This window comes from Pseudoalteromonas luteoviolacea, assembly GCF_001696455.1.
Taxonomy (GTDB): Bacteria; Pseudomonadota; Gammaproteobacteria; order Enterobacterales; family Alteromonadaceae; genus Pseudoalteromonas; species Pseudoalteromonas luteoviolacea_C.
Window position 1 is genome coordinate 1 of record NZ_MAUJ01000005.1, and the last position, 57,671, is coordinate 57,671.

The following is a 57,671-nucleotide window of genomic DNA, read 5'->3' on the forward strand; positions in this document are numbered from 1 at the left end:
GCATGTGTTAGGCCTGCCGCCAGCGTTCAATCTGAGCCATGATCAAACTCTTCAATTAAAAGTTTTTGAAACCGAAGTTTCGTGCTCAATGAATTCTGTATAAATTGACTATATAGTCACTCATAAGAAATTGAGACTCTAATTCTTTTGCTCCTGAATCAAGAGCTGTTAGAACTCAATCTGTACGAGTGCCCACACAGATGATTGCTTCATATTTTTAAAGAACAATGTAACTAACCCTTGGTTAGTTACCGCAGCGTTGCTGCGAAGTGGAGCGCCATATTAACCGCTTCACTTTTAAAGTCAACTAGAAAATTTAATTTTTCTTAATTAAGCTTTCCGTTTAACTTTAACCTTCACTTTGGTTTGCGCTTTTCGTTGCATCCCGCCGTGTCAGTGGGTGCGCATTATAGGGAGATCCAAAATAGGATCAAGTGTTTTTTATAGAAAACTTAGAAAAAGAGCCTTTTCGAACAAAATAACGACAAAACATCTCAAAATAACATGCTCTGTAATCATATTTTAATCAAAATGACATATTTTTTCGAAGAGGACCTTAAGTATTGTACAAATCTGAGATCTTGCAAACATTTTCTCAGCACAATATCTATTGTGCTGAGATCTAATTTGATCAATAGAGAAGGCTATATAACTTACGGCGATAGGTAGCTGCAGTACTATCACCTTCAGGCAAAGAAGCGATAATATCTAAGAACCCTTTCTTTGCCTCGCCAAAAGACAAGTCCTTACTCAGAACTTTAAATAGAGAAGCCAACGCGTCTTCTTTTTTCCCAGCATCTACTTGTGCCTGGGCCAGCTGACAAACTAACTCTAAATTGTCAGGCGCTTCTTCAATTGCTTGGGTCAGCCGTTTTATTTCAGGTGATTCTTGAGCATCTTTCGCTTGCGTAAGCTTTGACTGCAAGTTGTTAAAGTAAGCATCCTTCTGATCTTCAGGGATCGTTCCTAACAACGCTTCTGCATCTTCTAGTTTTTGGATCTGAATACAAATATCAGCAAAAACTAAATTAACTCGGGAGTTACCCTTTGCGACGTCATAAGCTTGCTTAGCATTAGAATATGCGCTGTTCAGATCACCATTGGCCAAAGCTTGCTTAGCCTGTTCTAACAAAATGAGCTCGGGAGATGGAAGGTGTTCGGTCAGTACTTTAGTGAACTCTTCTTTACTTTTTGGACCTGCCAATACATCTACAGGTGAACCACCCTTTAAGACAACTACAGTGGGTAAAGCTTGAAGACCAACCTGTTGCGCTAACTGCCCAGCCAATGCTTGCTGTATATCACAATCCAAAGTGGCGATTGTAATACTACTTGCGTATTGAGTTGCCAATTCATCCAAGATTGCCGCTTGTGCAACGCAATCGGGATGCTGCGCACTAAAAAAGCTCAATAGCACAAGGTGATCAGGGCTAGTTGGCGCCAGCACTTGTTGAATGTTTTCTGGTGTTAATGTGATTTTATTTTCCATAACCGTGCATTCTTTAATTCAATTCTATTAGCTATATAGTGTCAGGTTTACACTTTACAAGCCAATTGTTATCAACTCTTTGTTTTAGTTTTTTGTCTTGGGCTCTTGCGACGTCCTTTACCTCCACCTCTTTTTTTAAAAGGACTTGGTGCCTCAACACCTTTAAGTGCATTTGTATTTATCGATCGAGATAAATTGACTAACTCTGAAAGTTCAGATTCAAGCGGTGTCATAAACTGCATGTAGGATGCGCTTTTGTGCGCAATATTTGTAAGTTGAGATTCCCATAACGCTGTCCTATCAGGCATAGATAAATGAACAGGGATCGTATTTATCAGCCCACTGCCTAATTGGGTTGATTTAATCGACTTTCCCTCACGTTTTAAAAAACCTCTTTTGAAAAGCAGTTCAATAATACCGGCTCTTGTTGCTTCAGTGCCCAATCCGTCTGTCTCTTTCAGAACTTTCTTTACATCTTTGTCTTTTACATACCGTGCGATGCCTGTCATCGCACTCAGAAGTGTCGCTTCAGTGAAAAAATTAGGGGGCTGTGTATTTTTCTCGATAACTACGCCATCAGTGCAATGTAGTGGCTCACCCACTTCCAGTGTGGGTAACTGAGTTTTCAACTCTGTGTCTGCTTTTTTACTCTTAAATAGAACTTTAAAACCTAAATTAAGCACGGTATCAGCTTTGGCGACAAAGTTTCCTCCAGCAATGACTAAATAGGCTTTGGTTTGCGAGTACTCATAAGCAGGGTAAAACTGTGCAAGATATTGTGTACAAATAAGGCCATAGACCTGTAGCTCCTGATGCCCTAATTGCGCTGACTTTAAGCATTTTTTGGTCGGAATAATCGCATGGTGTGCTTCAACTTTTTTGTCGTTCCAACACTTGCTCTTTAATGACGTATTCGCGTCTGTAACTAATTTCTCTTCACAGCCATTGTTATTGACCACTGCAGCCAGCACGTCATTGCGCTCAGAGTAGTGATCATTGGGCAAATAACGGTTATCCGATCTTGGATAAGTAATCAACTTGTGCTTTTCGTACAAAGCCTGACAAATATCTAGCACTTGCTTAGCAGACATCGAATAACGCTTGTTAGCATCTATCTGCAACGCTGATAGGTTGTATGGCAAAGGCGGGTTTTGTTTCTTAGGTACCTTGTCCAATTTTGTTAGTTCAGCAGGTTGATTCGTGATCCTTCTTGCTACGTTTTCCGCTAGCCCTTTAACAAGCACTCGATTTTCTTCATCCATGTAGGGTAAACATGCTTCACTTGGCTGCCACTTTGCTTCAAATTGCTCGCCACTTTCCTTTAATATTTTTGCCGTGACTTCATAGAAAGGCTTTGAAACAAAATTGGCTATTTCCTCATCGCGACGCACTACTAGCCCCAATACAGGTGTCTGCACGCGACCAATTGACAACACACCTTGTACACCCGCTTTTTGTCCTGCGAGTGTGAACGCTCTTGTCAAATTCATACCGTAAAGCCAATCGGCGCGAGATCTGGCTAATGCAGAGATACTTAATGCCATAAACTCTGTATTTGATTTGGACTTTTGCAGCGCTTTTTTAACAGCGTTCGGATTAAGGTCACTGATGAGTACACGTTCTACAGTAGACTTTTTAGCTTTAGAGAGTTTTGCCTCTTGAATCACTTCGTCAACAAGTAATTGCCCTTCTCTATCTGGGTCTCCTGCGTGAACCACCACTCCCGCGCTTTTTATCAACCTCTTTACCGTTGCAAGCTGCTTTTTAGTTTTTGGTTTTGCTTTAAATTTCCACTCTGAAGGCACAATGGGTAAATCTTGAATAGCCCATTTTTTATATCGAGGATCATAATCTTCTGGCTCTGCTTGTTCTAAGAGGTGGCCAATGCACCAAGTAACGCAATCACCATTCCCCACTTCAATGAACCCGTCTTGCTTTTTGTGTGGTTTAGGTAGTACCTCCGCAATGGCCCTACCTAAAGAAGGTTTTTCTGCAATATAAAGCTTCATATAACTAGTTAACTGTATATATTTACAGTTATTCTAGCTAAACCAGCACTATAAAGCCAGAACCAGTTTAGCTACATATAAAGTAAAGGCTAACTCCTAGGTTTTTAAGAAATTAAGCTGTTGATGCTTTTGTTCCATTAACTGGGTCATTGTGCTTGCTGCCTGTTCTACTTCATCTGCATAACCAGCCAGTTCCTTTGCGGCGTCAGCAATGCCCGTCATATTTATGTTTACTTCTTCAGTCACCATACTTTGTTCTTCAGCCGAAGTTGCTATCTGAGTTACTTCATGTGATATATTAGATAACTCAGACACCAATGAACTCATAGACGTAGCAGCTTTTTGACACAAGGTCGTTGCACTGTGGCCTTTGCTGACTGTTTTTTCAATAATCGCCTCAGAACCACTGATCTCATTCTGTAAGTTTTCTATCAATGTACTTATATCATCTGTTGAAGCTTGTGTTTTAGACGCCAACGATCTAACTTCGTCAGCCACCACCGCAAAACCACGACCTTGCTCGCCAGCCCGTGCCGCTTCTATAGCCGCATTTAACGCAAGCAAGTTAGTTTGCTCAGCTATTGACCGAATCACATCCAATATTTTAGATATATCTCCACTTCTTTCTGCCACACGTTGGAAAGCATCCTGAGCAACCGATACTTGCTCAGCGATTTCATCAACAGTTTGGGTTGTATGCACTATATCTTGCTCACAGCTTTGGACCGTCTTTACCGCACTGTCTGTTGTCATCGCGGCCTGCTCCGACGCCCTAGCAACCTCGCCGGCAGTAGCACTTAACTCATTAATAGCTGTAACCACATTGTCGACCTCAATATGCTGGTTAGATACTTTATTCTTTATATTTATTGCAGCCTCAGTCGTAACATGTGATTGCTGGTAAGATTGATGTGCCAACGCTTTAAGGTCTTCAATCATACCTCGTAGTTTATTTGTGAAACGGTTAAAGCCTGCAGCTAAAGAGATCAGCTCTGCATGGTGACTCACTTCTAATTGATGAGTAAGGTCCCCTTCGCTTGATGCTAAATTGTCAACGCGAGATTCAATATAAGATAAAGGCCCAGTAATTGTATTGATTAAAAACAGACTAAAACCGATTGCGACAGCAACCACGATAAGGCCAAGAAAAGTCATCCAAACACCCAAATCATTAGCAGACTCATAGAGTTGCTCGCTAATAATATACGCAGATGCCATAACTTTCTCTTTTGGCACTTGAATAACTAATGACCAAGTGGCGCCAGCCAACTCTATATGCACAGGCACAGAGATAACAATATCGTCTTCCACTTCGGTATAACCACTGCCTTTGTGAAGCGTCAAGAGATTTTGCGCTAGGTTTTTATCAATCACTTCTGCTAAAGGCCTGCCAAGGGATCCTGCATGATGACTCGCTCCCGCAATTAAGCCTATTTCACTGAGCAAAGACACTTGTGCTTTTCCGTCATACAATGAGGAAGACAATTCTTCTACTAACTTCTGTAATTCAGGCAGATTTACATCTACGCCGATTAGCCCTATAAATCGATTTCTATTTTGAATGGGTACTGTCAACGAAGTCATCAGCATGCTGTTGCCTGGAGAGATTTCGTACACATAAGGCTCCATCATACAGGGCGTGTTGTTATCTCGAGCACATAGGTACCACTCAGACTCACGGATCCCAAACTCATTGCGCGTGTCACTATACTTTGCATCCGCTGATTCTATTTGGTGTTGAACAACACCGCTACTTTCAAGGGTAAAGTAAAGCTCTAAGGACCCAGCTCCAGGCGCCGAGTGAGATGCACCGCCAATGAATTGAGCGTCTTTTTGGTCATAAGCATTTTTCTCAAAATGGCTGTAAATTGAAGAAACGTTGCCGTTTTTGTTTATCGCGCCGCGTAATAACGCTTCTACACCAGACCTTTCTAACGGACTGTTTAAAGTTGCTTCGATTGCCCCTGCAAGTGAACTGGGAATACGATAAGCTTCATTTAGGTAACTTGATATCTGTTGGCTGTAAAACTGCCCTTTGGACACTAATCCTGCTCTGATTTCTTTTAAGACTAATGCTTGTACCTGCTCACTTTGTATTTCATTTTCTTCTTGCAAGTGAAGCCAAGTCGTCATAACAAGGATCACAATAATAGCGACAACTAACGCGGTAACAAATAACATCAGCTTTTTTTTAATAGACATCTGCTGCATATACGACCTTATACTTATCTGAATTCCCTAATGTGCAATGAGTCATATAATTAATGCTTATTGCAAGTTTCAAAGCTTATAAAAATCAAGAAATATTATATTTAACATATTTTAAATTTATGAATTTTTTAAACTTAATTCATGAAAAGACAATTCGCAAGAACAAAATAAACATGGAAGAATATTCTTGGCTGGGGAATGTTGATACAAAAAGCTCGACTGAAAGTCGAGCTTTTTCATGAAGTTTCTAGTCTTCTTCTATATTCTCTTTACCGGTTGTTTTCTCTGTGGAGTCAATCCGGTGATGAATTGCTGACTTAATAAGCATATAGCCACTAATCGGTGCAGTAATAAGTAAAAATAGAGAAATTAAAATTTCTTTTAAAGTAAACCCATCACCATACTGGCTAAAATACGCCATTGCAGCAAACAGCAAACAAGCCATCCCAAGTGTGGTTGCCTTTGTCGGGCCATGTAGGCGCATAAAAAAGTCTGGCATTTTAACTAAACCAATAGAACCCACCAAAACCAGTGCACCGCCCATCAAAAGCAAAATTGAAATTACAATATCCATCAATTGCCCTTACTCGATAATGTCGCCACGAAGCAAATATTTACACACTGCAACTGTACTTACAAAGCCCAGTAAAGCTATCAATAGTGCTGCTTCAAAATACAACGATGTGCCCATACTCATACCATATAAAATGATCAGCGCAATTGTGTTGATATACATTGTATCCAACGCCAATATTCTGTCAGGTACAGAAGGACCCACGACTAAACGCCATAAGTTTAGCAACAAAGCTAAACCAATCATGGCAAAAACAATTAAGATGATCGTATCTAACATTCAAAGATCTCCTTTAAAGGCGCTTCATAACGAGATTTGATAGTCTTGATAAGCGCTTCTTCATCATCTAGATCCAAGACATGGATCAATAAGAACTTCTGACATGCTTCGTTTTCGTTTTCAAGCGTTTCAGGCCATGGATAAACTTCTGCACTGACGGTACCTGGTGTCAACGAAACGGTACTTGCCAAAATTGTAATTGGCATAGATTCTTGTAAATCCAAAGGCACTTTTACGAAACCCGGTTTAAGCTTTTTTGTTGGGCCAAGTATTTTTATCGCGACCTCAATGTTGGCTGTCAAGATATCGTATAACACCAACATTAAATGCCTTAAAGCACGAAATGGTCTGACTACAAGTGGCTGCTTGGTTCTAAATGGATGAGTGATCAAAGGGATCACTATCGCCAAAACTAAACCAAGCACGATATGTCCTAGCGCAACGGTGTTATTAAGTAACAACCACACCAAAAATAACAATAGGCTCCTAAAAGGCGTTGGGAGCCATCTGTATTTAGCTTCTAATCTCATTTTACTTGCCTCCTAATACATGTTGAATAAGGCCGTAAAAATTATGTAGTTCTACCGCAGCAAATTGGGCATAGTCAGACATTGGACCTGCGAAAATCACCATCAGAGGCGATGCAGCAACAAGTAACAGTACAGCTATAACTTGTACAGGGTGTGCTTTTTCTTCCGTATTAGCTTCACCTTTACCTGTGTGGTGCCAAAATACCGTACTACCAGCCTTAGAAACAGACACTAATACCGCAAAGCTTGCTATCAAGTAAATGGGCCAAAACCAGTGGCCATGTGTTGACTCAAATGTAGACTTTAGAATCCAAACTTTTCCGACAAAACCTGACAAAGGAGGCATGCCAATAACCGTAACCGCGGCAAATATAAACGCACCACCTAAAAATAAAGGCTGAGCAACTGGACGTCCAGCGGTGATCCTATCTGCAACTTTACCTCTTTGCCTACTGACTAAATCAGCAATCAAGAACAGCGCTGCAGAGACCAATGTAGAGTGAACTAAATAGTATATTGCGGCTGCACTGCTATCTATGGTTTGTGCAGCAACCAGAGCAACCAACGTACCCACAGATACAACCACTAAATTAGCCACCATCTTTCTGAGGTCTTGGCTTGCAAGTACACCAATCGCACCCATTACAATTGTCGCGATTGCCAACCACCAAAGCCAATGTTGTGCCATATGGCTTAATTCACCTGCTTGCTCGCCAAAGATCAAGGTATAAACACGCATCATTGAATACACACCTACCTTGGTCATGATTGCAAATAATGCCGCAACCACAGGCATGGCCGTTGAGTAAGTATTTGGTAGCCACAAGTGGAGTGGCAGTAATGCACCTTTTAGAGCAAAGACAACAAGCAGCAATAAGCCACCTATTTTTGCAAGATAAACGTCATCACCTTGCAACTCCATAACTCTGGTAGCCATATCAGCCATATTTAGTGTGCCGAGTGTGCCGTATAGAATGCCCAATGCAATTAGGAATACAGAAGAACCCACTAGGTTTAAAATGACATACTGTAAAGCGGCGCGCGTATTTCGTTTGTCTCCACCATGCATCAGTAGAGAATATGAAGCAATGAGTAAGACTTCGAAGAAAACGAATAAGTTAAATGCATCGCCTGTTAAAAACGCACCATTGACACCCAAAATTAAAAAATGCAGTAACGGATGGAAAAAACTGCCCTGCTCATCATCTCCTGCGCAACTATACAAGGCACACACCAAACCTAAAAATGAGGTCAGGGATACCAACAGTGTCGAAAGAGGATCGGCTACAAGGACGATACCAAATGGGGCAGACCAATCACCGATTGCGTATACTTGTGTACCGTGTGTTTTAACATACGCCAGTAAGCTTACTGACGCCACTGTGCTCACAAGCCCCATCAAAACAGAAACATAACGTCTTATTTGAAGGTTTTTTCCACATGGCGGCATCAACATTAAGATTGCCGCCAACATTGGCAATAAGACAGGTAAAGATGTTAAATGTTGACTCATGCTTTACCCTGCTCCTTAGCTTGTCGAGAAACAGCCTTTGGCTTATCTGGTACAGTGCCATTTACGTGGTCGTTGCCTAAATCAGCACGACCACGTATCGCTAATATCACCACAAACGCAGTCATTGCAAAGCCGATTACTATGGCAGTTAACACTAGCGCCTGAGGTAGAGGATCGGCATAGCTTTCACTATAACCCAATACTGCAGCTTGGTTCATCGACAGTCTTCCCGATGCAAATAAAAACAAGTTCACGGCATAAGAAAGCATTGTCAACCCGAGCACGACAGGAAAAGTCCTAGCGCGCAAAATCATAAATACACCGCAAGCTACAAGTAAGCCTACGCATGAAGAATACAAAAGCTCCATTAAATGTTTACCTCTTCTTTCGATGTATTTGCTGTGACCTTACCTAAACTCGCTAAGATCATCAGGGTTGCACCAACAACGGTGATGTATACACCTAAATCAAATACTAAGGCACTGGCGAGTTCAATTTCGCCAATCAAAGGAATATCAAAATAATCAAACCATGTTGTTAGGAACGGTCGGCCAAATACCCAACTTCCAAGTCCAGACAACAGAGCAATAGCAATGCCCGAGGCAATTATCTTTCTGTAATTCAAAGTGAAGCGTTCTGCAATCCAATTAGAACCGTGCGCGATGTATTGCAAAATAAATGCAATCGCTGTGACTAGACCCGCAATGAATCCACCGCCAGGTAAGTTGTGCCCACGTAGGAAAATATAGAAAGACACTAACAATGCAAGTGGTAATAAGCTTTGCGAGATAGACGCAAGTAATAACGGATAACGCTCTTTAGCCCAAGGCCTGCCTTCAGAGTCACTTCCAGGCATAAATAACGGCAGATGGATAATTAACTTATAAATGCCCAATGCTGCGATCCCAAGCACGACGATTTCACCTAAGGTATCAAAACCACGGAAGTCCACTAGGATCACGTTTACGACATTCGTGCCACCACCACCGGTTTTCGCATTCGCCACAAAGAAATCGGAAATCGACGTTAATGGGCGCGTAATAAGTGCATAGCAAATACTGCCGACAATGACACCGATTGCAGAAGCAATTCCTAAGTCTCTCAAAGTGCGAATTGAGCTTGATTCCTTAGGCGTTTTTTGCGGCAAAAAGAACAATGCCAACATTAATAGAATAATGGTAACAACTTCTACTGTGAGCTGAGTGAGCGCAAGGTCAGGGGCAGAAAAACGCGTAAATGCAACAGATACCATTAACCCAACAACAGAAATCATCAGCAGCGCAACCATACGAGTTCGGTGCCATATTACCGTACCAATCGCACCTATCATGAGTAAGCCTGCACCAATACCATTATGTATATCAACCGGAGTTAGCTGGTTTTCACCAACTAGCTGACTCATTTCAAACAGTGGCCAGCCTGCGCTTAATAGAACGACTAATAGCATGAGCATTAAATAACGCTGAAGAGAGCCATTCTCAATGGCACTGATTTTATTTTGGCACCATGTCACCACTGAGTGCATGGTTTTTTCAAAGCCTTTTTTCGCATTAATAGGCGGCAAAGAAGCTTGGAATTGGAATAAGTATCTACGCTGAGTGTAAATTAACAAACCACCACAAACGGCTATAGCACTCATCAATAATGGTAAGTTGAGGCCGTGCCAAATTGCGATATAAAACTCAGGCGGTTCAGTTCCCAGTACAGAACCAGAGGCAAGCTGCAAAATACCGTCTACCACAAAGTTAGGGAACATACCGACGATTAAACACAACGCGACCAGTATTTCAATTGGCACACGCATATAACGCGGGGCTTCATGAGGCTCTTTTGGTAAATCAACTGGATCGCCATTAAAGAACACGTCATGAATAAAGCGCGCTGAATATGCTACGGAGAATGCCCCTGCAATCGTCGCCAAAATTGGAATTAGCCATGACATTGACCCAAGTAATTGCTGATGTAAAGTCTCAGCGAAGAACATCTCTTTCGAAAGGAAACCATTGAGTAAAGGCACACCTGCCATTGAAGCAGCTGCAACCATTGCTAACGTTGCGGTATAAGGCATAAATCGCCACATACCATTAAGTTTACGCATGTCTCGAGTACCCGTTTCATGATCAATGATACCCGTTGCCATAAACAGAGACGCTTTAAACGTTGCATGGTTGATAATATGGAAAATGGCAGCCACAGTAGCCAACTCGGTATCAAGACCAAGCAATAAAGTAATTAAACCAAGGTGACTGATAGTCGAGAAGGCTAAGAGGCCTTTTAGATCATGCTTAAATAACGCAATGTAAGCACCGACTAATAAAGTCACTAAGCCCGTCAAGCCGACTAAGATAAACCAAATTTCAGTACCCGCTAACGCTGGATAGAAACGCGCTAGCAAGAAGATACCAGCTTTAACCATCGTCGCCGAGTGCAAGTATGCACTAACTGGCGTAGGTGCAGCCATAGCGTGAGGCAACCAGAAATGAAATGGAAATTGCGCTGACTTAGTAAATGCACCAAGTAAAACCAATACCAATGCGACTTCATACAGACTGTGAGATTGAATAAGTTCACGGCTAGCAAGAATAATATCTAAGTCATAACTGCCAACAATATGACCAAGTAATAACAGACCGGCTAGCAATGCCAAGCCACCACCACCGGTGATAGCCAACGCCATTTTTGCACCCTTGCGAGCTTCCGATTTATGCCACCAATAGCTGATCAACAAAAACGAGCTTATACTGGTTAATTCCCAAAATACCCATAGTTGGATCACATTGTTAGACATAACAATACCCAACATTGCCGTCATAAACAGCATTAGGTATGCGTACAGCTTGGGCATTGAATCATTTTCACTCAGGTAATAGCGGGCATAAATAATAACTAATATACCAATACCTAAGATCATAAAAACAAACAAAAGTGCCAATCCATCCAAACGGAAAGACACGTCCAGATCGAGTATCGGTACCCAATCTAAAGTAGCGCGGATCGCTTCCCCAGCAAATACTGCGGGAGCTAAATTGATGGCCAGTAAAAGGGCCACAGTGGGTGCAATCAAGGTGATTGCAGTCGACTGATTGCGAGATAGCTTACCTGTAAATGAAGAGAGTAAACTGCCTAACAAGGATATCAAGGGTATCCAAAGCAAAGTCATAAAGAAGCCTTATATCTTCGATGCCGTTCATCACTATTAAACGCACGTTATGATTAAGTTATGGCGATCGTGTTCTGTTTATTTTTTACGTGCATTTTTATCACACATAACGTCTACCAGTTATACTTTATTAGTGTTTGACTTGTCTAGGGTTTCACATACTGGCTGTTGAAATTCTAGACAAAATTAACAAACAATTCAGACTCCATTCATAAATTGAGCGCTCATTTAACTAAAGCTGGATCTCTATTGGCAAGTTTATGGTAATAAACTTGATAATCGCTTGGCTCCAATAAACTATGCTCCAATGCCTTTAACCATAAACCTAAATATTGGTTTGACAAGTCAATTGCATGATATTCCATTTTTGATTGTGCTTTACTCGGTTTGTATGATGGCAACTTCCCATGTAAGCAGGTTTTGCTCGCATACCAATTTTTTGGCGGACGCTTTCCCACATATAGATTTGGTGCCTTAAAGCCAGTTGAGGCACACAGCCATTTCGCTTTGTTGGCTGGCACAGGATATTCATCTTCAAAATGCGTAAAGTGCATCAGCTCATGTATAAATAACGCCAGTCCATGGTTATGATTCAAAGTCATAATTCCATGTCGTACATTCGCAAGCCCAGATTGTTCAGACATAATTACCAAATGACGCGCCTTAGATACAACAGTGTTAGCAAACTTTGTGGTATCTAATATCTTTGCCAAGTTACATTGAATAAACTGCCCAGATTCCCCCTGACACTGTACTAACTCTCCAACATAAACCGGTTTACTGAGACAATACGGTAACCGCTTGTGTAACTCACTCTGCTCATAAGCTCGCTTCAGTTCTTCAAGTTTGAAGGTACTTTCTAATGTGCTACTCAATAATGCGATGTGATGAACACACTGCTGAGGGCCCTCGATAAGCGTATTTAATGTGGTGATGCCGAGTTGAGACAACACATCCTGATTTAAACCCTTGACGCCTTTGCCCTGTGCAAGCTGACTCAGAGTATAATAAGGCTCAATGGCTGGTTGAACGGTAAATATATCAGCAATAGCCTGATAGCGCTTTTGCAGCTGAAGTAACCCGAGCATTCTACTCTGCATTGACTTATCTACATCACGCCAATATCTATCAATGAGCAACTGGGCTTGTCGATGCTTTTGCTGTTCGGTTAAACGTATCGCCCATTCAAATGCAAAATGCGCAAAACCCTTATCGCGAAGTCGTCGTACTTGTTTGTTCGACATACGGTGGGAAAGTTTTGACAGTTCAGAGTAAATCGGTGAAGAAGAATTTAGATTTTGACTGATACGGGTAACTAGACTCTCCAGCTGATCGTCACTTAAACTTTTAAAGCTATGGTTATAATGGCTGCTGCTAGGAACAGCCACAATCACGAATGCGAAGAATAAAACCCATCTATGAAACATGGCTTTAGCTGGATGCGTTAGCCAATTGTTCTTCCCTGATTAACCTGAGTTCCAATCGCGCATATTTATGCTCTACAAATTCAAAAACATTTGTGGCCAACGTCAACCTGAAAAATTCAGCCGCTTTCAAGTTATTACCATTTGCCCTGTAACGCTTAGCAATATAAAAATAAGCTTCGCATAAACGCTCTGCATACTCTTTTTGTGATTTGACACCCTGCGAAACTTGCGCCAAAAATTGTGTTTCGCTGACCTCATTTAAATACAACTTAACCAGTTGTGTAGACCAAATCTCATCGCTCAATGCAGCACTATTTTTCTGCAAAGATATTTTCGCGGCCTCAGGGTCAACGGCACGCTCTCCAATAAACAGCCACATAACACGATATGCATCGTCAGGGGCATTTGCAAGAAAGCGCTTAAAGTCATCTACAGCAAGCTCTGGTCGACTGCCGTAATATAGCGCTATACCACGATTCAGATATGCATAATCATAACTGCTGTCCAGTTCTAGAACCGAGTCAAAACGTTCGTACGCCTCTCCATATTCTTGCCTCAAAGTATGATGTATGCCTAAAAAATTATAAACTTCTGCCATGTCTGGCTGCAATTTCAATGCACGATTAAAATCTATTTGTGCTAATTGAGATTGGCCAAGGCTGTCGTACAGTTTGCCGCGAATATGGTATAGCTCTGCTCGTTGTGAACGCGTCAGTTCTGGACTATTTAAGAGCTCACTGTATCGTGCAATCTCTATTTGCGTGCGAGGGTTAGCCTGAAGAGGCTCAGTGAAAGGAATTGGCAGTACTGATTGGGTTACCTGTTGCTGTGTACTCTGACAGCCCATTAAGCTTAGTCCTAGCAAAGGTATTAATAAAAATCTCAAGATATGTCCCTCATTGGGCTAGAAAGTGCGTGTCTAGGGCCATTAAAGCACAAAAAAAGGGGCCATTCAGCCCCTTTTAACGAAACATATTGTTTCTTTACAAATTATTACTCACCTTTAGGTGCTGGCTCAGCAGCAGGCTCAGAAGGCTCTAGCGCTTCTTTGATGCTCAGGCGAACACGACCTTGGCGGTCAACTTCTAGTACTTTAACTTTAACTTCTTGACCAACTTTAAGGTGGTCAGAGACATTGTTAACGCGCTCTTTGCTGATTTGAGAAATGTGAACAAGGCCATCTTTACCTGGAAGTACGTTCACGAATGCACCAAAATCTACGATGCGAGCAACTTTACCGTTGTAGATTGTGCCCACTTCTAGTTCAGCTGTCAGTGCTTCGATGCGTGAAATTGCTTCTTTTGCACTGTTACCATTGGTTGCAGCAATCTTAACTGTACCGTCATCTTCGATTTCGATAGTTGTGTCAGTTTCTTCAGTTAGCTGACGGATTGTTGCACCACCTTTACCGATTACGTCTGCAATCTTCTTCGGTGGAATGTTCATAGTGTAAATACGTGGCGCGAATTCAGATAGCTCTTGTGAAGGCGCTGCAATTGCTTGGTCCATTACACTAAGAATGTGCATACGTGCTGCTTTAGCTTGACGTAGTGCGATCTGCATTATTTCTTTTGTGATACCTTCAATCTTGATATCCATTTGAAGTGCAGTTACACCCGCGCTACTACCCGCAACTTTAAAGTCCATGTCACCTAAGTGATCTTCGTCACCAAGAATGTCTGAAAGAACTACGAAGTCTTCGCCTTCTTTAACTAGACCCATCGCGATACCAGCAACAGATGCTTTAACAGGTACACCTGCATCCATTAGTGCCAATGAAGTACCACACACAGATGCCATTGAAGATGAACCGTTTGACTCTGTAATTTCAGATACAACACGTACTGAGTATGGGAATTCTTCTAGGCTTGGCATTACAGCTTGAACACCGCGCTTAGCTAGGTTACCGTGGCCGATTTCACGACGCTTTGGAGAACCAATGAAGCCAGTTTCACCCACACAGAACGGAGGGAAGTTGTAGTGAAGCATAAAGTGATGCTTGTGAGTACCCACTAAGTCATCCATCATCTGTGCGTCACGCTCAGTACCTAAAGTCGCAGTAACTAACGCCTGAGTTTCACCACGAGTGAAGATTGCTGAACCGTGAGTACGCGGAAGCACGCCAGTCATCACGTCTAGAGCACGAACCATGTCTGGTTCACGACCATCGATACGCTTTTCACCCGAGATGATGCGACCACGAACAATTTTCTTCTCTAGAGAGCTGAATAGTTTACCCACTTCTTGCTCATCTAAATCTTCGCCTTCAGCAAGCTCTGCTGTTAGCTTCTCTAAAACTTCAGCTTTAGCTTCAGAAAGCGAGTCTTTACGTGCAACTTTGTCAGTAATGCGGTATGCATCGCCTACTTTTTGCTCTGCAATTGCTGCAACTTTGTCAGCTAATGCAACATTTTTCTCAGGAGCAGTCCACTCCCAATCAGGCTTGCCAGCTTCTGCTTTGAATTCTTCAATCGCTTTGATGATTGCTTGAGACTGGTCGTGACCATATACAACCGCGCCTAACATTTCTTCTTCAGTTAGGATTTCAGCTTCTGACTCAACCATTAGTACTGCATTTTCAGTACCTGCTACCACAAGGTCTAGCTTACTTTCAGCTAATTCCGTTACAGTCGGGTTAAGTACATATTGACCATTGATGTAACCAACACGCGCTGCACCGATTGGGCCATTGAATGGCACACCAGAAATTGCTAGCGCTGCAGAAGTACCGATCAACGCAACCATATCAGGCTGAATTTCAGGATCTGAAGAAACAACTGTCGCGATAACTTGAACTTCGTTCACGAAACCGTCTGGGAATAGTGGACGAATTGGACGGTCAATTAGACGCGCTGTCAGAGTTTCTGAATCAGAAGGACGACCCTCACGCTTCAAGAAACCACCTGGGATACGACCCGCTGCGTACATTTTTTCTTGGTAGTTAACAGTAAGAGGGAAGAAGTCCTGACCAGGCGCTGCTTCACGCTTACCAACAACAGTCACTAGTACTGATGTGTCACCGATGCTTGCTAAAACCGCACCGTCAGCCTGACGCGCGATTGCACCTGTTTCCAGAGTCACTGTATGTTGACCAAGTTGGAACTCTTTAATTATTGCTTGCACAAAATATTCCTTAATAAATATATTAAAACGCCAACAACAACCAATTACAGTCTTAAATAGAACAACCAAAAACCTTGGTACTCATATAGATCTACTTAAGCACTACAATTGGCAGAAGTATCGGCGCTTGCCTAGCACAATGCTAGAACGAGGGTAAGTATACTGCTAGTACACGCACAAAAAAAGGGGCGAAGTCGCCCCTTTTTTATTGTCGGATAAAAATCCAACAATTCATCAAATTCTTAGCGACGTAGGCCAAGCTCTTTGATCAACGCAGCGTAACGCTCAACGTTCTTACCTTTAAGGTAGTCAAGTAGTTTACGGCGTTGGCTAACTTTACGTAGTAGACCGCGACGAGAGTGGAAATCGTGCTTGTGGTCAGCAAAGTGGCCTTGTAGTTTGTTGATATCTGCAGTAAGTAGTGCAACTTGTACTTCAGGTGAACCAGTGTCGCCTTCTACACGTGCAAATTTAGCTACGATTTCTGCTTTTTCTTTGTTGCTTAGTGACATAATAAACTCCAAATTACATAAATATAATGCTTCAGCCGATCACTAATTCAGCCAAAGCGACAAAGCGGCGGCATTGTATCAGTATTTAACGCCGCTGACAAAATTATTGTGCACTTGATAATGCGCGTTTGGCTTTTAGGTGGCCATGTTTATTGCGTTCACCTATGCCAATAAAGGTATCTTCAGCCATTACCTTGATAACACCTTCAGGTACTTCGCCTACAACAACCGTCTGACCATGACTAAAGGCAATGCCTTGTTCTTGAGTCAATGTAATTGTGGGTAAATCAACCAGCGCAGTGTCCATTGGCAGCAAAAGCTCATCTATATAAGTAGAAGGCTCTATCTCTTCTTCTTTGGCTTTTTGTAACTTCGCTTCCAACTCTTCAATCGTGACCATCTTATCAGATGGATAGTGGCCCACTTCACTACGGTGAAGCATAATTACGTGCGCACCACAGCCAAGCTTTTCACCCAAGTCATCAACAATCGTCCTAATATAGGTGCCTTTTGACACATGGACTGTCATCTGAATTTGTTGTGACTCAACATCATATTCATCGAGTGAAATACTATACACATTGATTTTTCTGCACTTACGAGGCACTTCAATGCCTTCGCGAGCATACTTATACAAAGGTTGCCCTTGGTATTTTAGGGCTGAGTACATAGATGGATACTGATCCGATTCACCATGGAAAGCATCAACGGCTTGCTCTAGCTGAGATTGAGTAATCTCTACCGGGCGCGTTTCAACAATTTCACCATCAGAATCAGAGGTTGTTGTTCTCTCGCCTAACTGAGCTCGAACAACATAGGTTTTATCCGTATCTAACAAAAATTGAGTAAATTTGGTTGCCTCACCAAAGCATATCGGTAGCATACCTGTAGCCAAAGGGTCTAATGCACCTGTATGGCCAGCTTTTTGAGCAAAGTAAATGCCTTTAGCTTGCTGCAACGCTTTATTAGAGGAAATACCTTGAGGCTTGTGTAATAGCACAATGCCATCCACTGGACGGCCTTTACTACGACGCGCCATTACTCGTCACCATCCTCTACCGAGTTTGCGTCATCACCACGCTTTTCTTTATCAGTACGAATAACCTCATCAACGAGATTCGAAATGCGCATACCTTCCATCAAGGAGTTGTCTAGCACAAATCTTAACTCAGGCATAATGCGAGCACGAATTCGCTTGCCCAATAAAGAGCGTATATACCCTGTCGCATCATTTAATATAGCGAGATTTTGTTTCGTATCATCTTCACTTTTACTGTTTAGGACAGTAACAAAAACTTTCGCATAAGATAAGTCACGAGATACTTCGACCGCCGATACAGTCAGCATACCTAACCTTGGATCTTTGATTTCGCGTTGCAAAATAACAGCGATTTCTTTTTGAATTTGCTGTCCAACACGATCCGTACGAGAAAATTCTCTCATTGTCACCACTTTTAATAAGCTATTGATTTTTATGTTATAAAAATCAAAAAAACACAAACACAAATGGGGGCTATTGCCCCCATTTCAAGGTTTAAACCCTGTTAGAATTACAGTGAACGCTGTACTTCAACAGTTTCAAATACCTCAATCTGATCGCCAACTTTAACGTCGTTGTAGTTCTTAACACCGATACCACATTCCATGCCGTTACGAACTTCTTGAACGTCATCTTTAAAGCGACGAAGTGACTCAAGCTCACCTTCGTAGATAACAACGTTTTCACGAAGTACGCGGATTGGAGCGCTACGTTTAACGATACCTTCAGTAACCATACAACCGGCAACTGCACCAATCTTAGGCGACTTGAACACGTCACGCACTTCAGCAAGACCAATGATCTCTTGCTTGAATTCAGGTGCAAGCATACCAGCCATCGCTTGTTTAACTTCTTCAATCAAGTCATAGATTACGCTGTAGTAGCGCAGATCTAAGTTTTCAGCTTCAATTACTTTACGCGCTGATGCATCTGCACGAACGTTGAAACCTACGATGATTGCATTTGAAGCTGCAGCTAGTGTTGCATCTGTTTCTGTGATACCACCTACACCGCTACCGACGATCTTAACTTTAACTTCGTCAGTCGATAGTTTAGTTAGTGAGTCTGAAATCGCTTCGATTGAACCTTGTACGTCCGCTTTAAGAACTACATTAACCTCAGAGATATCACCTTCAGTCATGTTAGTAAACATGTTCTCAAGTTTCGCTTTCTGCTGACGCGCAAGCTTCACTTCACGGAATTTACCTTGACGGTATAGAGCAACTTCACGTGCTTTACGCTCGTCTTTAACAACGGTTGCTTCATCACCAGCAGCAGGCACACCAGACAGACCTAAGATCTCTACAGGAATAGATGGACCAGCTTCAGTAATTTCTTTACCGTTTTCGTCTCTCATCGCACGTACACGACCGTACTCTAGACCACAAAGTACAATGTTACCTTGCTCTAGCGTACCAGCTTGTACAAGTACTGTTGCAACTGGACCACGACCTTTATCTAGACGTGACTCGATAACAACACCTTGCGCCATACCTTTTTCTGGTGCAGTCAGCTCTAGTAGCTCAGCTTGCATCAGGATTGCTTCAAGAAGGTCGTCGATACCTAGGCCAGTTTTCGCAGAAATATGAACAAACTGCGTGTCACCGCCCCACTCTTCTGGAATAACATCCAATTGAGCAAGTTCGTTCTTAACGCGATCTGGGTCGATGCCCTCTTTATCCATTTTGTTAACTGCGATAATAAGCGGTACTTCTGCTGCTTTTGCGTGTTGTACAGCTTCTTTAGTCTGAGGCATTACACCATCATCTGCTGCAACAACAAGTACTACGATATCTGTCGCTTTCGCACCACGAGCACGCATCGACGTGAACGCCGCGTGTCCCGGAGTATCAAGGAAAGTGATCATGTTACCGTCAGTTTCTACGTGGTATGCACCAATGTGCTGTGTAATACCACCCGCTTCACCGTCAGCAACTTTTGCTTTACGAATATAGTCTAGTGTTGACGTCTTACCGTGGTCAACGTGACCCATTACAGTAACAACTGGCGCACGAGGACCTACAGTCTCATCAGTATCACCGCGATCACTTAGTACTTTTTCTTCAAGCTCGTTTTCTTTGACGATGATAACCTTGTGACCCATTTCCTCTGCTACATACTGTGCAGTCTCTTGGTCGATCACTTGGTTGATAGTTACCATCTCGCCAAGCTTCATCAGGGTTTTAACAACTTCAGCACCTTTCACAGCCATGCGTGATGCAAGCTCTGATACTGTAATTGTTTCACTGATGCGCACTTCTTGTTTAACTTCTGCCGCTGGCTTTTGGAAGCCATGTTGAAGTGACGTTGGTGCTTTTAGCTTGCCTTTTTTACCACGTGACTGCTGAGTATTCGTCTCTTTAGCTTGTGGCTTTTTCTTCTTCTTGCGACGTGCACTCTTTTCTTCACGTGCATCAGACTCATCTTCCGCTTCACGCGCGAATGTAGACGTTGTCATATGGTGATCAGCCGAAGCTTCGCGACGCTTGCGCTCTTCTTCTTCAGCTTTCCAACGTGCTTCATTTTCTTCCGCTAGACGGCGAGCTTCTTCAGCTTGACGATTTGCTTCTTCTTCAGCTTTCTTTAAAGCTGCTGCTTCTGCTTCTGTACGAAGGCGTTCTGCTTCGATTTTCTCTTGCTCTTGTTGGGCGCTATCCACTTCTTTACTCTGCTGTTCTTTCGCTTGACGTTCTGCTTCTGCTTTACGTTTGGCTTCTTCTTTAGCTTTGCGCTCAGCTTCCTCTTTGGCTTTTCGTTCTGCCTCCTGTTGGGCATTACGTTCAGCTTCTTCTTTCGCTTTTTGCTCAGCTTCTTGTTGAGCTTTCAATTCTGCTTCTTTGCGCGCAGCTTCCTCTGCAGCTAAGCGTTCTTGCTCTTTTTGCTGCTCGATTGCGCTCTTTTTAACGTAAGTGCGCTTTTTACGTACTTCTACCTGAACCGATTTAGCTTTACCAGTAGAACCAGTAACACTTAAGGTACTCTTGCTTTTACGCTGAAGAGTCATACGCTCAGGGCCTTCAGAACCTGTACCACCATGCTGCTTGCTCAAAAAGTCAAGCAGCTGGGCTTTTTCAGATTCACTGACCTGATCGCCTTTGGCTTTGGTGATCCCTGCATCTGTTAACTGCTGTAGTAATTTATCAACAGTTGTACCAATGTTCTCGGCTAGTTTCTCTATGCTCACGTCTGCCATATTATGCGTTACCTCCCGTTAATAAACTACTCTTCACTAAACCAGCAAATATTACGAGCTGCCATAATAAAGTCGCCCGCTTGCTGTTCAGATAATTCAGTGATCTCAACTAATTCGTCGATACCTTGCTCTGCTAAATCTTCTAGGGTGATTACGCCTTTGCTCGCCATCACAAATGCTAAATGACGGTCAAGACCTTCAAGGTCTAGCAAGTCTTGTGCAGGCTCTGCACCTTCTAAAGACTCTTCATCACGCAACGCTTTGGTTGTCAATGCATCTTTAGCACGCTTACGTAGTTCTTCAACAGTCTCTTCGTCAAGACCTTGAATTTCTAAGAACTCAGCAACCGGTACATAAGCGACTTCTTCAAGCGTAGAGAAACCTTCGTTGATCAGGAACTGAGCAAAGTCGTCATCAATATCTAAGTTATCAGTAAACAAACTGATAAGCTTATCAGACTCTTCTGCGTTCTTACGCTCCATGTCTTCAACCGTCATCACGTTAAGTTCCCAGCCAGTCAACTGACTTGCAAGACGCACGTTTTGACCGTTACGACCAATCGCTTGTGCTAGGTTATCTGCTTCTACCGCAATTTCCATTGTGCGAGAATCTTCATCCATCACAATTGATGCAACCTCTGCAGGCGCCATAGCATTAATAACGAACTGTGCAGGGTTGTCGTCATATAATACTATATCAACGCGCTCTCCGCCTAGTTCCGTAGAAACGGCCTGTACACGTGCACCACGCATACCAACACACGCACCTACTGGGTCGATACGCTTGTCATTAGACTTAACTGCAATTTTCGCTCGAGAACCTGGATCACGTGCAGCGCCTTTAAGCTCGATCATCTCTTCGCCAATCTCTGGCACTTCGATTCTGAACAGCTCCATCAGCATCTCAGGCTTTGAACGAGTCACAAATAATTGTGCACCACGTGCTTCAGGCTTAACTTCGTATAGTAAACCACGAACACGGTCGCCAGGTCTGAAGCTCTCGCGTGGTAACATATCTTCACGGTAGATAACCGCTTCTGCATTGTTACCAAGATCAATGACGACAGTGTCACGTGATGCTTTCTTTACGACACCAGTAACTAACTCACCTTTTTGATCTTTGTACGCATCAACAACTAGCGCACGCTCAGCTTCACGTACTTTTTGTACGATAACTTGCTTCGCCATTTGTGTGGTAATACGGTCAAACTGAATTGATTCAATTTGCTCTTCAACATAATCACCAAGCTGCAAATCAGGTTCTTCTACCTGCGCTGCTTCAATTGTGATTTCAGAATATGGGTTTTCAAGTGAACCATCTTCCAAAGGTTCAGCCACTTGCCAACGACGGAAAGTATCGTATTCACCCGTTTTTCTGTCGATAGAAACACGGACTTCAATCTCACCATCGTGCTTTTTCTTTGTAGCAGTCGCCAGTGCGAACTCTAACGCTTCAAAAATTTTCTCTCTTGGGACTGCTTTTTCATTGGATACAGCTTCTGCAACCAACAAGATCTCTTTTGCCATAGGTTTTGCCTCGCTTGCCCTGGTCCTTCGCACTCAATCTTAAAATTTGGCGATGATATTAGCTCGTTCGATATTGCCAAGCATAATAAGATGCTCTTGCCCATCGACCGTTAGCGTAATCATATCGCCATTAACTGCTACTAGATCACCTTTGAAATTACGGCGACCATCTTGTGGAAGCTTCGTACGTAAACGTACTTCTTCACCTTGCGCTTCCTCATAATGAGCTTGTTTGAATAATGGTCTATCAACACCTGGTGAAGACACTTCTAAGTTATATTCATTTGTAATGGGATCTTCTACATCCAAAATAGCACTCACCTGACGGCTGACTTCCGCGCAATCATCAACATTAATGCCATTTTCGTGTTCAATATAAACTCTAAGTGTAGAATGACGTCCAGCTTGTACAAACTCTAGACCACGTAGCTCATAGCCACAGGCTTCAACAGCCGGCTCTAGCATCGCAGTTAAATCTTGCTCGAGTTTTGACACAAATTACCTCCATACAAACAAAAAAAGGGCTCATAGCCCCATAAATTCAGCTGTTCGCTCTTGGGCCCAAATTGCTATTATCTAGCACCAGACACAACAACGCCCCGAACCAAGCGGGGCGTCACACCAAAAACAAACTGTGTGGCCAAAGGCCGAGCTTGGTTGCGGGCTGTATCAGCCTAAATTAAGCTTGCGCTTAAACGCAAAACGCGCATTACGAAGAATGCGCGACCTTAAGAAATTCAGCGATTTCTTACATTGGTTGCGGGAGCCGGATTTGAACCGACGACCTTCGGGTTATGAGCCCGACGAGCTACCAGGCTGCTCCATCCCGCGTCCATATGCAGTGCTACACTGCTCAATTGGCGAGTATTATAGAGATTGTTCCATTAATACGCAACCACAAACTAGATAAATTCAAAACCAGCAACAACTGCATCGATTAGACAAAAAGGCTTTAACAATCATTAACATTGGACCTTTGTACCCAATCAATATCCATATATAATTCACTTTTATTACAATCAGGAGAAGTTTATATGAAAAACAAAACAGTCCAGTTGACCTTAGCAGTCTTGTCATCAGCTTTATTTAGTGGCGCTGTTGTAGCCAATTCTTGCGCGAGCGCAGGACCTCAAACCCCACGTGATATTGATAACCTTCACGGCGAAAACAAGCGTATTTTTAGTCTGGCGCCACCTTCTGAACAAATGAACCTATGTAATATTCACTTCCATAAAAATGCGGAACACAAAGCCAAAGATTTCTCGGTGTTTGCTGGCGATGGAAAATACGGTGGCTATCAATGTAATGCAACCGCAGACCTAACCCCAGCAGAGCTACGCGCACCAAAGGGCAAAGTATGTAAAAACGTAAAACCAGGTGACACCATTGAAGTCCATTGGGTACACAGTTCTTGTGATGTGAAACCAGGGAAGGGGTTGGGCTCTTGCTTAAATGACCAATGCGCTAACCCAGATTTACGTGTAGAGACGCAAGTATTTCTTGTGGTCAACGATGAAGATGCTCTGGACTTCAATGATTTATCGTACGATGGTAACGTTGCCAATGGCTACCACCAGCCGAAACATATCCCTGACAATACAGGTAAGCCAGTTGAATTCTTAGGCTCTACAACAGGCCCTAGTTATAACGACAAGCAATGCTCACCATTACAAGTGACGTGGAGTGTTCGTCCTGCTTGTGCAAAGATAGACATTAATAGTTTGGCCCAGTGGTGCGAAGACAATGTATTTGAAGAAGATCATGCGCACGGTGTTAGAGAGCTAGTCACAGATCCTAAGCTACTGTCTCCTATCAATTAATTGACGGCTTATCGTAGAAGTGTACACAGTGCACTTCTACATTTCTTTGTTGTTTTGTTTGCAATAGCAAAAATTTCCTGCCTATACTCAAAGTTAGGGCCTAGTTTAAAGTAAAATAACACGGCACCGACGAGAAGAATTTCCCAAGTTTTTTACGTTTTGTTAGTTGTACCGGATTGGATTATGACGAAACAAATTTGATTTAAACTTGAGCACGGATCCGCTCTAATCGTATTGGAGCGATTATGAGTATTTCACCTTACCAATATCAATTACTTAGCCAGACTTTCACCACAATAAAGCCAAATTTTCATTGCTTTTGTGTGAGCTTTAACCATCGGTTGAGTATGCATCCAATGTCAATGCATATTCCTTCTGCTGAGCATCAAATTCTAGCCATCGAGTATCAATTAAGAGCCTTTATTCAGCAAAGCTTACTTCGTATCGCAAACCAAAAAGAACTATGCAGTTATATTGTTGAGAACATAGCATCTATTAAAGCACTCAGACCGTCTGCATGTGACATTAAAATACTATGCAACTGTTTTTTAGACACACTAAAAGTTCACTTAGGTAAACAATTCACGTTGGCCGTTCGCAATGCTTGGAAACGCGCCTTACACATTATTGCAAATGTACTGAAGTCAGAACTATTTGGCATGACAAACGTCGTTTACCTCGAGCAGTTTAGATTGAAGAGGCAATTACACCACTCCTAATCAAGGTGACATTCTAAAAAGGAAGCATTAGACTGGCCCTAAATTAGGTTATTTTAGGTGAGTTTATGAAACGTATCGCTATTTTAATGGGTCTGAGCGCTGTATTTGCGACTGGATGTGATGTATTTGAAGACTCCAAAGCCCAAATTGAAGCACAATACCTGTCTGAAAACCAAGAGTTACAGGCTGTAATCGAGCAAATTCGTGAACAAGGCTTAGAAGCGATGAGTCAAAGCGCTCAAGCAGGTTCATTGGCTGGCTGTGTTGTAGGAAAACTAGATGGTGACCCTATGGGTGCTTTGGTTGAGGTCGAAGGTGCACTACAAGACAGTGCCAGTGTTGCCGATTTAGCTAACTCCATAGCGAGTTTAGGTGACCAAGAGATCAGTTTAGAAACGATACCTGAGTTACTAAAAGCAGGAGCAGAGACCGTTACTTATTTGAAGACGCTGCTAGATACTTATGACCTTGCTGAATTACAAAGCCAATTTGGCACTTTACTGGAACAAGGACAAACTAAAACAGAAGATATCGGTACACATTTACGCGGCTTAATCGAACAGTGTAACTAACTTACCAAGTCAAAATGCTCAGCCGTCCAACTCGCGCTGAGCATTCGCTTCTATAATCATGGGTTAAAACAGTCTCCAACGACGCTTTTTAGCGCGCACTTTATGCACCCAGTTTACTTCGATAGTCGTAACTGCAAGCGTGTCACTCTGAGCTTTTGATATGAGCTCATAGCTAACACTCTCGGCAGAACCAAAGTTCAATGTATATTCAAAATTTGCAGTATTGGCCCAACACTGAATAATTCGCTTTGATTCACTCTCTCTAAGGCAATAATCACCCGCTTGTGGTGCTGAAATTTCGAAAATCACATCAGCGTAGCAGGTACGTCCTTGGTTAAGAGCAACACATTTACTGGGTGTCGCGTTGAGTATTCCTTTACGTTGTTCCTTTGCTGATAAACTCAATGATATCAACACGAAGAACATTAAAATTACCTGAGTGAGTCTAAAATACATATTTCACTCCAGTAAAGATGACACGAGCATAGTTAGAATCAATCAATGGACTGCTTTTAACCCCACCCGAGCCGACTAATACCGACACGCCAGCACTGTAAACCCAATCTTGAGCAATTGGATAGTTTAACTGGGTCTGTACAAACGCTGTTGCGCCATCCCCTGCGGTAAAACCATATAAGTAATCATTTACCTCAGATTGGTCAACACCATAAAAGTAATCATTAAAATTTTGTGAGTAGTAGTTGGCGCCAAAGTTTAGCCATAGGTCCCAGTTTCTCAATTCAAAGTTGCGCGTTGCCTCAACATGAAAAACCCACCCATTTGACTCCCCCAAAACATCATAAACAAGTTCGACAACGGTTAAGTACTCGCCAATGTTTTGGTAATACGCAAAACCAATAGACTGATCAACTTTGCGCTTTTTAATGCCTTCTAGCTCTTTTACTTTATCATCGTTGGAGTAGTAACCGTTTTCCGAAAAAGGGATCTGGTAATTACCAAAAATGACATCGAGCCCCCAACCTTCTCGTTGAACCAATTGATAGCCTAAATCAGACCCACCAAAAAAGTCCCCAGAATGAGTATTAAGGTAAAAATTCTTATACTGAAGTTTTGCATCAATCAGTGGAGCAAGAGAAGAAAACTCATGTTTAGCACCTATCAACTTGGGTAATTTCGTATTCACATAGAACGCACCCAAGCTCAATTGCCATTCAAAATCTTCCTCATCATACCAAGGCTCAGCGTGAACCCTCCCCGTGATGGCTAAACACGCAGCAAAGATCACATATAGTATTATTTTCATTGTTAATTATCTTTTTTACGCAGATTTTGTGCCTATATTAAGTCCCAGATCATACCTGAGCACTTCTCATCCAACAAGAAAACATTTCTCAATTCAACAATTAACATTTTTTAAATCATTCTGTCACAAATAAATTTTTAAATGCGTCTTCTCACAATCGAGTAATCATTCAAATCGAGGATATAGTGAAAAAACTCCTTTTTCTATCTGCGCTTATGGTAAGCACTGGGAATGCGCAAGCGTTTAGTCAAGAAACGCATAAACGCATCGTTATTGACGCTGTTAATTATATGGCACAAAACCCAAATACAACAGAGTTTAATAAGTTACAAAGTTTTGCACAGTCAAAAGGCATGACCGTGACTCAACTAGGCGAGCTAATGGGGCAAGCAGCATTTGATGTTGATGACTTTGAAGATACGTTCTTTTGCGGTGCAATCACAGGGGATTGTGTACAAGCTCCTGTCTGGGGCGTAGCGAAAAGTATCGTTAAATATACCAGCTACTGGCACTTTCAAAACCATACCCAAGGTGCAGACCAGCATGGTAATGATTTTGGCGGCTACAACTACGACAAACTCACAGTTTGGGGCACAATTGACAACATGGCTGCAACCTGGCTAAAGGGAGACTACCTAGATGATGGCCCTGGTGGCGAAACCGGTTGGTTTAGTGCCGATGACAGTGAATATAATACCTACGGCATTACAGAGAAAAATTATCGTATTGATAGCCACTCGCACTATAACATGTACGACGATTTTGAAGAAATGCCATTCCAACCGATCGATAATTTAGGCCAATACTGGTACCAAAGCTATTTGCAAACGGGTAACCCACAAGTACTGGGCTTTGTCTTTCATACTACCGATTTACTGCAACCTCACCATACATGGACAACCTCAGACCTTAACCATGCTGATTGGGAGTCTTGGGTAAAAGATTACTATGATAGAGAAAACCTCAATGACATGCGTTTAGTCGCTCAAGCCATGCAAAACTTCTCTCCTGTCAACGCTCGCGAATCAGATATTCGTCCTTTGTTGACCCAAGGCGGGGCTTTTTCGTATGCACAAGGTGGTATTGTACTCAATTCAAAAGACCATCATGACAGGCTAAATACCGCTAAGTTGGTTATTCCAAATGCGATAGCCATGGTCGTACATTTACTTAATCACGCGATGGTAGCGCGCTAATGCGTGGTATTATTTATTTTTTGGCAGGCTTTTTTAGCCTGCCAAGTTTCGCCGCACTGACCCATATTACGAACGCAGAATTAGGCTTGATGCATTCTCTTTATCACGCTCAAGATAGGGATATTTCTAAGCAGACGCTCCATAAGCGGCTTTTAGAAAACCAATTCCTAATTGCACAAGCTGATAAGCGCGCTTTACCTTTAGTCACAAGACACTCTGATGTCGGATTTAGCAACAACTATCACGTGAGACGATATCTACGCGCCATGCTGACACATTTATATCCAAAGCTGGCTCAGCAGCAAAGTATCAGTACATCGTTAGATTGGACCTCAGAAAAACTCATCGCTGTGCTCGGCAAGTACCCAGATTCGGGCAGGTACAGTGACGAGCAATTACACACCTGGTACGGCATTGAATTAATGAAATCACCCAAGCTAACACTTGGAGACATAATTAACGACCAGTCAATGCAGGGGCGCTTTGCACTGCACCATGGTGATACCATTCAACTGCAAACAGCGATTAATGAGTATATTCGATTTCACAATCTCACAACGCATGCAAGTACTGCCCTTGCCAAAAATGGGTTAACTCTAGAAAGACTCAAGCTCTTAGCACTTGGAGAGCTGCTGCGTCCGCCAATGCAAACCTATTTAGGCATAAAAGATGAGATGCATGGAGAGCGCAGCGACTACGTTGAGGCAATCAGATCATCACTATCGACCAAAGAGGTTAACCAGTTTTATAAAAAGAACAAAAAGGATTTTAAGTATCTAGATAACTTGTTTGCTCTTGCGGTCATTTTTGAAGACCAACAACATGCCTACGCGATATTTAAAGAGGTAAAACGCACCTCCATATCATCAACAATGCAGCGACACGATCTTATAAACCACTTTGCTGAGTCAGATAAAATACAAGCGCCTGTCAAAATCACACGACAACATGCTCAAGCTTGGCTCGCTCAATTTGCCTTTAGCAGCCAATTGGGGCAAGTTTCTCGTCCTATTCGCATGCCAAGTGGGTTGTGGGCAATTGTTTATACTGAACAGCCAACGTTTAAGTTTCATGATCCAAGTAGCGAAACAGTACGCTATAGAGCTTCGCTGTCGTTGACTAGAGAAAAAGCAATGAACAAGTATGAAAAACTGTTTTCTGATTGGAAAAAGCATCACGGCATCAAACTATGACTAAAGTGAAACTCATCTTTTGCGTTTTATTGATCGGCTGTATTGCCACATTTGTATGGTGGATGGCTCATGCCACCATCATCAATCCATTTGAACATAACCCTTCCCTAAAAACAGATCCAGTAAAACACCAAAACACGCAAAAGCGCATACCAACTATTGCAAGCCAATCCCCTCGACAACTGCAGCGTCCTCCCAAACTCACCACTGAGCCAGCTATTGCAACATTGCCCCCAATCCCGCCCCCATCAAAGGAGAAGATTTACATTCCACCTATTGCACAGAAAGCCAAGACAGACTCTGCGCCGAAATATCGAGGCGACCTGAGTGATCATGAGAGTTATAACGACTTTTTACTTGAGCAAGAACAAGCCTTAAAAAAAGACTATATTGCGGCTGTCGATAAAAAGGTTGAGCGGCTATCTCAACTACTGCAAAAAGGTGTCAATGCAGGTCTGCCTCACTCACAATTGAATGAAGCCAGAGAAAAGATTTCGGCGCTAAAGGGAATGAAAGCATATTTAGAAAAAGAGCTAAAAGCACAACAGTAAAATTTGATGTGGTATGTTTGAGACGACAACACACCACATCAACGCGACTATTTGGTGCTAAAAAAATCGTGCAAAATACGCAGGTAAATTGACTCTATCGCATTTAAGTCTGCAATTGAAACATGTTCATTTACCTGGTGAATAGACTCATTTTTCACACCGCATTCAACAACCTGTGTATTGTTATTTGCAAAGAAGCGTCCATCTGAAGTGCCACCGGCGGTACTCAGAGCAGGAAAGTGACCCAACTCCTTTGATATTGCGTGTTCAACTAGTGACAAAAAGCAATTGTTGTCTTTTATACCCGTATAGAAAGACTCACAAGGGCGTTCCCATTGCAGCTGAGCTGAAAATTTAGGTTGCTGAGTCAATGACTCTACAATCTCACATACTTCCTGACTTTTATACGCATGGCTATAACGGATGTTAAATGTCAATTCACAGTTCGCTGGCACAAGATTGTCAACAATATTGGGAATCGTGATACCTGTTACTTGCAGCGTGGTTTGAGAACCGGGCACATCCTTTGACCAACAGAGCTCCGTTAGTTTAGTTACCAATTCTCCAGCAATATGTGCAGCATTGACTGCTTTATCTGGGTACGCAACATGGCCAGCTTTGCCATGAATGGTTATGCGCCCAGAAATAGCGCCTCTACGCCCATTTTTAATGGTATCACCAACCGTTTTGTTTGACGTTGGCTCTCCAACTAAGCAAGCATCTAATACCACGCCTTTGCTTTGTAAATGTCGCGCAATTTCTAAAGATCCATACTCCGCTTCCCCCTCTTCATCGGATGTGATGAGCCAGTAAAAGGTCCCCACACTTGGCGAAGTATCCAAACATAGCTGCCGCGTCGCATTCAACATTGCCGCTATCGACCCCTTCATGTCCGCAACACCTCGACCGTACATTACGCCATCAATCACCTGCCCTGAAAAGGGGTCGACCAGCCACCCTTCTGGCTGCGCCGGTACCACGTCAACATGGCCCGAATACGCAAGAGTGGGCCCATCGCCAAAATGCCGTGTCGCAATAAGATTTTTTACACCATTGCACACCAATTGCTCTACTGAAAAACCCAACTTTTTAAGTTGAAATTCGAGAAAGTTTAAAGTGCCCGCATCATTCGGCGTAATCGAGCGGGCTTGTATCAAGTGTCGTAACACATCGACGGTCGATGAGTAAGATCCTGTAGAAGTTTGCAGTAGGTGAGACATCACAATTTGCCAATCAACCAGTTTCATTACATTAAACGACTTAAAAATGTCTGGTGTATGTCGTGTTGATTGCAATTTTATTACTCAATGAGGGTTTGTACTGAGCTTAAACGACAAGTTGCGTCTCAACCTTACTTGCAAAAATGTAAAAACTTAATCCAAATCAAATTTTCAGATATTTCTGAAAACTGACAAATTAAAGTTGATCTAGAACAGTTTTTCGAACTCACCTTCCCCTTAGTATGGACACATCAGAAAGATTTACCTTGCATAGGTTCAGGAGATGAAAATGAATAAATTAACAGCTGCATTACTTTCAACCCTGCTAGTAACTGCACCCCTTGCACAAGCTCAGTTTAGCGTTAACGTGGGTGCGATTCACGTAAACCCAATCGATAGCGCATCTGCGATTAATGAAAATAGAGCACTCGGACTGTCGGCCGACTCAGACACACAGCTTGGTATTACTTTTGACTACCAATACAATGACAACATTGTGTTCGAACTTGTCACTGCAACGCCTTTTTCTCATACCGTTGAAGGGCAAGGTGGATTGGCTGGTAACGACATCGCTGAGATTAAGCATTTACCACCCACACTGCTCGCTCAGTACCACTTTTTCGACGCAAGCGCTAAGTTCCGTCCTTTTATCGGCGCAGGTTTAAACTACACAGTATTCTTTGATGAAGAAGCTAGTGCAGCATTAAAACAAACCTTAAAAACAGAGGATGTGAAAGTAGATTTAGACAACTCATTTGGTTTAGCACTGCAAATGGGCTTTAACTACGAAATTAATGACAAATGGGGTTTGCATGTCATGGTATCTAAAATGGACATAGATACCGATGCAACAGTCTACGCAAATGGCGTTCAAGCATTGACTTCAGATGTAGAAATAGACCCATTTGTTGCAATGATTGGTGCAAAGTATAAGTTCTAAGTACGGTAGCTGCCCTATGGGGCAGCAATTATAGCAGGGATCGCAACCTCAATCCCCTTGGCCACTTATGTGGCCTTTTTATTATTGATTTTCTTTTGCTCTAACATTTCTTTCCAGTGTATGACTTCGTCAGGCAAAGTAGGCATTTCACCATCAAACTCTGCAAGCGCTAATAGATCCTCTACAGCGACAACCCCTTTTTTACCTCTAAAGACCCCGCGAACATAAGCTATAGCATGCAATCCACTCGGTGAATGAAACTTTTGCTCGATATAAAAGTACTTATGATCCCAGCCAACGACTTGTGTCGTAACGGAAAACTTTTGTAATGGTTTAATATCACGTATGTAGGTGATAGCTGTTGCATTAACAATAGGAAACCATTTCTTTTTGAGAATTTTTCCGAGCAAACCAATCCGTTCTGTCATCCAAGTTCTTGCAATATCCATCATCGCTAAGTACCTTGAATTGGTTAGGTGAAGATTGATATCACAATCACTTGGTAGTGCCCTAAAGTCAATTGTCGTCGGATCTAGCATTCCCTCATAAGTTTTGTTTTTTTTAATTTTCCAAAACAATAGCAATAGTCGAAAATATAAATTCATGTTTCAATTGGTCTAACCAGTAAATTATTGAGCCAGTGTATCATAGCTCTTAATAGCAACAAGCGTGTTCAGTAAGTTAATTCACTTTCTCTTTAAATTCGGCTACTTGCTTAATTTTAGAAACTGAATTAAGTTTTCAGTAATCTCATAATCAGTGTGTATTTATGAATAATATATTCAAATTTGGTTTTTTTATTTCTTCTATTTTCTTCTGTTTCAGCGCATTTGCAGATTTTGACGTAAATGGAAAAGGTGTCGTCACGTACCCAACTGGGGCTGAAAAAAGCTTTGATTTTGGATTTGGGTGGAATGCCAACAATCAGAAGTTTCGTATTGGCAAAAAGTCATACTCAATGTCTCAGTTACCTGAGTCTTATTCTATTGCACTCACGCTGAGTAAAGATGGCTCTAAAGTGTGGATCCAAGAATTCAATGCAGGATATATCGAAGAGTTTGAATGGAAAATTGGCCGACATAAGCTCAAGCTATCAAAAAAGACTTTTAGCTCGCGCGTAAGGGGTGACTATATCTTAACCTTAAACAATGTCGACTATTTTTTATCACGTAATAACGTCAGCATCGATGTTCATTTCGAAGAATCAGGTATTAAATCAGTAAGACTAGATGGTGTAACGAGAAGTATGGGGACCAAGAAGTAGTCGTACTACTTCTTGGTAATATGGCTGTTTAAACTTTTACCGTCTTACGGTTGATGCCATACTCTCGCAATTTATTTGCAACAGCTGTATGGCTCAAGCCCAATCGCTTAGCTAACTGTCTAGAACTTGGGTAAGCTGGGTATAGCTTTCTTAATAACGTTGCCTCGAAGCGTTTTACTGCTTGTTCTAACGTTCCCTCAAAATCAGACTCTAAGTACCCCAAATCATGGGTGAAAGTTGGTAATTGCATATTTTCAATGCGTAACTCTTTGTCATCCAACAAAGACACCGCACGGTAAATGGCATTTTCTAATTGGCGTACATTGCCAGGCCATGGATACTGCTCGAGAAACTCTAGGCACTCTGGGTGCAATGCAGGTACAGCTTGCCCATTTTGTTGCGCATACTTTTGAATAAAATGTTCCGCTAGCGGTTTTACATCGGCCTTGCGATCTCGTAAAGGTGCTATTTCTAGGGTAAGTACATTGATTCTGTAGTATAGATCTTCTCGGAACCCCCCCTCTTGTACCATTGCAGGTAAATCTTTTTGCGTGGCTGCAATGATGCGAACATTTACTTTGACTTCGTTCTCATCACCGACCTTGCGAAAAGTGCCATCTTGTAAAAAGCGCAGTAATTTAGTCTGTAGTTGATCAGACATCTCACCCACTTCATCAAGAAAGACCGTACCGCCATCCGCCTGCTCTAACACACCCCTTTTAGATGGCACATTGTCATCAAAACTGGCATAGCCAAACAGTTCTGATTCCGCCACATCGTCGGGCAATGAAGCACATGACAAAGCAATAAAAGGCTTCAAGGAACGATTAGATGCATAGTGGCAAGCTCTTGCTAGCAGCTCTTTACCCGTGCCAGTTTCGCCAGTGATTAAGATAGGCGCTTCTAGTTGTGCCATCTTACGCGCTTCTCTAACAACACGTCGCATAGCAGTACTTTGGTTGTGAATTGTCGCGAAGCTTTCTTGTCCGTAGCGTCTAAATGCACTTACCTGTTGTCCCAAACGGCTTTGCGATTTGATATTTATTACGGCACCAGCCAGAACGTCACCTTCAGCACCTTGAGGAACTGCAATTGGAAGGATGTCTGCTATATAATCTTCACCACCAACTTCAACGCGTGTTGTTTGGCCAAGTACTTCAGTACCTTCTAACCAACGCGTAAAATTAAACCCTTTTAGTAGCACATTAATACTAGTCCCAATCACTTCATCTAAGGACAAGTTTAAGTCTCTACAAGCAGCATCATTGCAATGCCTAACGCCACCCTTTGCATCAATAGATATCACACCATCAGGCAGTGCACTCAAAAGTGTATTTAGTTCATTATGCTCGCGCTCTGAAGGCAAAAAGGCTGTCGTGCGAACGTCTTCAACACCATCAATTAACCTTATTTCAGGCATGATTTTTTGAAACTGTTCAAACTCAATCGGCGGAAAGCTGACATACATACGACAATTTACAGAATCAACCTCTATCCCCTTTAGGTCAACTCGATAATTTACCAATATATTGAGAATTTCCTGTGCAATCCCAATTCGATCGGCGCAATGGATCTCTAAACGCATCTGTTCCTCAAAACGGTTTTTTACCTCTGTGCGGATCATACTCTAAGAATAGTCATCAGCCTAGCAAATTGTAAACATTTTTGGACAGATATTTTGTCCATCAAAATTAATAGTAATGGACTAAACTAAATATATGAAAAACTGGGCGTTTAACTAGGTAGAAAAGATTGCATGCCAAACCCTTTGCACTTTATAATACTAAATAACTAAACAATGTTAAAATGAATGGTGAGAACAATGAGAATAGAAAAAAATATAGTCTTAGTTCTAACAGCCATTCTTCTTAGTGCATGCTCTGTTGAAGACCCATATGAGACAGGCCCTACTCAAAGCCAGCAGCAAGAGCAAGCTGAGCAAGACAAAGAAAACGCCCAATCTGCAACATTCACGTTGACCATTAAGGATGCAACTGGCGTGGCAGTTAAAAATGCCACTTTAAATATCTCAGGAATAAACTATACATCGGATGACTTGGGGCAAGTCGCTCTGCCTGACTTACCACAAGGCAACTATACCATATCCATTAACAAGCCTGGCTTTCAAAGCTATTTGACAACGTTACAAATAGATGATGAAACGGAGTCTTTTGACCTCAATATTGAGAGTAAGCCATCGCAATCTGTCAGTTTATTTTTTGCAGGGGATACCATGTTTGGTCGACGTTATATGGACCAATCGTTAATCACCATGGGAAATTTTGTTCCAGATGTTGAAGATGCGCTGATCCGTGCAAGTTCGGCTGCCGAAAATGCCATTGCACTCACTCAATACGTTAAACCTCTCGTACAAAGTGCGGACTTTGCTTCAGTTAATCTAGAAACCCCCATATTAAGCACCCCAAACAGCGTTCACCCAACCAAAGAGTTTGCTTTCTTTTCTCTGCCGGAGACACTACAAGGCCTTACGGAGATAGGCGTAGATTACGTCGCCTTGGGGAATAACCATGTTTATGATTACTTGCAAAATGGACTGGATGACACGCTAAAGTACGTCACAGAAGCTGGGCTACTACACAGTGGTGCAGGTAATAATGCTAGTGAAGCCTTTGCGCCTCTTATCACGAATGTGAATGGCCTCACTGTGGGAATTATATCTGCAACCTCGATCACCGGTGAAGATAACCCTATTGACTACATAGCAAGCGCACAAAAAGGGGGAGCCGCTGATTTAACTGATACCACCAGCGTAAGGAGTGCAATGCGAAGTGCAATTGCACAAAGCGACTTCGCGGTTGCGCAGCTTCATGGTGGTGACGAATATTCCTACGCGCCGACTCGCTACATCAGTAATCGATTTAACCTATTGGGCGCTGAAAGCCCAGATCTCATGATTGCTCACCATCCTCACGTAGCTCAAGGATTTGGGTTAATCGATGGCACCCCGGCACTTTTAGGGCTGGGAAACTTTGTTTTTGAACAAAATCGCATTGAAACGCTTTTGGGCGTCGCCGTCATTGTTGAAGTTGACCCGACCTTAGAGCTCAAAACTAAAAGCGCTCGTGCGTATCCAATCTATCTCGAAGACTATCAACCCAAATTGGTTACAGGCTTTTTGAGCGACTACTTAGTACGTAGGCTCGGGGAGTTTTCTGACTCAAATGTTGCTGTCATACCTAAGCAAGGTTTTGCCGAAGTCCTATTTTCACAAACGGTGTCGCCGACAACCAGTACACCAATACAAATTACCCTTCCGGCGGGTCAACATATTGTTGACTTGAGAGCATACGCACCGAGTAATGCATTTTTAACTGGCATACAAAGTTCTGAATCAGCAGAGATGCGCCTAGGCCGAGATTTAATGCTATTTGGTGATTTCGAAGATTGGGATAACGACGACGAATTTGGCGAAGTTTCTCGCTGGGAAAACGACAGTGACAACATTACGCCTTGCCTCACGGGTGCCTACCGCGGCCGTCAGGGCATGTGTTTAGTACGAACGCAATTCGACAACCGTCCCTTGAGAATGCCCTTCAAACATACAATTCGAACGATGCCCATAACCCCTGGTGACTCCACACTTTTGGCCTATCACGAGATGAGCTTATATGGCTATAGCAAAGGCGAAAATGCGGGCGAATTAAGCGCTGAAATGTCAATTTTAACGTCAGAAGACAATTTGGTGTTTTCAGAGCAGACCCTTTCAATAAAAGCTGCGGGCGATTACGACTGGCAATCGTTTGAACATTCCTTCAGCTTGCCCGAAGACTCAAATGTACTAGGACCTGAAAACTTGCCAGCGAGAGCCGTAAAGCTCACATTTTTACATAGCCCTCCGGATGACGGAGAAGCAACATTGATGTTAGATGATATTGCACTGATATCATGGCAAAAAGATATTACACTTACCAATGGCGTATGGGCACAAAACACCATGCATGGTATGGACTTTTTACAAGTTAATAGTCAAAAGGATGTCACAATTAGCCTTACATTCTCGTCTTTCCAATAAAGGAATAATTGGTAGTGTCGATAAAGCAACAGTTTTTCATCATAAAACGGCAAAAGACTTTTTGGTCTACGATGCTGTTAGGCATTTTGATATTACTTGTCACTTTAAGTGGTACATTGCATAGACTGAATGCGTTTATATATTTGGAATTCAATCAACAGTTAAATCGGCAAGATACACAGGTAGTCGTTATTGAGTCAGACAATCTGCTGACCCAACAAAACCAAATTATCACCCGGCTCAGAGAGCAAGAAGCCAGAGCCATCGTCATCTTTAGCCATGTTTCAGGAGAGCAACAGCGTTCTTTTGACAATGTCTATTTTCCATACGCAGATCCCAGATATTGCTTGCCTTCACTTGAGTCGTGGCTTGGGTATGAAATTGTGCTAAAGCAGACTCCTTCTGGCTGTAAGAGTGTTTGGCATGCCGTTTTAGGTGATAAAGACCAGCAACAAGATAATTTACTCGACTTTTCGCTATCCCCTGCGGCTTTAACTAAGTTCAATGCCTCACGCCTGCTCTCGGGCGATGTCTTTGATGCACAAGTTAAAGACAAACTGGTACTCGTGTCACAAAAACAGCTAGAATTTGCATTGCAGATAAGAGCACCCAAAATCGACATTTTTAACGACCCAGTTTATCTCCACGCCTATATTGCAGATAACTTGCTTGAGCAAAATCTTGTCGCACAAATGCCCCTATTACAATCAAGTATATTGCAATTAGTCATCTTAACGCTTTTGCTGATCACCTATCAGCGTAGTAGCTTCAATGTTGCGCTGCTCATTGCCAGTGTTGTGGTCACAGTCAGCTTGTTAGTAGCATATTTAGGTGTGCTTTGGTTTGACTATTTTTTACCGATTGGGCAAATTATTTTTACCACGCTTGTGACTATGCTATGGGTATTTTTTGCGCGCAAATGGGTTGAAGAAATTGAGCTCAATGACATCATCAGCAATGTTCAACAACGTATGATGGGACGTTATCTCCCGCAAGCATTTAGCGCACAAACAAGCCCTTGGGATGCCATTATTACATTGGTAAATCAACAGTTGGCGTTAAGCCGCTCGATCTTTTTAGCTAGGACTGAAGGCGACCATCGGCTGCACGAGATCCGTGCGATTAATTGTACTTTATCCGACATTCACGAAATGCGTCGTGACTATGAGAGACCTCCCTATTCCGATGCCATAAAAGCGTTTGGTGCAATCCATATCACTCGACCTTTTTTCAATGACTTGTCGGAATCAGAGGCCCAATATGTTGTGCCCCTTATGTACGCAGGTGATATTCGGGGGTTTTGGGCAATGACCGTTGAACCAAATGAATTCTTTGATGAAGAGCGCTTTGTGCAAAACGTTAATCGGTTTGCCAATCAAATTGGTGAACTGCTATTCCATTTTCGTATTTATGAGAACCAGCAAAAAGCCAATACCAGCGCGTTAACTAAAGTACTGACGCTCGCATTGCAAAAGCCACTTAGCCAACAAGTTAAATCTTCAATTGGTGATATGGAGCAAAAGCTCTCGACGTTGGAGCATGTTTTCAATCAAATCCACACGGCCGCCATCATGTTCAATTTATTTGGCCAAGTAGTGCAGACAAATCAAAGAATTGAAGAGATTGCAAAACATAATGAAATGTCTCTTTTCGAAATGACCGCTCTCGACTTATTGGAGCGTGTCACGCATTTAGACAATGAAAAAGCCAAAGGTAAGTTGCGCTACATTACGCTGCAGCAAGGCGAGCTATATATGCCTGCACAGCTAGGACAAGCGACCTTTATTTTGAGTATTCGTTCATTGCGCGCTTCACGTACAACGAGCAGTATTGGCGAACCTTTTGAGGTCGGAGGCATCCTATTTGAATTCATTGATATTTCTTACTTAGTTCAACAACTCGATGATCCGACTAAGTTATTGCGTCAGCTTCAAATGCAACAGGTCGATCTTGAGGAATCGTCTGAAATTAAGGCTCAGAGTTAATGGATTGGGCTTTACAGCTATTCCCAAGCGGCAGCGGCCTAGGTCAATCAGTCATCACCACGGTATGGGTGGGTATCGCCGTGGTCTGTATGTTGAATTTACGATTTGGCTTTCCATTAACTGGGCTAGTGGTACCGGGATATTTGGTTCCCCTCTTTATTGTCACGCCGATTTCGGCGGTGGTGATATTAATTGAGGCAATCGTTGTATACGTCGTCATGCTGTCGACAGCCAAAATATTGATGGAGCGCTTCGGGTTCAGCGAAATGTTTGGCAGAGACCGATTTTTTGCCATTATTTTGATAAGCATTCTAGTCAGAGTTGTCATGGACACCTTGTTGTGGCCACTGGTTGCGCTCTATTTAGCTCAATGGGATATCACTTTTGATTACTCGAGCCAGCTATATAGTCTGGGGCTCGTTATCATCGCCTTGACCGCCAACGTCATGTGGAACGGCGGTTTTAAATATGGTATGCGTGTCACTTTAATCCAGTTATTTCTTACCTACTTGTTAGTGCGTTATGGCCTAATGCCATTTACTAATTTTAGTATCGCCAATTTGGCCATTATGTATGAGGCGGTTGCCGCATCGATTATTGCAGCGCCCAAGGCATACATCATTTTAGTTATCACCGCATTTATCGCATCCCGGGCCAACATAAAATACGGCTGGGAGTTTAATGGCATTATGTTGCCCGCACTGCTCGCATTACAGATCATGCAGCCAACAAAGTTACTGACTTCTTTTGCGGAAACCGCGGTCATCTTAATCATAGGCGGATCTATCCTCACCTTTACCAAGTTGCGTCATGCGAACTTTGAAGGGGCTAGGTTGCTGCTGTTTTTCTTTAATATTGGTTTTGCTTACAAAATTGCCTTAAATTACCTCGTTGTGAACTACTACCCGACCCTCAAAGTCACAGACACGTTCGCATTTGGTTATATGCTCTCGACGCTTCTTGCACTGAAGATTTACCAAAAAAATGCATTGGGCTTGGTCATCAGGGCGACCTTTCAAACGTCTATTGTTGGCGGCTTAATTGCTATCACAATTGGCTTTTTAATTATGTTTGTACCCGCCATTTTTAGTTACAAACCTGCTGATCTTAGTGTTGTGAACAACACCGAAATTGAACTGAGCCAACAAATCAGTGCTTATAAAAGCTTTTTGTATACCGAGCAAAGTGACCATGTCTCAATCAGCCAATACCAACAAGCGCAAACATTACAAAACTTTATTAGTGCAATTCGGGTACTCAATCGGGATAGGCAAGACCCAGATAACATCAAGCTAGCGCGTAGACTGCTTGCTCAAGCACAGTTCACCTTGCAACAAGACGATAAATACCTCTATATCAAAGATGCAATGAGCAATACCGTGCGTGGTTTTTTTGCGCTTGCGAAATCGCCAAGTAGAAATCATGTCATTAGCGTGCCACACCCTTCCAGTGAGCGAGTCGCCAGTGATGCCGCAGGGTTGCTGTTCCAATTACTCGATAGCAATGCTTTAGTGCTTGGCACGCAGTTCACCCCCTCTATTGCAACGCAACAGGTATCACAGCAAAGCGCCTACTATCGCGCATTTTTCTCAGTGATAGAAGATATCGAAGTGTTGCAAATTCGCTCTGTAAATCAATACACTCGGATTGACTTACAACTCAGCCCATTTGGATTGCAGAGCCAATTTTGGATCTATAATCAGCTACCGGCTTCTTTATCTCAGCGAGAACTGACGAACCTAATGGGCTTTGAGCGAGGGCAGTTTGGCCTACTACATCGTAATAGCTTACCCACACCGGACTTCACCGGTAAGATGGTCGAAGCTTTTATTGATGGCCAAAGCTACTCGAACTTGTTGTCTGAGGTCGTACTCAACACCAGTACCTCTTCCAATTCTAAAGTCACCTTCACAGATGCATCACTAAACGAGATTATCGATGAGTTTTCTCTGCATATCAGCGCGAAAGGAAGTAATCATTATAAGGAGTTAACCAATAATGAAGCTGCACTTTGGGAATTTGAAATACTGGGGCCACTTTACACTTTGGTTTACGAACAGATCGATAGGGAGTTTAGCCAAGACGAGCTCAATCGATTAGAGCGCATAAATCATATCGCCAATATGATGGGGTACCAGCTGCAGATCCTTGATAAGGCATTGGAACAATACATCGTCATTGCACCGATCAACTCAGCGGAGTATTACCAGCAGGGTCAAGGGCTTTACGTGATTAATATGCACCCCGAAACCATGTTAAATATCCAAGTCCCCAGACCTCTTTTTGAGAGTAATACATTAAAGTTTTCTGGCGACTTATTTGCTCGTTCAAATGCCAAGGCGCTGTTAATTGCTGGCGCTCACCCCTACGCAAACGAGCTTGCTAATGTTATGGCTCCCGCCAATGTGCGTAGCCTCTTTAATGTCGTACACCAAAGCACACTCAGGCATTTCGCCCAAACGCCAATATTAAGTTTACAGGTAAGAAGTCACAGTGCCCCGTCATATATAAGACCGAGCGCCATCGCGTTCCAATTTACACAGCCCAACGCACAGCACACAGGCACATTGGTGGAACTTCAAAAGACACTGATGAATTTGGGTGTCGAATCACAAGTGGTTGCGGGACAAGCGCAAACCCGAGGGCTAGAAATTGGTACTTCCCCACAATCTGGGTATCGATTATTTAGCCCACGCAGTGAACTCGCAACACTGTGGCTTGCTTCGGATTTTAAACAGCACTTCGCAATTTCCGAACAAGCCCTATTGCAGCGCCTTATCGCGGTTTCTCATCTGCCTGAACTGAAAACTTTACGAACTTCGGTATTGGGACCAGACGATTGGCAGCATAGCAGCAACGCTCTACCAATCGATGACATCACAGCGCTAACAGAGCGATATGCTCAAGATCAGCATTTGCCACTGTTGAGCCAATTTTGCCAAACCCACAACCAATGCCGATTACAAGCCGTACGATTAGAGCGTAATCAACAGTTGGCGCTGACTATCAAAATAAAAGATAAATTAGTCGCCATTTACACGCCAACCAGCAATAAAATACTGTCTCTTAAGGATTTCAATTACGCCGCCGGAGGAATTCAACATGTATTGGATTAAAAAGATCCTCCAAATACTATGTGCGAGCACACTCGTATTGGTGGCACTGTGGGCATGTTATAACGGTTATGTTTGGCTGTCATCTGCCGAACGCCTTGAAGAACGAAGCGAAGAAGAAACCCGTTCAGTAGTGCATTGGCTACCCACTGATAAGCTTGTCTCGTTTAATTTTTCCAGCTCTCGCACACTGGCGATACGACTCCTCTCCAATGCGATTTTTGAGGGCCAACAAGTCTTCGATGAGCCGGTCAATTATGCTATTGAGTATCAATTACTCGACCAGCAAGGCCAAGTGCTGGTCAAACATGTATACCACCATGCATCAAAGCTCGTGCTCGCCGCACAAGAGCAGCAAGTAAAACAAATTATTGAAGATAGAAAAGCCCTTTCGGTAGCATCAGGGCAATCCTTTTATGTGGATACCTCTGCCTACCCCAGCGCCAGTCAAATCAGGTTAAAGCTCATTCCTGAAGAGGATACGCTGCGCGGTGTCGTCGTTCGACTGCACGCTAAAACCCCCGCGGATAATGATGGCAGCCAGCAAATTTGGTTAAAGTTGCCTTTAGAGTGGCGAGATAGAATGCTTAATTATCATACTTTAGGCGGCAATGCCTTGGCACAATGGGAACTCAACAATGCCGTCAGCTTTGACTGGCAAAAGCTCGCGCCGCAGGGGATCCCAAATATCGATTTCGTCAGCGACATTCTGTATGAAACATTACCGTACAATGTCATTACCTACGACTTTTCGGCGCAGCAGTTGGACTTAGATAGTTTTTATTCCTCCGAAGAGTTAACCGCTACGTTTAGAGTGTCGAATAATGAAGCGTTGACCTTTTCGAGCTCTACCCCTCTGAGTACGCTGCGTATCACATGGCATGATCTGAAACAGCTTCGCGCACCAAGAGAGCTCAAAGCTGAGTTCATCTCTGAAAACGTTTATAAAATTCAAAACATATCACCGGGCCTAATAACGGTTCAATCGAGCTTGCCTGCGCTGACGCAATGGCGACAGGGGGAGCAGCCCTTGGTGCCACTGCACAGCTATTACTACATAATGGGACCTACAACGCCTGTTACTTATTCCGTGACTGGCAGTAGTGATATCGTGATGGATTTTAGAGATTTAGATACGCTCGGTTCGCAAGTGAGTATTACTGTATTGGACAAAGACGCGCAGCCACTTGAGCAGTACCGATTGGGTTTAGAATCTCTGATATCACAATACGATCGACTGATAACGCCAGAAACACAGCGTCAGACTATTAATGAGAGTCAAAAGTATTTCCTGAGGTTGCCCCCCGATGCTGCGAAAGTGATCATTTCAAGTCAAGACAGCGTAGCAGTTAAACTTCAGAGCAGAAATCAACATTTTCACTACCAAAATGTATTATGCGACCAGCTTTGTGAAAATCCATTACCAAGCTTTATCGAAATTGGCGCTTGGTTTGCGCAAAAAGCAGTAAATGAATTCACGTTTACTGAGTTGCAACAAATTCTAAAAGTCAGGCTATTTGAAGCCCCGCCACTTCCTGTGATTAAAGAGACTAGTTATGTTTCTGAATCACTCTTTGACAAACACCCAATTTCCAATACCGCCCTGCTTCACAGCCCAAGCAATTACTTTGAGCCACCAACAGAGCCCTCTGCCGCCCATTATCGGAAGGTATCTGATCCGCAATCGTTGTCGGTCGTTAAAAATAGCGAACTCAAAACCCCCAAGCTCATTGCCATTAATGACCAAGTGCCCAAGTTCTCTGAGGCTGATTTAAATGCCAGCTCGCTCTCCAATGTGTCATACAAGCGCGGGAATACCCGTTCGATATATACCAACTCGGGAGAAGAACGCGATTATATAAAAACCCGTTTGTTTAAAATTGCTCAGGGCGAAACCTTGTCTTTACAATACGCCAATAGAGCAAAACCCGTGTCGATTGTCATTAAGCCCTTCTTATACCCGGTCACTTCGCACAGTCAGACTGCGTTAGTTATCAACACCAAGCTCATAGGCCAGTATCATAAAGGTCTCAGTGAAGAGTATACAATAGCGGCTAAAAGATACGCATTGATGCCAGCCAATAGCGAAGCCTATATGCTTCATCCTCAATCAACAGATGTTATCAGTTATCCCCCTGTCACAATAAAAATAGGTTCAGACATTCAATCACTTGAAAAATTCGCCATTACAGCTGAACATGATATGTGGATTACCATTTTAGAAGAACACAATGCACAACCTTTAACCCCAATATGGTGGCAAAATGAAAATACATAGCTTTATTGCCATAGTACTTTCGCTCTGTTGTTTATCCTCAGTAGCGGCAAAGCCACAGATCCTGTGGCAGGATATCGATACATGGTTTGTACAACCTGCCAGCATTGGGCCTTGGAAATACCAAAAAACGGGGGGGAGTCGTAATACTGTGCACTCTCTGATAAATACCTCTAATCAATATGGCGGTGGGGTGTTGTTATACCGAGCTTCTAATCGACCCTGCTTCGTGTCGATTCCACATCAATACCATGATAAGTATACATTAACGATAGGACGCTCACTTTTTGATACAAGTTGCAATGTCATGGTTCACAACACACATCATCGTCATAGCGAAAGCTCAGACTCCAGCCCTATGGACTACTCTAAGCGAGCGCAAGGGCTACATGTCGCGGCGGTAAAAGCGTTTCATCATAGATATCCAAACGGACTGATTTTTCAGCTTCATGGGTTTAACCAAAAAAAGCGGAAAACAACACAGGGGAAAAAAGCCGACTTTATCTTGAGTCAGGGGCGCAGTTATAATGCTAAACTGATGAAAATCCAAGGATGTTTACTTGCCCTCAGTGAGCATACCTATATATATCAGAAAGATGTATTTGAACTGGGTGGTACCAAGAACGTACTACATAAAGTGGGTTTAGCCCCGCACAGATTTATTCATATTGAAATCAGTAAGCCAATGAGAAAAAGACTAAAATCACACCCTGTAAGTATGGAGCAATTCAATTTATGCCTCTCTTACTCTGCCTAGTGTTTTTATTTAGTGCGGCAACTAAGCCCGCATTGGCACAAGAAGCGTACTTGCAAGCCGACGTCAGTTGGTATGATGCACAAACTCGACAATTGTCACGTAGTGCAGCGGATGTAAAGATCAAAAAAAAGCAATCTAAGTTCTTATTTTTACCTGCAGGCCAGTGGTTATCTGTTGAGCCTAGTACGCTAGAAAAGGTCGAGTTCTGGCAAGGACAAACGTTCTATGCCCTCTCACACATAAATAAAGACCTGTGGTTATGTCGTAAAAATAGCTGTCAACTACCGGCATCTGAACGCGCTCGCGCGATAAAACTGAGTAATACGACAATCAACCCAATTCAAATCAACGTGTGGCGAGGCCATCAACACAACCATAGGGATCCCTTTCGCCGGGCTGTACGCTTACCGCTACCCGGTAAAACGGTCGCGCTGGCACAAGAGCATAATGTTTTATATCCACTTAGTAACGCTCAAAGCGTAAAAGTTTTCTTTAAACATGCGAAAAAGCTAAAGCTTACTGTCCACAGAGATCTCTACGACCTAAGTGAAGGCGGAAAAGTATTTGCGTTAGTCAATGATAACCCCGTCAGTATCATCAATGTGTCCGGTGCACAAGCACAAGAATATACTAGACATAAATTGGGGGTCGCTAATGTCGATTATTTTACAATACCAGCCAATAGCTATTTGACGTTACAAAGTCACACCAAAACATGGGTAAAGTTAGAGCAAATGCACCGTGGCATTTTTGATGTGGATGCAGCGATAAAACAGCAAGAAAATCTATTTAACCCACACTGGGTCAATAACTTGGATGAGCGCCTTACGGATATTTACCTCAACCATGATATTTCTAGCTTAGTGCAATTTCGACCAGAGCAAGCAACGCCCTTAGCACTTAGACGATACCAAGATCTGCTGAGCACAGTTTCGACTGGTAGCTACCTCTCACCTATCAGTCCATCAAATCAATCTATCGCTATCCATAGGCGAATTGTGCCCATTTACCAGCCACTGCGAGAAGCCAAACAGCAAGTTTTCCAAAGCCACACCAATAATACGCTCTTGTTTACTCGCCTAAAAAAGTCGCTGCACTTCGATCTAACTCAAGAGCAAAGAGTTACACCATGGGCTTTGCTTTATATTAGAAGTAATAAAAACACGACACTGGTTGTTGATGTAGATGGCAAGCGCTCCCAAATAGCGATAGATGCCAGACAAGGCTTTGTACCGCTACAAATCGATGTAGATATGGATGCCAAGCAAATTTCAGTATTTTCAGCCAGTAAGGCCAACATCGATATTGCAGTACAAATTAGAACATTACTGCCGCTTCCAAATAGTGAACTACTGTACGCTCAGCCCAAAAACTTAAGCGAAAAAAGTGTGGTCACAAATAAATTGCTGGCACAAATACAACAAACGAAGTCTGACAGTTATCTCAACAGTCTTTCTTTGTTCAAGATACCCTCACCTACTGGTTCTGAGTTGCCTGCTGACCCTACACAACAAAGTTCAGTAGCACTATCCCATTGGCGATATCAACTAGGTGAAATTGAGTACCTTGCCAAGCGCTCCCCCACCGAAGCTTTGCCCAAATTAAGAGCGCTTGTAAACAGCTCCTTCCCTGAAATTCGCTTACGCGCTTGGCAATTGCGACTCGAAATACTGTCTAGACTCAATCAAGAAAACGCTGTGCTACGTTATTTAGCTGCTTTATTGCAGCAGCCTGATCGGTTGCTCAGTGACTTTGCTGCAAATGAACTACTAAAGCGATACCAGCAAAGTAATCAAGTATTTAATATTCAAGGGTTATGCGCCCTAAAAGCATCCTTAAAAGGATGCCCTGAATTGGTCAGAAGCACACTGTTTGCACAAGGGAAGTTTCTAGAAACATTATGGCTCGATCACGATACCAAATTGTTTTCTCAATACAGTCATCGACTCTATCAAGGGTTAGGCTATGCAAGCTACACAGAGCTTTCCCAAGAAGATCAACCAAACTATGACCTAAATTACTTTGAACAAGTGCAGCTAGTTGGTGATACGGCGACTTACAAAGCGTTTAAAATTGGCAAATCTCCACTGACATTGACCGCGCATTCCCCACTCAATGTAAAAATAAATGCCCGTGTTGAAGGCCAGAGCTATGCAGAAAATGCCATCAAATGGTTGCATGTAGACAAAGAAAACAATAACTATTTTATGCCGCTATTTAGCGATGTACTCTCAACCACTTCGGTGAAAACGCCAGGCGATGAAAGTACACTCTCGATAGCCTCTAGCAGTATGATTACATTGAAAGCGGGCGACACGCTCACACTCAGCAGCAGCGCATCAGTGTATCTGCAATTACAAATATTTGATGCCGCCCATTTTGACCCTTACTCAACACAACAATTGAGCAAGTTTGAACTGGGCACGCCGTTTATGGACCTCTTACATCAGCAGCCCGGCACTAATTTAGACTCGTTAACCACGCTTTTAAATAATGCACTGTACAGACTTGAAAATAATACCTTAGAAGATTACGAGTTTACTGCATTATTCTCCAAATTAAGTACACTGGAAGTCCCCTCACAACTGACTAAGCTCCATGATCGCGTGCAAAGCTTTGGTCATTGGGTGCCAGTTGAGCAATACCTGAATTATGCAGGCACGCAGTTAATTGATTTGTCAGCACTTGAATCTCGCAGTATCGCGGAACAAATTAGCCGACATACTTCTCAAGTATATAACGCCAAAGGCCTCACCATCCGCCCATATCATACACTGTCCCTCGATTTCAGCGCATTGCAATCGCTGCAAACGCGTTTGTTCTTTCACTTTTCTGATGCGGAGCTCATATCTAACGCAGCCGCTTTAGTCTCAATTGAGACGGGCAATGGCAAAGCCGTTTGGCCAATTACGAATAATATGAGTACCTTCGGTTTAAAACAATCGGAACTGGGCAACGGTACCGTTAAAGTTCGTTGGCTAAACCCCTATTTATCGCAAGTTTTACAAGTCGAGGTACAAGTTCTAAACCAAAAAGGCTGGCAAAATATTGAGTTAGACCAACGACAATTATTTTATTATGCGAGTAATACTCAACCAGTATCTGCTGCACTGGCAAAAGATGCGCTCGTAAAAATTGAATACATCAAAGATAATCTGCGTAGGGAAGCCATTGATTTTTACCCTGCAGGTATCATCACCATCCCAAATAGTTATTCAAAATTGGCACGAGTATTTTCATGGCAACTAAATTTAAATCGTCAAAAAATCGCTGTTGCACCTCCTGTCACACCTATTCCGCTCAAACGACCAAAGCTGCACTTTGACAGACTGGCGAGGCACCTTAATACACCTTTAATCAGCGCTAATGGTAATCAAACCCATGTGGAAGGCTTTGTCAGCTACGATCGAGATGGTATTTTCCAAACCAGCGAGCCCATTGAAACAGCCCATAGGCTAGATATTGGCATGAGACTGCGAAACCGCTTCAAACAGAACTGGTACATGCTTGAAGGCGCATATCGCATTAACAACTTGCGCTATGAATCATTGGCACTCAACGGAGTGTACAACTGGTTAGATGATGATACCCCTTGGTATACTGAAGTGGGGCTATATAACCGCTGGCAAGAGACAACCGCCAGTAACGAAACGCACCTCACAAGCCATATCGATGTCACTCTTGGTCAGATTTGGCGGAATGACACCTCAGTCAGGCACCAATGGTGGTGGCAGCCTTACTACTATTACACCAGTATTGATAAACAGGAATATCTTGACGACCCACTCATCAGCCAAGATATGTATAACTTTTATCGCGCCCAACACATGCATGGTTGGCAAGCAGGTTATAGAATTCGTTATCAACCTTGGGTAGATAGCCAATTCAATGGACAAGTCTCTGCTGTGTCTAATGAGGACTGGACAAGCCTAGATACAGTGACATTTAGTGGGAGTTGGCAACAATATTACAAAGGACATATTTTTAATGTTGGGCTCAGTAGTAGCTACGTTTTCGCTGATGACCACCGTCCCAATGCGACCTGGCAATACCTCACTTCTATTGGTTGGCAAACCTTATTTGATTTTAGTGAACATACCGCTGGTTGGATCAGCCTAAACTGGACACAAGATTGGTTTAGGAACAATCATAACGTGCGTTTTGAAGTAACACTTGGCAACTTACAAAACACAGGCTTTGCTCCTTTTGCACATGATGAAATTATCTTTGAGTCACTACAGTTAACGCATTTCTTGGAGCAAGATATAAATGGCAGATAAGACCCTCAGGGATCAACTCCAAGATTTACTGTTTGCAGACACTGAAAAATTTTGGCTCAATCTCTACCAGCATAAATATCAGCAACTTGTTGACGAGCTCAGTGAATGGGAGTTGATCAAGAATAAGCCGGATCACGAACAGACTTCCTATTGGCAGCTGTTACAAACCATCGCTTTTTTACGTCATAAAATCGAAAGCCATTACGGGCGGTTACAAGCCATTGATGCTGACTATAAAAATTTTATAGAGCGGTTGAATAAAGCAGAACTGAAAGCCGAAAAAGAATTGCATATTCTCAAGTATGCCGAACAACTGGGCGCGTCAAGACTACAACTACAACAAGACAAAATCGCGTTTTCAAGATGGTTTGACGAAGGTGCCGTCATTTCGCGTTATCAAAGTAAAGTCGCAGAGTTAGAACAAAACTTAAAGTTTTTAATTTCAAAACTTGGCGCATTAACGAATCGATACTTACGGTTGAGTAAAGATGACCTCAGCGCCGCATGGCAAAAACTAGACCTACAACCTTTCTTTTTACATCTATTGGCAAATAGTAATAGCGTTCACATACGCCACGGTATGATACGCGCTTTGGTCAATCAGGTATCCTTAATCCATGAATTCAGTGCAGACCCAGAGTTGGATGCGGACTTGGTCGCACAGCTCATCGAGTTACTGGAAGCGGACAACACACCGTACCTTGCGGTAACAGACATTTTAGAAATCCTTATCCACCAAAGGCCCACTTTTATCCGCAGCTTCATGTGGGCAAAGGTTGCAGAGTCGGTCAACGATTTTGCAGATAAGCCAAAGAGCAATGATCAACTTTTCATCCTTGTTGCGCTGCCGCGTGTACTTGTACAACAAAGAGACTTGACTGACTCAGACGTAAAATTGCTAGTACAATTGAGCAACCACCCTTATCCGAGGGTGCGTCAAGCAACCATCGAATATACCCCTTATTACGACGATCAATTTGCGTTACAGTTGCTAGAAGATAGGTTCAAATCAGAGACAGCAAACGCAATTCGTTTTACGTTAGTCAAACAGTTGACCGCAGCAAGGTTTGGCAAAGATAACTTTGCAATGCGTCATTGGCGACACTGCATTCAAGGTGAAGAGAGCTTTGAAATAAAACGCATTGCGCTTGAGCAAAGTGCTCGACTTATGCTTAACATGCAGTTGGAGACCGACGAGCCTGACCTCGTCTTTGAAGAATTTATCCAGATACTCAACACGCAGTTAGAAGTCGAACCCAATATCGCGGTGAGACGCTTCATTACCCGTACCCGAGAGCAACTCAATAGCTTTTACTTACAGTCTTTGGTCGTCAGTATCGAAGACCAAATTGGCCTCGATCAGTGTGCCGTGTTAGACGCCAATCAAAACATCGATGATATAGGCAGAGCACTGAGTTTCATTGCACAGTCTGAAGAAGATTTTAATGGCCATCAAAAAGAAGATAAATGGCAAATTACGCTTGGCACCTCGAAGGGTCGCCGTTTTTGGCGTATCTGGCATGAGTTTTTTACGCCAAGTACGGATAAAAGACAAAGCTTTAGTCATACGCAAGCGAAAAAGCCTTCAGCACAACTGTACGTAGCAAGTTGTTCTACTGCCGAGATAAGTGAAACAAATGTCCCCGGTGAAGCGCTTTATAACCTCAAAGAGCATTCTTCTCGGCCCTATTTGCCTCTACCTGACTACTTGCTCTCGATTCTAAGCCAAGACAATATTACTCCAGAAGCCAAAAGCTACACGCCAGATGGTATTTTAACGATTGTGCGTCCGCCATCTTTGCTAAAACGTATTAGCGCGTATTGGCATATCTCGCTGCGCTTTTCAGGGCTTGACCAAATGCGTAAAGGGGGAGAAATCGAACAACAAAATTACCTTGAAGCCATCAGATCTCTGGGCTTTACAGTTAAATTTAGCCCCTACGGCTCGACACTCAATGCACATTTCCCTGTCGAGTCAGGCATCCAAAAACTGTTCTCCAAGGCATCTGTCAGCACAGCGCTTATCAATATTGGGCTAGGATTTAAGGAGTATTTGTACTCGATCTATCAAAACAGTATTAGTCAGTTAGTATTTTTTGTCTGTGCCTTCATGGCATACTTTTGGTCAAGACATATAAAAGTCAGTCAGCAAATTCGTAAAAACCGTAAACACATACCTATCTCTATTGGCGGTTGGGGCACGCGCGGTAAATCAGGAACTGAACGATTAAAGTCCGCCTTGTTCAGTAGCATTGCATTAAAAGTCATTACCAAAACCACAGGATGTGAAGCAATGATGATTTATGCCAGCAGTGACGGGGAGCAGCACGAGCTACCTTTATTTAGGCCCTTTGATAAAGCCAGTATTTGGGAACAAAGCGATGTTTTATCTTTTGCAAAGTCAGTGCGGGCAGATGTATTTCTCTGGGAATGCATGGGGCTCACACCAAGGTATGTAAGAATATTACGTCGCTGGATGAATGACAATTTTGCGACCATCACCAATGCATACCCAGATCACGAAGATATTTTAGGGCCTACTGGGTTAGATGTCGCCCGAGAGATGTCAGCATTTATTGGGACTGATACTCAGGTTTTTACGGCTGAGCAGACAATGTACCCTGTCCTAAATAAATCCGCTGAGCAAAAAGACTCGACGCTCATTCAGGTTCACTGGGGAGATGGCTTCCAAATTACCGATGACATTCGCGCGTTATACCCTTATGAAGAGCATCCAGATAATATTGCTCTGGTATGTAAAATGGCACAGTATATAGGCATTAATAAGGACTATGTATACAAAGAAACGGCCGAACGCATCGTGCCTGATATTGGGGTTTTACAACACTTTGAGCAAGCGCCAATCGGTAATCTGACACAGTCATTTGTCAATAGTATGTCAGCCAATGAGCGGCTCGCAACAATTGAAAACTGGCGCCGTTTAAACTTGTTTGGTACGAGCCAAAAGCCAAAAGTACAAACCATTGCGCTGATTAACAACCGAAACGATCGCATTGCGCGCACAAAAGTCTTTGCACACATTTTGGTTGAAGATCTCATCTTTGATCATATCGTGGTTATAGGTACTAATGTTGATGGCTTTTTGGCCTACTTTAATCAAGCGCTTCAGGCGCGAATTACGCGAATCGTCGCCAACAACGATAGAGAAGATCTGGTAAAACTGTTAGAGCAGTTTAAATGCTTACTTTCTGATCAGATGCTTTGCGATAAATTCACAGCCCTATTACCCGATGTAGAAATAGACCCTCAAGACCTCCATGACACTCAAAAAATCGGCGCTTTACTTGAACAGCAAGTCAGCTGCGAGCGGCAACTTGCATTGCTAAAACAGCTGGCTGCAGACTGGCATTTGGCGCACCAATTAGTCGCGATTGAAGATTTAAAATCGAATGCCAAAACACTCACCGATAGTTTGACGAAACTTTTAAACAGTCGCACTCAACTAATTGAAAACCCTTACATTAGTGCTAACGAACTCACCTTAAAGCTAGCTAAGCTGGGCATTGACGGCCAACATCAGCTCATTGTGGGCATGCAAAATATAAAAGGGGCTGGTCTAAATTATGTTTACGCATGGCAAAAATGGCATCATTTACATCAGACGTGCGACCATCTTCTTAGCCCTATCATTAGTCAGGCACAATTTAGGGCTGGATTGCTAAAACTCTCACAAATATCTGGCATCGGCGTGATTGAACACGACTATTTTAATGCTTTTTTAGCACAACTGAGCAAACTGCCTCATGCACAAAATGAATTTAGCCAGGCGGAAATATCGCACCTTAAAGAACGCTTACAAAGTGATGAAGGTGATCAGCAGGGTGAGACTGATGATGTTAAACAAAACCGAGTAACACGGTTTTTATTACAAGTTGTTGAGTCTTTCCTAGATGCCGGTGCAGCAGTTAAGCGTAAAAAAACCGCACAACAGGTTTATAAAGATATCGCCATGCAACGAATTACCATGGAAAAAGCAATTGCTGTGCTCGCAGCGCTCAATCGCAGTCAAAAGCCTGGCTGGTTGGCCCTACAACAGAAACGAAAAAAGCTCACCTCAGTCAAAAAGTAGTACTTTTTAACTAATTTAGTCTTGAATTCATTTTTAGGAATAATAAATTCCAGTCATTTTTTGTATTTTAATTGACCTGAGGTCCGATAACTAGGAAAATAAGATTAGAAGCAATCAAATAAATTAACAATTTACTAACAACGGATGTTGAGTAATAGTTGGGAGTAGCGTATGAAGTTATTGAAGTCATCTGTTTTATTAATCACCGCATTAACCGCGAGCCAATCTGCATTAGCTGACGATAATCTAATTAGCAATGGATCATTTGAACAATCGGGTAATATCACAGGGACTTGGAAACTTTTTAACGAACTACCAGGCTGGCAAAGAAGCGGCGCTCGTTTTGAAATTCAAACTGACCGCTTAGGACTTATTCAACCGCAAGACGGTAGCCAATACTTAGAGCTAGACTCAACCAGCAACTACAACGCTTATCAAACCTTTGCGACTGAAGCTGGAAAACGCTATGTCATCAGCTTTTATTACTCTCCTCGTGTCGCAAACAATGCACAAACAAACCAAGCAACGGTGAGCTGGGATGGTCAAGTTGTCGCTAACTTAAACGGTACTTCACGTGGTTGGCAGCATGTTACTGTTACCGTGACTGCTAACTCGTCACAAAGCACGCTGACTTTTAGCGGCAGCGGCACATCTGACTCTTATGGCGCATTAATAGACAATGTGTCTGTAACCGCAGATTGTGTAACGGGTCTATTCGGTATCAATAATTTTGGCGATGCAGGAAATGGGTATATCTTCAACTTCGATGTAGAAAATGGCACTTACAGCAAAGTAGCTGGTGTTTCTCACACCGCCTCTAACATCGCATCGAAAGACGGTGTACTGTATTTCATGGAACAAAATGACAAAGCGACTAAAGCATCTACCCTGTGGTCTTTAGATTTAGACGGTAATGTAGAAACAGCTGTCACAAATGCAACGTCTTGGCCCATTTACCGCTCTGCAATTAGCGATGATGGCTTATCTCTGCGCGCCACGAGTAAAACCTACATGTACGACTATGACTTAGCAACTGGTGCAAAAACAGTACTAGGTAAGTTGAAGTACGCAGGCGATGACTTTAGTCACGGCGACATCGCATACTCAGCCGATAACAATGTACTTTATGTATTAACAGGCAAAGCACTTTACACACTAGACACTGCCGATATGACTTTGACTGAAATCGGTAAGCATGGTGTCAATTGGGCGTCAGGATTGGCAATATCAGATGACGGTACACTTTATGTATCAGGTCGCCAAAGCGGTCAAAATGCTAAAATTTATACATTGAATCCAAATACTGGGGTTGCGACCTATATCATGGACGGCCCAGAGCATATTAACGATTTAACCTTTGTCGACAATTACTGTCGTTAATTACAACTTGTTGAAACAAAAAAGCCAGCGTTGAGCTGGCTTTTTTATATCTAAATACGTCTAATCCTAGCTGGTAAGGCTTCCCCAAAGTCTGTCCGCTGGGTATACTGACTCGCTTTTCATGCATAGTTAGTCAATATTTACTTTGCATGTAAGCAATTTGGGAACTGGCCACCCGTTCAAAGTGTGCGCTAATTTGGCTTCATAAAGCTGTATTAACTCACCAATAATATTAAGGCCACAAAACACATTATGATTAAGTTTAGGAAGAAAACATGAATTCATTACCTAATCGAGGCGAGATCCTAGGTCACCCTAAGGGCCTATTCTTGCTTTTCGGCACGGAAATGTGGGAGCGATTTGGCTACTACGGCATGCGTGCAATCTTAGTACTTTATCTAGTAGCGCAAGTACAAAATGGCGGTTTTGGTTGGACTAATGCAGACGCGTTAAGCCTATATGGTACATTTACAATGGCCGTATACCTAACCCCTTTGTTCGGTGGTTGGCTAGCAGATAACGTACTAGGACAACGCAAAGCCATCATCATCGGTGGTATCTTGATGGCCGCTGGTCACTTTATTATGGGTATTCCTCATAGCATTGTTGCGGGTCAAGAAGAAAACGTTTTTTATATTGGCTTAACACTACTTTGTATTGGTAACGGCTTATTCAAACCAAATATTTCTACTATGGTTGGTGATCTATATGAAGAAGGTGATAAGCGCCGTGACGGTGCATTCACTATCTTCTACATGGGTATCAACATGGGTGGTGCCCTAGGTCCACTAGTGGCAGGCTATGTCGCTGCAGTTATTAGCTGGCAGGCTGGTTTTGTTGCCGCTGGTATCGGTATGGTGATTTCAGTTGTGATGCAGATGCTGCTAAGTCAAAAATACTTAGGCGACATCGGTGTTGTACCATCAGCTAAGCTTTCACAACAGCAATCTGCCTCAGGCACTAAAGAGCCATTGACCAAAGTAGAAAAAGATCGAATCCGCGTCATTTTCACTATGTCTGTATTCAGTATTATCTTCTGGATGGGCTTCGAGCAAGCGGGTGGCTTAATGAACCTGTTTGCCAATGACTATACTAATCGTATGTTAATGGGCTTTGAAATCCCTGCTTCTTGGTTCCAATCTTTGAACTCCATTTTCATCATCATCTTTGCGCCAATCGTCGCGATGATTTGGCTTAAGCTAGATAAAAAAGAGCCTAATTCGCCAGTTAAATTCGCCATCGGCCTCGTATTTTTAGCACTTGGCTTCCTTACAATGATGTTAGCGCTTATGACAGAGAGCGCAGAGCCAGGCCAAACATTACAAATTAGCATGATGTGGTTAGTACTATTTTACCTTTTCCACACGCTTGGTGAACTATGCTTATCTCCAATCGGCCTTTCTATGGTAAGTAAGTTAGCTCCGCTACGTCTGGCTTCTTTACTTATGGGAATTTGGTTCCTGTGTACAGCCGTGGCTAACAAGATCGCTGGCTTTGTAGGTTCTTTCCTAGGCGAAGGTCAAGAGGCAATGAACAATGCAATGGGCATCTTCATTGGCTTAGGTGCAACCGCGTTACTATCGGCACTTGCAATGTACTTACTAAGCAACAAACTTGTTGACTGGATGCATGGCGCTGAAGGCGATAACGAGCCTCATACACAAGAGCACTACCTTGAAAAAGAGCTTGAAGTGAGCGGTGAAAGACAATAAACCGCAAATAAAATTTATAAAAAGCCGCGCCATATAGCGCGGTTTTTTTATATCCACACGAAGCAAATGTACAAAGTACTTTACAACCACCGATATTATCAACACACCGGGACTCGGATTATCAGCAAATTAGTATTTATCTGTAAATTTATCCGCGCTAAATAATTTTCATATATTTCTATAACTTATAGATTTTTTGAGGAAATAACCCACTATTTTTTTGTACTATTTTTCAGTTTAATTACAGACTTTCAATCAAAAAAAATTGTCTGTTTTCATTTTGTGTCTAAACACCTGTAAATGTGCAGCCAAATTTACAAAATGTCGTTCAGCCAATTGGCCCTCAAACCTTCCACTTTAGAGAAAATTGATTAATCATCCACTGCATAAATTACAACAAGCAATCCAGTGCTTAATGCAGGAGAATGACAATGAGTGAAGTAAATAATCCTCTTGGCCTTGTAGGTATCGAATTTACTGAATACGCAACACCAGACGCAGATTACATGGACAAAATCTTTGCTGATTTTGGTTTCTCTAAACTTAAAAAGTTTAAAGGTAAAGACATCGTTCATTACAACCAGAACGAGATCCATTTCTTACTAAACAACGAGCGTGAAGGTTTCTCAGCTGAGTTTGCTAAGTCACACGGCCCAGCGATTTGCTCAATGGGTTGGCGTGTAGAAGATGCAGCAAAAGCATTTGAAGTCGCTGTAGAGCGT

At 42.7% G+C, this 57,671-nt stretch carries 41 protein-coding genes and 1 tRNA gene (1 of these 42 running past the window's edge); 18 read left to right on the forward strand and 24 right to left on the reverse strand.

Annotated features, from left to right (window positions below; genetic code table 11):
• Positions 1 to 631 precede the first annotated feature (631 nt).
• The 19 genes from A7985_RS15015 to A7985_RS15110 all read right to left on the reverse strand — a co-directional run bounded on the left by A7985_RS15015 (position 632) and on the right by A7985_RS15110 (position 23,416).
• Entirely contained in the window at positions 632 to 1,489 is an 858-nt protein-coding gene (locus A7985_RS15015) for a tetratricopeptide repeat protein (RefSeq protein WP_065791287.1), read from the reverse strand.
• 71 nt (positions 1,490 to 1,560) lie between these two features.
• Positions 1,561 to 3,498 carry a DNA topoisomerase III gene (locus tag A7985_RS15020; protein ID WP_065791288.1) on the reverse strand — a complete coding sequence of 646 codons (1,938 nt, stop codon included), beginning with the start codon at positions 3,496 to 3,498 and terminating at the stop codon, positions 1,561 to 1,563.
• A gap of 96 nt (positions 3,499 to 3,594) precedes the next feature.
• Entirely contained in the window at positions 3,595 to 5,709 is a 2,115-nt protein-coding gene (locus A7985_RS15025; protein WP_065791289.1) for a methyl-accepting chemotaxis protein, read from the reverse strand.
• 247 nt (positions 5,710 to 5,956) lie between these two features.
• A complete protein-coding gene (locus A7985_RS15035; protein ID WP_176716756.1) occupies positions 5,957 to 6,283 on the reverse strand; it encodes a Na+/H+ antiporter subunit G in 327 nt (108 codons plus the stop codon).
• A 9-nt stretch (positions 6,284 to 6,292) separates the two neighbouring features.
• Positions 6,293 to 6,562: a K+/H+ antiporter subunit F gene (locus A7985_RS15040; protein ID WP_063370914.1), complete on the reverse strand. Its 270-nt coding sequence runs from the start codon at positions 6,560 to 6,562 to the stop codon at positions 6,293 to 6,295.
• Positions 6,556 to 7,092, reverse strand: coding sequence for a Na+/H+ antiporter subunit E (locus A7985_RS15045; RefSeq protein ID WP_065791292.1), 537 nt, complete (start codon positions 7,090 to 7,092; stop codon positions 6,556 to 6,558). Before A7985_RS15045 ends, A7985_RS15040 begins: the two co-directional genes overlap by 7 nt.
• A 1-nt stretch (position 7,093) precedes the next feature.
• Positions 7,094 to 8,605, reverse strand: coding sequence for a monovalent cation/H+ antiporter subunit D (locus A7985_RS15050; RefSeq protein ID WP_065791293.1), 1,512 nt, complete (start codon positions 8,603 to 8,605; stop codon positions 7,094 to 7,096).
• On the reverse strand, positions 8,602 to 8,973 hold the full coding sequence (locus A7985_RS15055) for a Na+/H+ antiporter subunit C (RefSeq protein WP_063370911.1): 372 nt from the start codon (positions 8,971 to 8,973) through the stop codon (positions 8,602 to 8,604). The genes A7985_RS15050 and A7985_RS15055 overlap by 4 nt, the downstream gene beginning before the upstream one ends.
• Positions 8,973 to 11,765, reverse strand: coding sequence for a monovalent cation/H+ antiporter subunit A (locus tag A7985_RS15060; protein ID WP_065791294.1), 2,793 nt, complete (start codon positions 11,763 to 11,765; stop codon positions 8,973 to 8,975). Before A7985_RS15060 ends, A7985_RS15055 begins: the two co-directional genes overlap by 1 nt.
• Positions 11,766 to 11,989: 224 nt before the next feature.
• Entirely contained in the window at positions 11,990 to 13,192 is a 1,203-nt protein-coding gene (locus A7985_RS15065) for a hypothetical protein (RefSeq protein ID WP_065791295.1), read from the reverse strand.
• A gap of 4 nt (positions 13,193 to 13,196) precedes the next feature.
• Entirely contained in the window at positions 13,197 to 14,078 is an 882-nt protein-coding gene (gene nlpI, locus A7985_RS15070; protein ID WP_081310596.1) for a lipoprotein NlpI, read from the reverse strand.
• A 107-nt stretch (positions 14,079 to 14,185) separates the two neighbouring features.
• The gene (gene pnp, locus A7985_RS15075; RefSeq protein WP_065791297.1) at positions 14,186 to 16,315 is read right to left on the reverse strand and encodes a polyribonucleotide nucleotidyltransferase; all 2,130 of its coding nucleotides are present in this window, start codon (positions 16,313 to 16,315) and stop codon (positions 14,186 to 14,188) included.
• A 242-nt stretch (positions 16,316 to 16,557) separates the two neighbouring features.
• Positions 16,558 to 16,827 carry a 30S ribosomal protein S15 gene (rpsO, locus tag A7985_RS15080; protein WP_063355435.1) on the reverse strand — a complete coding sequence of 90 codons (270 nt, stop codon included), beginning with the start codon at positions 16,825 to 16,827 and terminating at the stop codon, positions 16,558 to 16,560.
• A 103-nt stretch (positions 16,828 to 16,930) separates the two neighbouring features.
• Positions 16,931 to 17,866, reverse strand: coding sequence for a tRNA pseudouridine(55) synthase TruB (gene truB / locus A7985_RS15085; protein ID WP_065791298.1), 936 nt, complete (start codon positions 17,864 to 17,866; stop codon positions 16,931 to 16,933).
• Positions 17,866 to 18,270, reverse strand: a complete 405-nt coding sequence (rbfA, locus tag A7985_RS15090) for a 30S ribosome-binding factor RbfA (RefSeq protein WP_065791299.1) — start codon at positions 18,268 to 18,270, stop codon at positions 17,866 to 17,868. The genes truB and rbfA overlap by 1 nt, the downstream gene beginning before the upstream one ends.
• Positions 18,271 to 18,377: 107 nt before the next feature.
• Positions 18,378 to 21,059 carry a translation initiation factor IF-2 gene (gene infB / locus A7985_RS15095; protein WP_065791300.1) on the reverse strand — a complete coding sequence of 894 codons (2,682 nt, stop codon included), beginning with the start codon at positions 21,057 to 21,059 and terminating at the stop codon, positions 18,378 to 18,380.
• A 26-nt stretch (positions 21,060 to 21,085) separates the two neighbouring features.
• Positions 21,086 to 22,585, reverse strand: a complete 1,500-nt coding sequence (gene nusA / locus A7985_RS15100) for a transcription termination factor NusA (RefSeq protein ID WP_065791301.1) — start codon at positions 22,583 to 22,585, stop codon at positions 21,086 to 21,088.
• Between the two features lie 39 nt (positions 22,586 to 22,624).
• On the reverse strand, positions 22,625 to 23,080 hold the full coding sequence (rimP, locus tag A7985_RS15105; RefSeq protein WP_063370902.1) for a ribosome maturation factor RimP: 456 nt from the start codon (positions 23,078 to 23,080) through the stop codon (positions 22,625 to 22,627).
• A 259-nt stretch (positions 23,081 to 23,339) separates the two neighbouring features.
• Positions 23,340 to 23,416, reverse strand: a tRNA-Met gene (locus tag A7985_RS15110).
• Between the two features lie 203 nt (positions 23,417 to 23,619).
• On the opposite strand from A7985_RS15110, the gene A7985_RS15115 reads away from it, so the two are divergent.
• The 3 genes from A7985_RS15115 (at position 23,620) to A7985_RS15125 (ending at position 25,696) form a co-directional block, all read left to right on the forward strand.
• Positions 23,620 to 24,405 (forward strand): delta-class carbonic anhydrase, encoded by a 786-nt coding sequence (locus A7985_RS15115; protein ID WP_065791302.1) that lies wholly within the window; start codon positions 23,620 to 23,622, stop codon positions 24,403 to 24,405.
• Between the two features lie 245 nt (positions 24,406 to 24,650).
• Positions 24,651 to 25,124: a globin gene (locus A7985_RS15120; RefSeq protein ID WP_065791303.1), complete on the forward strand. Its 474-nt coding sequence runs from the start codon at positions 24,651 to 24,653 to the stop codon at positions 25,122 to 25,124.
• A gap of 65 nt (positions 25,125 to 25,189) precedes the next feature.
• Positions 25,190 to 25,696, forward strand: a complete 507-nt coding sequence (locus A7985_RS15125; RefSeq protein ID WP_065791304.1) for a hypothetical protein — start codon at positions 25,190 to 25,192, stop codon at positions 25,694 to 25,696.
• 63 nt (positions 25,697 to 25,759) lie between these two features.
• On the opposite strand, the gene A7985_RS15130 is transcribed toward A7985_RS15125, so the two are convergent.
• Positions 25,760 to 26,152 carry a DUF3019 domain-containing protein gene (locus A7985_RS15130; protein ID WP_065791305.1) on the reverse strand — a complete coding sequence of 131 codons (393 nt, stop codon included), beginning with the start codon at positions 26,150 to 26,152 and terminating at the stop codon, positions 25,760 to 25,762.
• Positions 26,142 to 26,960 carry a MipA/OmpV family protein gene (locus A7985_RS15135; RefSeq protein WP_065791306.1) on the reverse strand — a complete coding sequence of 273 codons (819 nt, stop codon included), beginning with the start codon at positions 26,958 to 26,960 and terminating at the stop codon, positions 26,142 to 26,144. Before A7985_RS15135 ends, A7985_RS15130 begins: the two co-directional genes overlap by 11 nt.
• A gap of 185 nt (positions 26,961 to 27,145) precedes the next feature.
• On the opposite strand from A7985_RS15135, the gene A7985_RS15140 reads away from it, so the two are divergent.
• From A7985_RS15140 to A7985_RS15150, 3 genes are read left to right on the forward strand one after another with little or no spacing between them, the layout of a single operon-like run.
• Positions 27,146 to 28,156, forward strand: a complete 1,011-nt coding sequence (locus A7985_RS15140) for a phospholipase (protein ID WP_065791307.1) — start codon at positions 27,146 to 27,148, stop codon at positions 28,154 to 28,156.
• Complete coding sequence (locus tag A7985_RS15145; RefSeq protein ID WP_065791308.1) at positions 28,156 to 29,349, forward strand: peptidylprolyl isomerase; 1,194 nt, start codon at positions 28,156 to 28,158, stop codon at positions 29,347 to 29,349. The genes A7985_RS15140 and A7985_RS15145 overlap by 1 nt, the downstream gene beginning before the upstream one ends.
• A complete protein-coding gene (locus A7985_RS15150; RefSeq protein WP_065791309.1) occupies positions 29,346 to 29,900 on the forward strand; it encodes a hypothetical protein in 555 nt (184 codons plus the stop codon). Before A7985_RS15145 ends, A7985_RS15150 begins: the two co-directional genes overlap by 4 nt.
• Before the next feature lie 47 nt (positions 29,901 to 29,947).
• Here A7985_RS15150 and dapE read toward each other — a convergent pair whose 3' ends face one another.
• Positions 29,948 to 31,120: a succinyl-diaminopimelate desuccinylase gene (dapE, locus tag A7985_RS15155; RefSeq protein WP_065791547.1), complete on the reverse strand. Its 1,173-nt coding sequence runs from the start codon at positions 31,118 to 31,120 to the stop codon at positions 29,948 to 29,950.
• Positions 31,121 to 31,409: 289 nt separating this feature from the next.
• On the opposite strand from dapE, the gene A7985_RS15160 reads away from it, so the two are divergent.
• On the forward strand, positions 31,410 to 32,060 hold the full coding sequence (locus tag A7985_RS15160) for an OmpW/AlkL family protein (protein ID WP_081310597.1): 651 nt from the start codon (positions 31,410 to 31,412) through the stop codon (positions 32,058 to 32,060).
• A 65-nt stretch (positions 32,061 to 32,125) separates the two neighbouring features.
• On the opposite strand, the gene A7985_RS15165 is transcribed toward A7985_RS15160, so the two are convergent.
• The gene (locus A7985_RS15165) at positions 32,126 to 32,665 is read right to left on the reverse strand and encodes a thioesterase family protein (RefSeq protein ID WP_065791311.1); all 540 of its coding nucleotides are present in this window, start codon (positions 32,663 to 32,665) and stop codon (positions 32,126 to 32,128) included.
• Between the two features lie 164 nt (positions 32,666 to 32,829).
• On the opposite strand from A7985_RS15165, the gene A7985_RS15170 reads away from it, so the two are divergent.
• Entirely contained in the window at positions 32,830 to 33,324 is a 495-nt protein-coding gene (locus A7985_RS15170; RefSeq protein WP_065791312.1) for a hypothetical protein, read from the forward strand.
• Between the two features lie 28 nt (positions 33,325 to 33,352).
• On the opposite strand, the gene tyrR is transcribed toward A7985_RS15170, so the two are convergent.
• Positions 33,353 to 34,909: a transcriptional regulator TyrR gene (gene tyrR / locus A7985_RS15175; RefSeq protein WP_065791548.1), complete on the reverse strand. Its 1,557-nt coding sequence runs from the start codon at positions 34,907 to 34,909 to the stop codon at positions 33,353 to 33,355.
• A gap of 237 nt (positions 34,910 to 35,146) precedes the next feature.
• Here tyrR and A7985_RS15180 point away from each other — a divergent pair, with 237 nt between their 5' ends.
• The 10 genes from A7985_RS15180 to hppD form a co-directional block, all read left to right on the forward strand.
• Positions 35,147 to 37,357, forward strand: a complete 2,211-nt coding sequence (locus A7985_RS15180; protein WP_141685377.1) for a CapA family protein — start codon at positions 35,147 to 35,149, stop codon at positions 37,355 to 37,357.
• Positions 37,358 to 37,371: 14 nt separating this feature from the next.
• Complete coding sequence (locus A7985_RS15185) at positions 37,372 to 39,342, forward strand: hypothetical protein (protein WP_256096779.1); 1,971 nt, start codon at positions 37,372 to 37,374, stop codon at positions 39,340 to 39,342.
• Positions 39,342 to 42,458 (forward strand): poly-gamma-glutamate biosynthesis protein PgsC/CapC, encoded by a 3,117-nt coding sequence (locus A7985_RS15190; RefSeq protein ID WP_065791313.1) that lies wholly within the window; start codon positions 39,342 to 39,344, stop codon positions 42,456 to 42,458. The genes A7985_RS15185 and A7985_RS15190 overlap by 1 nt, the downstream gene beginning before the upstream one ends.
• Positions 42,445 to 44,733: a hypothetical protein gene (locus A7985_RS15195; protein ID WP_065791314.1), complete on the forward strand. Its 2,289-nt coding sequence runs from the start codon at positions 42,445 to 42,447 to the stop codon at positions 44,731 to 44,733. Before A7985_RS15190 ends, A7985_RS15195 begins: the two co-directional genes overlap by 14 nt.
• Positions 44,720 to 45,487 (forward strand): hypothetical protein, encoded by a 768-nt coding sequence (locus tag A7985_RS15200; RefSeq protein WP_065791315.1) that lies wholly within the window; start codon positions 44,720 to 44,722, stop codon positions 45,485 to 45,487. Before A7985_RS15195 ends, A7985_RS15200 begins: the two co-directional genes overlap by 14 nt.
• Positions 45,466 to 49,767 (forward strand): HEAT repeat domain-containing protein, encoded by a 4,302-nt coding sequence (locus A7985_RS15205; protein ID WP_141685378.1) that lies wholly within the window; start codon positions 45,466 to 45,468, stop codon positions 49,765 to 49,767. Before A7985_RS15200 ends, A7985_RS15205 begins: the two co-directional genes overlap by 22 nt.
• Positions 49,757 to 53,857 carry a poly-gamma-glutamate synthase PgsB gene (locus A7985_RS15210; RefSeq protein WP_065791317.1) on the forward strand — a complete coding sequence of 1,367 codons (4,101 nt, stop codon included), beginning with the start codon at positions 49,757 to 49,759 and terminating at the stop codon, positions 53,855 to 53,857. Before A7985_RS15205 ends, A7985_RS15210 begins: the two co-directional genes overlap by 11 nt.
• 171 nt (positions 53,858 to 54,028) lie before the next feature.
• Positions 54,029 to 55,237: a DUF642 domain-containing protein gene (locus A7985_RS15215; protein WP_141685379.1), complete on the forward strand. Its 1,209-nt coding sequence runs from the start codon at positions 54,029 to 54,031 to the stop codon at positions 55,235 to 55,237.
• A 275-nt stretch (positions 55,238 to 55,512) separates the two neighbouring features.
• Positions 55,513 to 56,949, forward strand: coding sequence for a peptide MFS transporter (locus A7985_RS15220; RefSeq protein ID WP_063370884.1), 1,437 nt, complete (start codon positions 55,513 to 55,515; stop codon positions 56,947 to 56,949).
• A gap of 431 nt (positions 56,950 to 57,380) precedes the next feature.
• Positions 57,381 to 57,671, forward strand: the 5' end (the start) of a protein-coding gene (gene hppD / locus A7985_RS15225) for a 4-hydroxyphenylpyruvate dioxygenase (RefSeq protein ID WP_065791318.1). 756 nt of this gene lie beyond the right edge of the window; 291 of the gene's 1,047 nt are visible here — the first part of the coding sequence; it begins with the start codon at positions 57,381 to 57,383; its stop codon lies beyond the right edge, outside the window.

What these genes read in the sequence shown, in the direction of transcription:
- A7985_RS15145 (WP_065791308.1), top strand. Translation starts at nt 28,156, where the DNA reads ATGCGTGGTATTATTTATTTTTTGGCAGGCTTTTTTAGCCTGCCAAGT.
- A7985_RS15025 (WP_065791289.1), bottom strand. Translation starts at nt 5,709, where the DNA reads ATGCAGCAGATGTCTATTAAAAAAAAGCTGATGTTATTTGTTACCGCG.
- A7985_RS15020 (WP_065791288.1), bottom strand. Translation starts at nt 3,498, where the DNA reads ATGAAGCTTTATATTGCAGAAAAACCTTCTTTAGGTAGGGCCATTGCG.
- A7985_RS15130 (WP_065791305.1), bottom strand. Translation starts at nt 26,152, where the DNA reads ATGTATTTTAGACTCACTCAGGTAATTTTAATGTTCTTCGTGTTGATA.
- A7985_RS15115 (WP_065791302.1), top strand. Translation starts at nt 23,620, where the DNA reads ATGAAAAACAAAACAGTCCAGTTGACCTTAGCAGTCTTGTCATCAGCT.
- tyrR (WP_065791548.1), bottom strand. Translation starts at nt 34,909, where the DNA reads ATGCGTTTAGAGATCCATTGCGCCGATCGAATTGGGATTGCACAGGAA.
- nusA (WP_065791301.1), bottom strand. Translation starts at nt 22,585, where the DNA reads ATGGCAAAAGAGATCTTGTTGGTTGCAGAAGCTGTATCCAATGAAAAA.
- A7985_RS15035 (WP_176716756.1), bottom strand. Translation starts at nt 6,283, where the DNA reads ATGGATATTGTAATTTCAATTTTGCTTTTGATGGGCGGTGCACTGGTT.
- A7985_RS15195 (WP_065791314.1), top strand. Translation starts at nt 42,445, where the DNA reads ATGTATTGGATTAAAAAGATCCTCCAAATACTATGTGCGAGCACACTC.
- A7985_RS15180 (WP_141685377.1), top strand. Translation starts at nt 35,147, where the DNA reads ATGAGAATAGAAAAAAATATAGTCTTAGTTCTAACAGCCATTCTTCTT.
- A7985_RS15050 (WP_065791293.1), bottom strand. Translation starts at nt 8,605, where the DNA reads ATGAGTCAACATTTAACATCTTTACCTGTCTTATTGCCAATGTTGGCG.
- A7985_RS15220 (WP_063370884.1), top strand. Translation starts at nt 55,513, where the DNA reads ATGAATTCATTACCTAATCGAGGCGAGATCCTAGGTCACCCTAAGGGC.
- truB (WP_065791298.1), bottom strand. Translation starts at nt 17,866, where the DNA reads ATGGCGCGTCGTAGTAAAGGCCGTCCAGTGGATGGCATTGTGCTATTA.
- A7985_RS15160 (WP_081310597.1), top strand. Translation starts at nt 31,410, where the DNA reads ATGAATAAATTAACAGCTGCATTACTTTCAACCCTGCTAGTAACTGCA.
- A7985_RS15200 (WP_065791315.1), top strand. Translation starts at nt 44,720, where the DNA reads ATGAAAATACATAGCTTTATTGCCATAGTACTTTCGCTCTGTTGTTTA.
- A7985_RS15210 (WP_065791317.1), top strand. Translation starts at nt 49,757, where the DNA reads ATGGCAGATAAGACCCTCAGGGATCAACTCCAAGATTTACTGTTTGCA.
- A7985_RS15125 (WP_065791304.1), top strand. Translation starts at nt 25,190, where the DNA reads ATGAAACGTATCGCTATTTTAATGGGTCTGAGCGCTGTATTTGCGACT.
- A7985_RS15150 (WP_065791309.1), top strand. Translation starts at nt 29,346, where the DNA reads ATGACTAAAGTGAAACTCATCTTTTGCGTTTTATTGATCGGCTGTATT.
- infB (WP_065791300.1), bottom strand. Translation starts at nt 21,059, where the DNA reads ATGGCAGACGTGAGCATAGAGAAACTAGCCGAGAACATTGGTACAACT.
- dapE (WP_065791547.1), bottom strand. Translation starts at nt 31,120, where the DNA reads ATGTCTCACCTACTGCAAACTTCTACAGGATCTTACTCATCGACCGTC.
- A7985_RS15045 (WP_065791292.1), bottom strand. Translation starts at nt 7,092, where the DNA reads ATGAGATTAGAAGCTAAATACAGATGGCTCCCAACGCCTTTTAGGAGC.
- A7985_RS15120 (WP_065791303.1), top strand. Translation starts at nt 24,651, where the DNA reads ATGAGTATTTCACCTTACCAATATCAATTACTTAGCCAGACTTTCACC.
- A7985_RS15065 (WP_065791295.1), bottom strand. Translation starts at nt 13,192, where the DNA reads ATGTTTCATAGATGGGTTTTATTCTTCGCATTCGTGATTGTGGCTGTT.
- A7985_RS15205 (WP_141685378.1), top strand. Translation starts at nt 45,466, where the DNA reads ATGCCTCTCTTACTCTGCCTAGTGTTTTTATTTAGTGCGGCAACTAAG.
- A7985_RS15040 (WP_063370914.1), bottom strand. Translation starts at nt 6,562, where the DNA reads ATGTTAGATACGATCATCTTAATTGTTTTTGCCATGATTGGTTTAGCT.
- A7985_RS15170 (WP_065791312.1), top strand. Translation starts at nt 32,830, where the DNA reads ATGAATAATATATTCAAATTTGGTTTTTTTATTTCTTCTATTTTCTTC.
- A7985_RS15165 (WP_065791311.1), bottom strand. Translation starts at nt 32,665, where the DNA reads ATGAATTTATATTTTCGACTATTGCTATTGTTTTGGAAAATTAAAAAA.
- A7985_RS15015 (WP_065791287.1), bottom strand. Translation starts at nt 1,489, where the DNA reads ATGGAAAATAAAATCACATTAACACCAGAAAACATTCAACAAGTGCTG.
- A7985_RS15190 (WP_065791313.1), top strand. Translation starts at nt 39,342, where the DNA reads ATGGATTGGGCTTTACAGCTATTCCCAAGCGGCAGCGGCCTAGGTCAA.
- A7985_RS15135 (WP_065791306.1), bottom strand. Translation starts at nt 26,960, where the DNA reads ATGAAAATAATACTATATGTGATCTTTGCTGCGTGTTTAGCCATCACG.
- A7985_RS15215 (WP_141685379.1), top strand. Translation starts at nt 54,029, where the DNA reads ATGAAGTTATTGAAGTCATCTGTTTTATTAATCACCGCATTAACCGCG.
- rpsO (WP_063355435.1), bottom strand. Translation starts at nt 16,827, where the DNA reads ATGTCACTAAGCAACAAAGAAAAAGCAGAAATCGTAGCTAAATTTGCA.
- rbfA (WP_065791299.1), bottom strand. Translation starts at nt 18,270, where the DNA reads ATGAGAGAATTTTCTCGTACGGATCGTGTTGGACAGCAAATTCAAAAA.
- A7985_RS15055 (WP_063370911.1), bottom strand. Translation starts at nt 8,973, where the DNA reads ATGGAGCTTTTGTATTCTTCATGCGTAGGCTTACTTGTAGCTTGCGGT.
- A7985_RS15060 (WP_065791294.1), bottom strand. Translation starts at nt 11,765, where the DNA reads ATGACTTTGCTTTGGATACCCTTGATATCCTTGTTAGGCAGTTTACTC.